Source organism: Bifidobacterium tibiigranuli (assembly GCF_022655035.1).
GTDB lineage: Bacteria > Actinomycetota > Actinomycetes > Actinomycetales > Bifidobacteriaceae > Bifidobacterium > Bifidobacterium tibiigranuli_A.
Genome location: NZ_JALCUA010000001.1, coordinates 517,001 through 574,671 on the forward strand (window position 1 = coordinate 517,001; position 57,671 = coordinate 574,671).

General features: G+C 58.6%; 49 protein-coding genes, 4 tRNA genes and 1 riboswitch (2 of these 54 running past the window's edge). Of the genes, 13 read left to right on the plus strand and 40 right to left on the minus strand.

The window, feature by feature from the left end:
- From LKK40_RS02105 to trmB, 9 genes are all read right to left on the minus strand, one after another.
- Positions 1-2,372, minus strand: the 5' portion of a protein-coding gene (locus tag LKK40_RS02105; protein WP_304308772.1) for a DUF1156 domain-containing protein. The gene continues 421 nt to the left of window position 1, outside the view; 2,372 of the gene's 2,793 nt are visible here — the first part of the coding sequence; the start codon lies at positions 2,370-2,372; its stop codon lies off the left edge, out of view.
- 94 nt (positions 2,373-2,466) lie between these two features.
- Entirely contained in the window at positions 2,467-6,057 is a 3,591-nt protein-coding gene (locus tag LKK40_RS02110) for a helicase-related protein (protein WP_304308774.1), read from the minus strand.
- A gap of 281 nt (positions 6,058-6,338) precedes the next feature.
- Positions 6,339-6,932: a hypothetical protein gene (locus LKK40_RS02115; RefSeq protein WP_304308776.1), complete on the minus strand. Its 594-nt coding sequence runs from the start codon at positions 6,930-6,932 to the stop codon at positions 6,339-6,341.
- A 98-nt stretch (positions 6,933-7,030) separates the two neighbouring features.
- Entirely contained in the window at positions 7,031-8,218 is a 1,188-nt protein-coding gene (locus LKK40_RS02120) for an XRE family transcriptional regulator (RefSeq protein WP_304308778.1), read from the minus strand.
- Positions 8,190-8,867, minus strand: coding sequence for a hypothetical protein (locus LKK40_RS02125; protein WP_304308780.1), 678 nt, complete (start codon positions 8,865-8,867; stop codon positions 8,190-8,192). Before LKK40_RS02125 ends, LKK40_RS02120 begins: the two co-directional genes overlap by 29 nt.
- 232 nt (positions 8,868-9,099) lie before the next feature.
- Positions 9,100-10,473 (minus strand): FAD-dependent oxidoreductase, encoded by a 1,374-nt coding sequence (locus LKK40_RS02130; RefSeq protein WP_304308782.1) that lies wholly within the window; start codon positions 10,471-10,473, stop codon positions 9,100-9,102.
- Between the two features lie 348 nt (positions 10,474-10,821).
- Positions 10,822-10,950 carry a hypothetical protein gene (locus LKK40_RS02135; protein WP_304308784.1) on the minus strand — a complete coding sequence of 43 codons (129 nt, stop codon included), beginning with the start codon at positions 10,948-10,950 and terminating at the stop codon, positions 10,822-10,824.
- A 222-nt stretch (positions 10,951-11,172) separates the two neighbouring features.
- Positions 11,173-11,244, minus strand: a tRNA-Glu gene (locus LKK40_RS02140).
- 211 nt (positions 11,245-11,455) lie between these two features.
- Positions 11,456-12,376 carry a tRNA (guanosine(46)-N7)-methyltransferase TrmB gene (trmB, locus tag LKK40_RS02145; RefSeq protein ID WP_434735107.1) on the minus strand — a complete coding sequence of 307 codons (921 nt, stop codon included), beginning with the start codon at positions 12,374-12,376 and terminating at the stop codon, positions 11,456-11,458.
- 580 nt (positions 12,377-12,956) lie between these two features.
- Between trmB and galE the strand changes: the two genes are divergently transcribed.
- From galE to LKK40_RS02170, 5 genes are all read left to right on the plus strand, one after another.
- Positions 12,957-13,967 (plus strand): UDP-glucose 4-epimerase GalE, encoded by a 1,011-nt coding sequence (gene galE, locus LKK40_RS02150; RefSeq protein WP_304308788.1) that lies wholly within the window; start codon positions 12,957-12,959, stop codon positions 13,965-13,967.
- A 634-nt stretch (positions 13,968-14,601) separates the two neighbouring features.
- A complete protein-coding gene (locus tag LKK40_RS02155; RefSeq protein WP_304308790.1) occupies positions 14,602-15,360 on the plus strand; it encodes a DUF4190 domain-containing protein in 759 nt (252 codons plus the stop codon).
- Between the two features lie 175 nt (positions 15,361-15,535).
- Positions 15,536-15,609: transfer RNA gene (locus LKK40_RS02160), tRNA-Asp, on the plus strand.
- A gap of 46 nt (positions 15,610-15,655) precedes the next feature.
- Positions 15,656-15,731, plus strand: a tRNA-Phe gene (locus tag LKK40_RS02165).
- Between the two features lie 174 nt (positions 15,732-15,905).
- The gene (locus tag LKK40_RS02170; protein ID WP_304308792.1) at positions 15,906-16,799 is read left to right on the plus strand and encodes a hypothetical protein; all 894 of its coding nucleotides are present in this window, start codon (positions 15,906-15,908) and stop codon (positions 16,797-16,799) included.
- A gap of 290 nt (positions 16,800-17,089) precedes the next feature.
- On the opposite strand, the gene LKK40_RS02175 is transcribed toward LKK40_RS02170, so the two are convergent.
- A complete protein-coding gene (locus tag LKK40_RS02175) occupies positions 17,090-18,541 on the minus strand; it encodes an MFS transporter (RefSeq protein WP_304308794.1) in 1,452 nt (483 codons plus the stop codon).
- A gap of 412 nt (positions 18,542-18,953) precedes the next feature.
- Between LKK40_RS02175 and LKK40_RS02180 the strand changes: the two genes are divergently transcribed.
- Together LKK40_RS02180 and LKK40_RS02185 are read left to right on the plus strand one after the other, a co-directional pair.
- Positions 18,954-19,130, plus strand: coding sequence for a YHS domain-containing protein (locus tag LKK40_RS02180; protein ID WP_152581031.1), 177 nt, complete (start codon positions 18,954-18,956; stop codon positions 19,128-19,130).
- A gap of 157 nt (positions 19,131-19,287) precedes the next feature.
- Positions 19,288-19,650 carry a YccF domain-containing protein gene (locus LKK40_RS02185; RefSeq protein ID WP_304308797.1) on the plus strand — a complete coding sequence of 121 codons (363 nt, stop codon included), beginning with the start codon at positions 19,288-19,290 and terminating at the stop codon, positions 19,648-19,650.
- 18 nt (positions 19,651-19,668) lie between these two features.
- On the opposite strand, the gene LKK40_RS02190 is transcribed toward LKK40_RS02185, so the two are convergent.
- From LKK40_RS02190 to LKK40_RS02200, 3 genes are all read right to left on the minus strand, one after another.
- Positions 19,669-20,190 carry a low molecular weight protein-tyrosine-phosphatase gene (locus LKK40_RS02190; RefSeq protein WP_304308799.1) on the minus strand — a complete coding sequence of 174 codons (522 nt, stop codon included), beginning with the start codon at positions 20,188-20,190 and terminating at the stop codon, positions 19,669-19,671.
- The gene (locus LKK40_RS02195) at positions 20,187-20,855 is read right to left on the minus strand and encodes a dihydrofolate reductase (protein ID WP_304308955.1); all 669 of its coding nucleotides are present in this window, start codon (positions 20,853-20,855) and stop codon (positions 20,187-20,189) included. The genes LKK40_RS02190 and LKK40_RS02195 overlap by 4 nt, the downstream gene beginning before the upstream one ends.
- 194 nt (positions 20,856-21,049) lie before the next feature.
- The gene (locus tag LKK40_RS02200) at positions 21,050-21,850 is read right to left on the minus strand and encodes a thymidylate synthase (RefSeq protein ID WP_304308957.1); all 801 of its coding nucleotides are present in this window, start codon (positions 21,848-21,850) and stop codon (positions 21,050-21,052) included.
- Between the two features lie 266 nt (positions 21,851-22,116).
- On the opposite strand from LKK40_RS02200, the gene LKK40_RS02205 reads away from it, so the two are divergent.
- Positions 22,117-22,530 carry an OsmC family protein gene (locus LKK40_RS02205; protein ID WP_152581027.1) on the plus strand — a complete coding sequence of 138 codons (414 nt, stop codon included), beginning with the start codon at positions 22,117-22,119 and terminating at the stop codon, positions 22,528-22,530.
- Positions 22,531-22,597: 67 nt separating this feature from the next.
- Here the strand turns inward: LKK40_RS02205 and LKK40_RS02210 are convergent, their stop codons facing one another.
- The 17 genes from LKK40_RS02210 to LKK40_RS02290 all read right to left on the minus strand — a co-directional run bounded on the left by LKK40_RS02210 (position 22,598) and on the right by LKK40_RS02290 (position 39,044).
- Complete coding sequence (locus LKK40_RS02210) at positions 22,598-23,050, minus strand: permease (protein WP_304308802.1); 453 nt, start codon at positions 23,048-23,050, stop codon at positions 22,598-22,600.
- A 219-nt stretch (positions 23,051-23,269) separates the two neighbouring features.
- A complete protein-coding gene (locus tag LKK40_RS02215; protein WP_304308804.1) occupies positions 23,270-23,899 on the minus strand; it encodes a DUF5067 domain-containing protein in 630 nt (209 codons plus the stop codon).
- 495 nt (positions 23,900-24,394) lie between these two features.
- Positions 24,395-25,807, minus strand: coding sequence for a PIF1 family DEAD/DEAH box helicase (locus LKK40_RS02220; protein WP_304308805.1), 1,413 nt, complete (start codon positions 25,805-25,807; stop codon positions 24,395-24,397).
- A gap of 43 nt (positions 25,808-25,850) precedes the next feature.
- Positions 25,851-26,759: a Cof-type HAD-IIB family hydrolase gene (locus LKK40_RS02225; protein ID WP_304308807.1), complete on the minus strand. Its 909-nt coding sequence runs from the start codon at positions 26,757-26,759 to the stop codon at positions 25,851-25,853.
- A gap of 139 nt (positions 26,760-26,898) precedes the next feature.
- Entirely contained in the window at positions 26,899-27,606 is a 708-nt protein-coding gene (gene orn, locus LKK40_RS02230; RefSeq protein ID WP_304308809.1) for an oligoribonuclease, read from the minus strand.
- A gap of 240 nt (positions 27,607-27,846) precedes the next feature.
- Positions 27,847-29,394, minus strand: coding sequence for an IMP dehydrogenase (gene guaB / locus LKK40_RS02235; protein ID WP_304308810.1), 1,548 nt, complete (start codon positions 29,392-29,394; stop codon positions 27,847-27,849).
- A 55-nt stretch (positions 29,395-29,449) separates the two neighbouring features.
- Complete coding sequence (locus LKK40_RS02240) at positions 29,450-30,835, minus strand: MraY family glycosyltransferase (protein WP_304308812.1); 1,386 nt, start codon at positions 30,833-30,835, stop codon at positions 29,450-29,452.
- Positions 30,832-31,491, minus strand: a complete 660-nt coding sequence (locus LKK40_RS02245; protein WP_304308813.1) for an L-threonylcarbamoyladenylate synthase — start codon at positions 31,489-31,491, stop codon at positions 30,832-30,834. The genes LKK40_RS02240 and LKK40_RS02245 overlap by 4 nt, the downstream gene beginning before the upstream one ends.
- Positions 31,492-31,712: 221 nt before the next feature.
- Entirely contained in the window at positions 31,713-32,654 is a 942-nt protein-coding gene (gene prmC, locus LKK40_RS02250; RefSeq protein ID WP_304308958.1) for a peptide chain release factor N(5)-glutamine methyltransferase, read from the minus strand.
- Between the two features lie 115 nt (positions 32,655-32,769).
- Positions 32,770-33,852, minus strand: a complete 1,083-nt coding sequence (gene prfA / locus LKK40_RS02255; RefSeq protein WP_304308815.1) for a peptide chain release factor 1 — start codon at positions 33,850-33,852, stop codon at positions 32,770-32,772.
- A 163-nt stretch (positions 33,853-34,015) separates the two neighbouring features.
- The gene (gene rpmE, locus LKK40_RS02260; RefSeq protein WP_152581018.1) at positions 34,016-34,228 is read right to left on the minus strand and encodes a 50S ribosomal protein L31; all 213 of its coding nucleotides are present in this window, start codon (positions 34,226-34,228) and stop codon (positions 34,016-34,018) included.
- A 685-nt stretch (positions 34,229-34,913) separates the two neighbouring features.
- Positions 34,914-35,468 carry a hypothetical protein gene (locus tag LKK40_RS02265; protein ID WP_304308817.1) on the minus strand — a complete coding sequence of 185 codons (555 nt, stop codon included), beginning with the start codon at positions 35,466-35,468 and terminating at the stop codon, positions 34,914-34,916.
- On the minus strand, positions 35,461-35,847 hold the full coding sequence (locus LKK40_RS02270) for a hypothetical protein (protein ID WP_304308818.1): 387 nt from the start codon (positions 35,845-35,847) through the stop codon (positions 35,461-35,463). The genes LKK40_RS02265 and LKK40_RS02270 overlap by 8 nt, the downstream gene beginning before the upstream one ends.
- Before the next feature lie 237 nt (positions 35,848-36,084).
- Positions 36,085-36,804, minus strand: a complete 720-nt coding sequence (locus tag LKK40_RS02275; protein ID WP_304308820.1) for a hypothetical protein — start codon at positions 36,802-36,804, stop codon at positions 36,085-36,087.
- A complete protein-coding gene (locus LKK40_RS02280) occupies positions 36,767-37,897 on the minus strand; it encodes a tyrosine-type recombinase/integrase (RefSeq protein ID WP_304308821.1) in 1,131 nt (376 codons plus the stop codon). Before LKK40_RS02280 ends, LKK40_RS02275 begins: the two co-directional genes overlap by 38 nt.
- 173 nt (positions 37,898-38,070) lie before the next feature.
- A tRNA-Ile gene (locus LKK40_RS02285) sits at positions 38,071-38,144 on the minus strand.
- A 219-nt stretch (positions 38,145-38,363) separates the two neighbouring features.
- Positions 38,364-39,044 (minus strand): ECF transporter S component, encoded by a 681-nt coding sequence (locus LKK40_RS02290; protein WP_304308823.1) that lies wholly within the window; start codon positions 39,042-39,044, stop codon positions 38,364-38,366.
- Positions 39,045-39,426: 382 nt separating this feature from the next.
- Here LKK40_RS02290 and LKK40_RS02295 point away from each other — a divergent pair, with 382 nt between their 5' ends.
- The gene (locus tag LKK40_RS02295) at positions 39,427-40,275 is read left to right on the plus strand and encodes an aldo/keto reductase (protein WP_368491380.1); all 849 of its coding nucleotides are present in this window, start codon (positions 39,427-39,429) and stop codon (positions 40,273-40,275) included.
- Between the two features lie 220 nt (positions 40,276-40,495).
- On the opposite strand, the gene LKK40_RS02300 is transcribed toward LKK40_RS02295, so the two are convergent.
- From LKK40_RS02300 to LKK40_RS02320, 5 genes are all read right to left on the minus strand, one after another.
- Complete coding sequence (locus LKK40_RS02300; protein ID WP_304308827.1) at positions 40,496-41,908, minus strand: NAD-dependent succinate-semialdehyde dehydrogenase; 1,413 nt, start codon at positions 41,906-41,908, stop codon at positions 40,496-40,498.
- A gap of 167 nt (positions 41,909-42,075) precedes the next feature.
- Positions 42,076-42,534, minus strand: coding sequence for a hypothetical protein (locus LKK40_RS02305; RefSeq protein WP_304308829.1), 459 nt, complete (start codon positions 42,532-42,534; stop codon positions 42,076-42,078).
- Positions 42,535-42,635: 101 nt separating this feature from the next.
- A complete protein-coding gene (locus LKK40_RS02310; protein WP_304308831.1) occupies positions 42,636-43,397 on the minus strand; it encodes a CE1759 family FMN reductase in 762 nt (253 codons plus the stop codon).
- A gap of 420 nt (positions 43,398-43,817) precedes the next feature.
- Complete coding sequence (locus LKK40_RS02315) at positions 43,818-45,251, minus strand: MFS transporter (protein WP_304308832.1); 1,434 nt, start codon at positions 45,249-45,251, stop codon at positions 43,818-43,820.
- 304 nt (positions 45,252-45,555) lie between these two features.
- The gene (locus LKK40_RS02320) at positions 45,556-45,840 is read right to left on the minus strand and encodes an ArsR/SmtB family transcription factor (protein ID WP_162000702.1); all 285 of its coding nucleotides are present in this window, start codon (positions 45,838-45,840) and stop codon (positions 45,556-45,558) included.
- Between the two features lie 186 nt (positions 45,841-46,026).
- On the opposite strand from LKK40_RS02320, the gene LKK40_RS02325 reads away from it, so the two are divergent.
- Positions 46,027-47,271 (plus strand): MFS transporter, encoded by a 1,245-nt coding sequence (locus LKK40_RS02325; protein WP_304308834.1) that lies wholly within the window; start codon positions 46,027-46,029, stop codon positions 47,269-47,271.
- A gap of 222 nt (positions 47,272-47,493) precedes the next feature.
- Here LKK40_RS02325 and LKK40_RS02330 read toward each other — a convergent pair whose 3' ends face one another.
- Complete coding sequence (locus LKK40_RS02330) at positions 47,494-48,039, minus strand: NADPH-dependent FMN reductase (protein WP_304308835.1); 546 nt, start codon at positions 48,037-48,039, stop codon at positions 47,494-47,496.
- A 226-nt stretch (positions 48,040-48,265) separates the two neighbouring features.
- On the opposite strand from LKK40_RS02330, the gene LKK40_RS02335 reads away from it, so the two are divergent.
- Complete coding sequence (locus tag LKK40_RS02335; RefSeq protein WP_304308836.1) at positions 48,266-49,453, plus strand: hypothetical protein; 1,188 nt, start codon at positions 48,266-48,268, stop codon at positions 49,451-49,453.
- Positions 49,454-49,613: 160 nt separating this feature from the next.
- Here LKK40_RS02335 and LKK40_RS02340 read toward each other — a convergent pair whose 3' ends face one another.
- The 4 genes from LKK40_RS02340 to rplS form a co-directional block, all read right to left on the minus strand.
- Positions 49,614-50,729: a LacI family DNA-binding transcriptional regulator gene (locus LKK40_RS02340; protein ID WP_434735096.1), complete on the minus strand. Its 1,116-nt coding sequence runs from the start codon at positions 50,727-50,729 to the stop codon at positions 49,614-49,616.
- A gap of 132 nt (positions 50,730-50,861) precedes the next feature.
- On the minus strand, positions 50,862-51,677 hold the full coding sequence (locus tag LKK40_RS02345) for a ribonuclease HII (protein ID WP_304308962.1): 816 nt from the start codon (positions 51,675-51,677) through the stop codon (positions 50,862-50,864).
- 55 nt (positions 51,678-51,732) lie between these two features.
- Entirely contained in the window at positions 51,733-52,491 is a 759-nt protein-coding gene (gene lepB / locus LKK40_RS02350) for a signal peptidase I (protein WP_304308964.1), read from the minus strand.
- Between the two features lie 392 nt (positions 52,492-52,883).
- Entirely contained in the window at positions 52,884-53,249 is a 366-nt protein-coding gene (gene rplS / locus LKK40_RS02355; RefSeq protein WP_304308838.1) for a 50S ribosomal protein L19, read from the minus strand.
- A 405-nt stretch (positions 53,250-53,654) separates the two neighbouring features.
- Positions 53,655-53,812, plus strand: a riboswitch (M-box (ykoK) riboswitch).
- Positions 53,813-54,419: 607 nt separating this feature from the next.
- Here rplS and LKK40_RS02360 point away from each other — a divergent pair.
- The gene (locus tag LKK40_RS02360) at positions 54,420-56,177 is read left to right on the plus strand and encodes an ABC transporter permease (protein ID WP_304308840.1); all 1,758 of its coding nucleotides are present in this window, start codon (positions 54,420-54,422) and stop codon (positions 56,175-56,177) included.
- A gap of 100 nt (positions 56,178-56,277) precedes the next feature.
- Positions 56,278-57,671, plus strand: the 5' portion of a protein-coding gene (locus tag LKK40_RS02365) for an ABC transporter ATP-binding protein (RefSeq protein ID WP_304308842.1). Its footprint extends 298 nt past the window's final position; the window shows 1,394 of its 1,692 coding nt (coding positions 1-1,394); it begins with the start codon at positions 56,278-56,280; its stop codon lies off the right edge, out of view.

Below are 57,671 nucleotides of genomic sequence, written 5' to 3' on the forward strand. Positions count from 1 at the left end.
TCGGTGGAACGTGCCAGCTGATCCGCTAAGCCGGAACTTTGCGGGCTCCAACCATAGGATTGGTACCACTTGACCGCGAAGCGCGTATCAGGATCATAATCAGTGTCGGATTCGCCAAGCACCTCGTCGAGCGTTCGATTGATGATTTCCAGCGCATTCTGTATCGGCATGTCGGAGCCATTCGCCTCGCGAATATGCGAGTAGCGCGAGTAAACGCTGATGCCTGGGCCAATGGCGGCCTGCGCCAGGTCCACCGGGTCAATGCCGCTGGACATCATCGTTTTCAACGACGAAGTCAGTTCAGCGCGAAGCAATCGGGTGAATTCACGCAGCGTGGTGACCGGAGCATCCTCTGGGCGAGGTCTGCAAGCCAACACGATGGAAGATGCGAGAGCGTTGGTGCCGCTAGCAAGCATTCTATTGGATAATTCGCTGCGTACAGGCCAAGTAGCCGTGATCTCCCAACCGGAACGAATCAGTCCGTCGAGCAGCGCATACCATCCAGTGGAAGTCCCATTCGACGCATCTTGCTGCTTGTAGGCGTAATACACCGTCATTGGAACGTCCGGGTTAGCGTCATTCCTGATGTGCTTGAACACATGGTTGAATCCATCAACAAAAAACTCCGCAGCGCCAGCCTTGCCATCATGCCGATATGGATTGGCGACAAGTTCCTCGGCCTTGGGCGTCAGTATGGTTGACGTCACGGAAGGAAGCACATCATCCAGCATCCGTCGTAGCCAAACATAGAAATAATCGGACAGATCAGAGTAACCAATGTTGTCGTAATATGGCGGATCGGTAGAAACCACCGCGCCCTCGTAACTTCTGGTTGCAGCATCAGTCTGCTGTGCCTCGCTAATCGGGTACGCGGGTACGCTTTCAACCGCCTCTGCGACCCATTCCACCTGCCCTAGGAGATTCCCGGATTTTGTTGAAAATGGGTTGACTTCGGCATAGTCCCATGTCATGGGGATGGCCTGTCGAGCAAAAACGTTCCGCATTTTTTCACAAGTATTATCCCAGCCACAAATCGATGAACACCGATCAGTCAACCGGCTAACCGCGAGCGCGAGATACACGGAGATGGCATCGGCATACGCCTGAGCCCCGTTGCCTCCGGCATCAAGGCGATCGCCATCCGGCATACCGGCGCCCTTTGCATCGGCAAGCACCTGATCGCGAACTTCCCCCACCAAATCCGCAAGCGTCGTCAGCGCCACTAGCTGTCGATTAGTGAACAGGTCGGCCCAGTGTGTCATTCCATAGCGATAGACATTGATTCGTCCAGGCCAATCAAATACATTGCCAGTTGGAGGGTTGCCCGGCTTCTCGCATTCAGCAACGTCTCTTTGAGAATCGGAGGGATTTAAATATATCCTTCCATGCTCGCCTTCTGCAATTACCGCAATCAACTGCGAACTAAGACGACCGGCACAGCTTTCACTCCTAATATATTTAAAATCGATTGGAGTACCGTCTATTATCGAAACTGCTCCCCGCCGTGTAACAGTTCCCTCAGTATCACCTTTTGGCCCGTCAGCATTGTGCTGAACCTCGTAACGGATACTGTTGCCCTCAATAATCGGCTTCACCCATGCCTCGTGGCCCTTTTTCTTGGAAAGCCACCATGAGCGAACCAACGGCACCTGAACTGGATTCGCTGGATTTGGATTGGTTACTGTTCTCGCCCATATCCAAGCGATGACCGTATGCTCATTCCCATCGTCACCTTTGACTTTGGGATACAAGCCGCCGATTTTTTCAAAAGCCTTATCTCGCAACAATGTTCCGTAATATCTGATATCTTCTGCCAAACCATCGGAGCGATTGTGCGACGCACTGAGGGTTCCCGTATGAGGGTGGATTGCGGCCTTCCCGCAGAACCTTGAAGGGAATTCGATCAAGGCCTTGTTGATAATCACAGCCAAGGGATTCAAATCGGAAGCATGCGATTCAAGCCCGAGCCGTTGCGCTTCCAAGGGAATCGACCCTCCGCCAGCGAAAGGATCCAACACTCGAGGAGCTTTGCCGTCGTTGGAGTCAAGTATCGCCTGATGCGCCTGACGGTACAATTCGCCATCGTTCCTGTTCTCCCATACAGCAAGACGCTTCATAAGCCCAAAAAGTCGAGACCTCTCCTGGGTCTGAGCTTCTTCGGTTGGAAATCGGTCAGGGTGCGCAGCGGGATCATCAACAAGTTGGGCAAAAAGAATGCTCCTCGTCGTAGCCAATGGTCGCCTAGCCCAATAGAGGTGAATCGTGGAAGGCAATCCATGACGGAGCGATTTCTCGCGGGTCGACTGCTCATTGATTACGCTCAATGGAATGCCGTTCTCAATGAGCTTCTTTTTCCGTGGGCTCGCAGCCATAGTCTTGTGTTTCCTTTTTACCCAGTAGTCCTTGGCGCGTCTGCGCAACTAGTTAATGATATCCGCATGCGCTGGCAATTCCTGATGCGTCGTGTCAGTGTGGCCCAGTGCCGCGATCCCAGTAGTCCTTGAATCGCTCATTGTATGAGGTGGTCGTATCCGAGCGAACGATGCCATTGAATGCATTGTCGATATACCGAAGCCGGTCATGTTCCGCACCTTCAGTGCTGACGATCACCAAGGACAGGCGATGCCGTTCCTTCTGCGTTTGCGCCAGCACCACTTCATTGCTGGTGACAGTGAAAGTCTGCTCCGCCCCCGCAATACGCCCTTTGACCTCGATGAAATACGTATTGCCCAACGCATCCACGGATCTGATGTCATAGCCCTTGTTGTTGTGCGGCATCTCATGGGGATATCGGCCGACGCTTCGCTCGGCTGCCAGGGTAGCGTCCACTGCCCGGCGGTCCACTTCTTCGGTGTTCTTAGCAAACAGTCGTACCGGTTTGTGATTGAGCTCTTCACTGCCGTCCAGCTCATGCAATATGTGTTCCGGGATCACCAAGGCTATTGCCCTGACAAGAGCCGGTTTCGCATGAAGCCGGACATCGGCCGTAAGCTCCGCCTCGCGAATCTCCAAACGATGATCGTATGCCAGTGCCCGTCGTTGAGCAACTGAGGCGGTCAACCGTTTGCTGCCTTTGCCATTTCGCTCATTCTCAACGAGCATTAGGTATTGCTGATACCAGTATTCGCTTTCGGCATGCAGACGATCCTGCACCTGCTGAAGCACTCGTGCATTATCTGTCTTGCTGCGAGCTGTCAGCTCATCAAGTCGGGGCTTGGTTCCCTGTGCATATACCCAGTCCCGAACCAGTTCCGTTTGATCACTGCGCACCCATACCGAGCTCAGCAGCTGCCCTACCGCATGCTGCTCCTCATCGCGTGGCGGCTCGTAATCAAGATATGGCGGCGCAATGGAGAAACTGGGCTTCCCAAGCTGCGGTATCTGCAGATAATCAAAATGCTGCGAGACAGGCCGATCATGGATATCGGTAATGGTCTGCTCAGCGGCTGCCATAAGCACTGGCTCATCAGGTTGCGTGTCCGTACGGTCGATGAATACGGTTCCTCGATCCAGCGCAGGTCCGAACCTCTCGATAATAAGCTCAGTGACTGCAGTCAACAGCGGTTCACCTGGCGCAATGAGCACTGCATCGGGCGCGTCCCCGTCAATACTGATGGTATCGGTATCGAATGTCACCCGCTCATATGCCTCAGCGAGCGTCTCGTGCCTGTTCAGACTCGCTGCCTTGCTGCGAACTGCCGCCGGCACATGGGTGAGCTGCCAGCGTTGCGGTTCGCGTAGCCGCGCAGTGCCATTGAGTCGTTTGAACGCAGCGAGGAAGAATGCAGCGATATACCCAGGCTGAAGCTTGCGCTCGCGCGTCCGCTCCATCATTTCCCGGACTCTCTTTACATTCAGGCTGGGATACATGGCTGAATTGGCAGACTTGTCTCTGACGAGCTCTTCCAGCCCTTTGGAGACACTGGTGTCAATAGTTCGGTTGAGCTGCGCCTTTACATCATCCCTGTCGCCGTAGCGAATGGCTTGGATCATGAGCTCTTTCAACGGCTTGCCATCAAAAGCATCGCTATCGCCAAGAACATTGAACAGGTTACCGTTGTATGCATGCCTCATCTGTGCGATCTTGGTGAGCAGCTTGAGATACACATCGCCCTCACGAGTATTCTTCGCCACGAGATTCCACAGCCAGCACACCTGCCTCTGCCCGATGCGATGGATGCGTCCGAATCGTTGTTCAATCCTGTTGGGATTCCATGGAAGATCGTAATTCACCATGAGATTCGCACGCTGCAGGTTCAACCCCTCCCCTGCCGCATCCGTTGCAACGAGGATACGGGCAGCCGGATTATTCACAAAGTCACGCTGCCGCTGTTTGCGCTCATCCCTATTCAGCCCACCGTGAATAGTGACCACGGCCTCTGGGCGGCCGATCAGAGTGACAATACGCTGCTGCAAGTAGTTGAGCGTGTCCCGGTGTTCGGTGAATACGATGAGCTTGTGCGGTGCCGGTGCAGAACCTGATTCCAGAATATTGTCGCTAAGGATGGTGGATAGTTCACGCCATTTGGTATCCAACCCAGAGCTTCTCAGTACTTTTGCCTCATCGACCAAGGATTGCAGCGTCTGAATCTCTATTGCAAGTTCCTCTCTGGTCTGCGCTGCCGTCGCCGAATCGACCACCTCATCCATACGGAATTCGAGGTCATGCTGCTGGTTTTCAGAAGTCTCCTCCCACATATCCTCGTAGCTGTCCTCATCGAAGTCAGTATAGGTATCGGTATCGGCACTATCGAATACAGTATTTTGGCTTTGATTCTGATCGCCGCTAGTCGTCTGCTCGGAAGAATCGAGATCATCCAAGTGCTTCGACAATTTGTCTCGGCGGCGTTCCAGTGAGCGCAGAATCGCCTCGGGACTTGACGCCAATCTGCGCTGCAATATCGTTAATGCGAAACCGACGCTGTTGCCGCGCCTAGCGAATCCGGACTTTTTGAGCTGTTCAGCCCTTCCCATGCCCGTACGCACGTACTCAGTCACATGTTCGTATAGCTCATGCTCTTCCTGAGAAAGCCGATAATCCACAGTTTCTGCCCTGCGTTCTGGGAACAATGGTTTGCCTTCAAAAGTGAGCAAATCCTCTTTGACCATACGACGCATAAGGCCTTTGGTATCGGTATGGTGAATCTTCGAACGGAATTTCCCAGCGAAGCGATCCGGATCCAAAAGCGCCATGAACAGCTGGAAATCCTCTTCCTCGCCGGAGTGCGGAGTAGCCGTCATCAACAGGTAGTTTTCCGATGTCTTGGAGAGTGTCTCGCCGAGCCGATAGCGGCTCGTCTTGTTGATGTCGCCTTGAGCAGACTTGAAATGCGCGCTCATGCGGTGCGCCTCATCCACAATGGCGATATCCCACCGAACATCCCCAAGCATGCGCAGCCTGTCGTCATTGCGCGCAACCTGATCCATTCTGCAAATAAGCAGCGGATGGTCGCGGAAGGGATTGCCCGTAGGCGATAGCTCTTGCATGTAGGGATCGAACACTTCGAAATCCAACCCGAATTTCAAACTGAGCTCGTCATGCCACTGCTCTGCCAAACCTCCCGGACAGGCAATGATGATGCGATCTGCAGCTGAACGCAGCAGCATCTCCTTGATATACAACCCAGCCATGATGGTCTTGCCCGCACCAGGGTCATCGGCCAACAGGAAACGAAGAGGCACCTTGGGAAGCATATCCTCGTAGACGGCGCGAATCTGGTGCGGAAGCGGATCGATATTGGAAGAGTATACGGCTGACATCGGGTCATATTGCGATGCATACTTAATCCGGAGCGCCTCGGCGGCAAGGCGGAAATCCTCAGGATCCGCATCAAACGGCAGTGGATGTTCAGATTGTTGCGCTAATCTCAGATGCCTGACGGACTCCTCATCGATGATTTCCTGGCCCAGCGTCGATCCATCGCCTGCGTCGTAATAGACGATAACGGCACCATTCATCGGTCTGGCTGCAACAATCGTGACCGGCTGGCTGGGAATGATCCCGGATACGACTGCACCATCCTTGAGATCCGAAAGACTCAATTCCGAATCTGACATGCTACGCCCCCTGTCCTAATTCTTTGGTCTTCCCGACTCGTCCTTGGATCCATACCAATATCTTTGAGATTATGCTGATTCCATGACAATCGCCGATGAAAACCGCTAAGTAGCTCTCGCATGTCTAAAACGATGAGCGCTGGCGAATGCGTCGACGAATGGGTGACGTGGAATTTGCCTGTTAACGATGTCGTGACCAAAAATATCGAACTATTTGGCGGGTTATAGGCTTTTGTACTTATAACCGTATTGGGCTGAGATACCCACCCTGTTAAATGACCCTATTTCAGCTTTCTAAGAATTTCAGCAGCTTTGCTCCGAGATTCATTCTCTGCGGATTCGTGTTTATTTTTAATCGATGGAACTACCTCAATAATTTCGTTTCCTGATATGAACATTTTTGTAAGTTCATTGATAAAAACGGATTCATCAAGCGGATTCTGCTTCGGCTCTGGGTTAGCTGACGAGACAAGATTTTTAGCATATAACTCAAGTTCAGGAAATTGCACAGAAATCCTAAACATGACACGCTCAGCCTCTTTGACACATCCGCTATGTTCCTTCTCGGCAAAAGCAATATCTTGGTCGTAATTATCCAGTGCCATTTGGTTCCCATAATCTTGGGTGCCAGAAGTTGTTTTCTTATATTCCAGCTTCTCCAAATAACTTTGGTATAAGTTAATTGAGTCTTCCCATAAAGTGGAGCACGTGTCATTTAACTTCTCGATAAGAATCTTTATTTCTTTTCTAGAGGTCTCTCTTGTTGAGTTTTTTATTTCAACCCACTTTGGAATGACAGAACACAAAATAGCTATTGCACCAGTAATGATTGCCGAAATTGCAGATGCCAAAAGCGTTATAACACTTTGATCCATATTGATCAGACTTCCTGTCTCTCTTCATAACTTTTTTTGAGTTCGTAACAATCAAAAACTGAAAGGTGCCCATGAAGTACGCCGTAAATTTCTTGTCCTCATTGCTTTTTATTAATCCTAAGTCCCAACTCAGGCCGCTTCGTAAAACTATCAGCGTCATCTTGGACAGATAACAAGTCTGTATTCTTCTTAGTCACGCCCATCAGATTGCCGAACGACAGATCATGAAGTTCATCAGTCCAAAGACCGGTCTCCTCACTGATTGTCGTAGTTGAGATACCGTTGCTCTGATTAGTTTTCGCAATGAAGCGGAATATTTTGGACTGCTCCAATTTAATACCGTCTGGCTCGCCTGAACGGAACCCTTTGGCTGTCAAATTTGAGCACATTGCCCGATAGTCCCAATCGCTGAGTCTGCCCAATTCATGAGCGCGCCGTGCCATCGCCATCGCCGAGACTTTAAAGTACCGCTTTGCCTCAAGAATCTGATTGAGCGACGCATGAGAAGAAATCATGGATTTGACCCTGCGCTCAGGCATCAGCAGATTGGCCGCGAAGGAATGAGCCTCAGACTCTATATCGCGCCTCGCGCCGGAAACTGCCAATTCGTCCAATGCAGGTTCGTGCATCATCAAGTGCCCAATCTCATGCGCTATATCAAAACGAACTCGCTCAGCGGTTTTCTGCAAGTCAACCGCCACATATGGATTACCTTCGAACACAAAGCTAAATGCGTCAACTTCCTTGCCCACCGATGGCAAACTGAACAAGCGAATGCCATGAGCTTCGGCAAGAGCAGTCATATCAGGCAAAGCATTCTCACCATATCCCCAGTCGCCGCGCAAAGCATACGCAGCCTCCTGAGGAGACATATGAGCCCCATCTTCCACTGGAAGATCAGACTCGGGAAGACGAAAGTGATCAGTTACCCAACGAAACAGCAACAATGCATTCCGGCCATGCCCGACAGCGGATTTACGCTGCCTAACCGTGGATTTACGTACCGAACGGAACCAGACCTGTGTATCGGAAAGCTCTTCTATTTCCGGATCATGCGGATGAACGATGAAATACGAAGGGCGAACATCCAAAGCCAGTGACAACTCTCGTGCCTGAGATTCTGGCGCGCCATCGTTTTCATAATTGGCAATGGTCCGCGGTGTCACACCGAGCAATCCCGCAAGCTGAGACTTGCTCAGACAAGCCGTTTCACGCGCACAACGAACACGCTCAGGGTTTAAAAGAACACGTTGCTGCTCATCGTACGGAAATGGGGACGTTGACATCTCCATCCTCGTCTTGTTCTCCACTATCGTCACCCTTTATAATCTGGTCGTTCATATCGACATCTTCCAACACAAGCCGTTTGCGCCATCCAGTGATTTTCCCGTCTTCCGTAACGCCCTCCGGATTTGACACTTCGAGGCGTACCACGTTTCCCTCCCTGCGATACACAATCAACCATAATGTGGGGTCCATCGACCTGTCAGTAAAATCCGTATAGCTCAGTTCAAGCCGCTCAGGAAAGCTTCCCTGTTGAATCTCAAGCATCGTGACAACACCCAAAGGCTTTTTCAGATACAGGGAAGATTTGATATCCGCTGTCCCAGCACCACCTTGAACGAATGCAAGACCAAGTCCATCGCTCCGGTACATGCGCGGAGCGGTGTGGTTGTCGCCTTTCTGATTCGCCGTCCACTCATCCATCACATCCACCGCAGTGCGAATCTCAGCAATGAATGTGTGGTAAAAGATAGAACCCTGACCGCTCTTCTGAGAATGCCAATCATCGGCTTCATTCGCCACTCTCAGTGCAGTTAGCGCAGCACCTCGAATAATCTCATCGGAAAATCCGAAAATGCGCTCAAACTCATTCTTGGACGGTTGCCCAGCAATATTCCTCGCATTTCCGTAATAATCCTGCATCAGCGACATGAAGAAACCTCTCAATAATGTTTGAAACCAGAAATTCTTTTACATAACTGTATCACGGTTTGGAATACTGGCAACTACAAACGTCGAGAGGTTTTCAAGAGCGATTGATCCCAACGGCAACCGTAAGCAACACGTAACATCCGGACTCGTGCATTTAACCTACCACAGGCCGAATGCACGAGTTCCGTCAGCAAACGACAAGCGCCATGCCGTGCCTATTCTGCAATCAAACTCAAGCGCAAACTAAGGCTCTGTCAGCCTGCTGTGCGGCGACGTTGATGATGTTCCAGGGGCGGTCGAAGCCGGGCTGGAAGAAGAAGTCGGCGTAGGCCAGGTCTTGCACGGTGGCGTGCAGCTGGATGGCGAGCGCGATCGTGTTGATGTTGGCGGTGGTGTTCTGAGTGCTCATAATCTGGGCGCCGAGCACGCGGCCATCTTCGGGCGCGTAGGTCAGCTTGAAGTAGACGGGGGCGTTGCCTGCGCTATCAGGAACGAATGGCGGGCGGTAGAGGTCTCCGACGAAGACGGATTTCGCGGTGACGCCGTAATCCGAGGCCGTGTCCTCCTTGATGCCGGTGGAAGCGAACTTGTACTCGAACACGGACAGCGCCGACGAGCCGGATACCGGGGTGAACGATACGTCTTCGCCGAGCGCGTTCCGCGCGGCGATTCTGCCTTGCCTGCGGGCGTTGGTGGCCAGCGCGATATGCGCCTTGCCGCCGGTCGGGGCGAAACGGACTTCGGTGGCGTCGCCGACCGCATATATATCGGCTGCGCTTGTCGCCTGATGATCGTCCACGACGATCAAACCGTGCTCGTCGCGCTCCACCACGCCGTCGAGCCAATCGGTGTTGGCGCGCACGCCGGCCGACTCGATGACCAGATCCGCCGGATACGTTGCCTTATCGGTGACGACTCGCGCAATCTTGCCGTCAACACCTTCGAAACGCTGCACGCGCTGACCGGTGGCTGGCGTGATGCCGTGCTCGCTGAGCGTGTCGGCGAGGATATCGGTGAACTCGGAATCCAGATATGCGGCCAGCACTCTAGGCTGCATCTCGATAACGGTGACGCGCTTGCCCGCCTTGGCGAACACTTCGGCGGCCTCGATGCCGATGTAGCCCGCGCCGATAATCACCACGTCGTTGATGTCCGGATTGACCGTGGCCGCCTTGAGCTTGATGGCCCAATCCCGGCCGCGCATCGCATAGATATTCGCCAGATCATTGCCCTCGACAGGGATGCTGGCCGGCACCGCACCCGGGCTGAGGATGAGCCTGTCATAGGACTCGTCGCGCTCGTCGCCTGTGGCGTGGTCGACGACATGCACGCTATGCCGCGTCGCAGCCACCGAAACGACCTCCTGCTGTGTGAACACATGCACGCCTTTGGCGCTCTCGCCCTCCTCGGTGGCGTACCTGACCGAATTGACGTCCTTGACGACGCCCTCAAGATACAGTTGCATGCCGCACGAGAGGAAGGACAGGAACGACCCCTTCTCATACCATTGAATCTCGGCGTCCGGGGCATCCTGCAGCACCTGCTGCACAGCCTCGTACCCGCCATGCGATGACCCGACAACGATGATCTTCTTCGGTTCGCTCATATAAGAACCTCTCCTACTATATTTATTGTTGTATTCTGTATTTTCTCTGTTTGATTTGTCTGATTTGTCTGTCATGCGTCTGCTATTTCTGCTATTCGCCTGCCATGACTCTGCCATGACTCTCGCAGTTCCAGCCGTCGCAGGCACCGCAGGCAGGGACCGCTTTTGCGCACAGACTGCTGCAACCGGCAAGCGCCGTCGCCCGCAGCCATATCTGTTCATGCAGCCGGAAACATACTGTCATCGGCTGCGCACTATGTTGTATTATCCTGCGGCAAATCACCGAATCAATGCGATGATCCCAGAGCAATTGCCACACCTTTCACGGTAGCCAAAGTTTCGCATTAGTCAATGCGAGAATGGCTTGACGATGTCCCTCGGGCTCGTCGGATGCCGGTCTGCAGCCTTGCGCTGATTCATGAAAGCCTGCACGCGACTTCCACGCCACGCCAGCCGACGCAATTTCGTTTCTTCCATGAGCGAAAGCCCTTGACTGCATTCCGTGCAGGTATACGATTCCTTGATATCTTTCACTTCTTGAGAAATGTCATTAAGGCATTCGCCGACGCTAAAGAACCGAGGCGACTGCTGCGTGGAGCGCACTAATCAAATACGCAGTCCAAGAACTCGAAAACAATCCACAGACATTGCCGCAGAAAGCCATGGATTGTTTTTATGATGCCCGATAAAGGACTTAAGTACCCCCTGAGAGAGTCGAACTCTCGTTGTCAGATTGAAAGTCTGGTGTCCTAACCGTTAGACGAAGGGGGCTAACAAACTCGCCTATCTTACATAATTGCACAGTCAGGCGCAAGACGGCGTGTTGCCATTACATATGCGTCAACAAGCGCCCCTATCATCCCCGCATTCAACAAAGCCGTCAAGCACACCGTCGCTCCGGAGTTCGCAGCTACAGTGCCAATGTTGTCGCCCGCTCGCCTTATCTCATTACGCAATGGGTATCACTCATATCCGCATCCCGTCACACCGCCCGATACGCGAAATCATGGATTACGCGGCCTGCTGTGACGCCTTTCTTCTCGAAGTTGGTCAGCACACGGCCCTCGAATCTCAGTGACTCGGCGAATTCGGCATGCGGCAGACTCATGGCTTCGCCAGCGTTTCCCTTGCCGACATGTTCGAGCGGCAGACTGACCGTAGCGCCGCCCAGGTTTTCGAAATCGACACGATTATCCATGACCTCGTGCACGTGCAGCGCGTAGTCCTCGATGTCGGTGGCGATGCGCCACACGCCCCCGGCCACCAGCGTGCGATGAATCTGCGCAGCCAGCTCATCCTGCACGATGCGACGCTTGTGGTGGCGCATCTTGGGCCAAGGGTCAGGGAAGAAAGTCCAGACCTCGCCAATCAAGCCATCGTCCGCCGCCGCAAAGAACTCCGGGGCATTGACTTGGGCGATACGCAGATTGGCTAGATCGCGCTTGCCCGCGAGCAGCATCGTATGCGCCACGCCGGGATCGTAGACCTCAAGCGCGAGGAAATTGGTCTCCGGATTCCCCTGCGCCGCAGCGACGACGTTCTCGCCTTGTCCGGTGCCGATTTCAACAATCAGCGGATGCGCATTGCCCCAATTGTCGCGCACGAAATCCTCATCGATGCGCAGCCCTTCGCGCACCGACAGCGAGCCGGGAGCTTGGTTGACATCAAGCAGGTAGCGGTCATGATAATGATTCCACGCCCGCTGCAGGCGGTCGTCAAGTCGCCCCGAACGACGCACGAAGGACAGTACCGGACGGGCCGGGAAGCGCTGTGCCGTTCCGTCTGCGGTCGTTGACCCAATGCGCTCCAACGCGATGGCTGAGCCGCCAAGCCCGGTTTCCGCACCGTCGGCAGCGTCATTCGCACCGCTTGCAGCCGGCACGCCATTCGATGCGTTCGCCATGCTGGATTCGCTGCCCATTCCCGATTCACTCATACCGTCCATTTATAGAGGAAGCGCTGGAACGAGCTTCTCGGCAATGTGGTTTAAGCGACCGTCTGCGCGCCACGAAAAGGTACTGCGTAGATAGGCCATATAAATGTGCCACGTAGACGGTCATGCCCCTTTTGTGACGCTAGTCCACACTTCACCGTCACGAAAGGAGTATTGCCTTCCCGATGATGCCCCTTTTGTGACGCTAACCTGCCAGTTAGCGTCACAAAAGGGGCAAACCCTGGCAACCCTGTCTTGAATATGACACTTGCTCCCGCTAATTGTCATGTTCAAGACATGGTTCTACGCACTCTGTCTTGAACATGACACCAGACCCCGGCTAACGTCACATTCAAGACAGAGTCCCAAAAATGGCAATGGCCGCTCAATCCAAGAGCGGGGCTACGGTTGGATTGGCTTTTGCACATTCGTGCGTTCGTGCTATAGTCAAAGTGTACATAAAGTAACAAAATAGTTCATAAGCGAACAATCTCGATAATATTCGATAGTATCGGGCATTGTCATTACTTATCATCAAGGAAGGTCAGACATGACAGTTCTCGTTACCGGCGGGTGCGGCTACATCGGCGCGCACGTCGTCCACGCGCTCCATGAGGCGGGGCAGAAAGTCGTCGTAGTTGACGATTTGAGCTACGGCAAGCCGACGCGCATCGAAGGCGCGCGCCTGTACGGCATGGATATCGCAGCTCCTGAGGCCGGCGAGCGCCTCGCACAGATCCTGCGCGATGAAGAGGTCGACGCGGTCATTCATTTCGCCGCGCGCAAGCAGGTGGGCGAGTCCGTGGAGAAGCCGCTGTGGTACTACCAGCAGAATCTGAACGGCATGCTCAACGTGCTCACCGGCATGGTCGGCGCGGACGTGAAGAAGCTCGTGTTCTCCTCCTCGGCTGCGACCTACGGCGTTCCGCCGGTCGACGTGGTGCCCGAGGACGTGGTGCCAATGCTGCCGATCAACCCGTACGGCCAGACCAAGCTCTTCGGCGAGTGGATGGCCCGCGCCTGCGAGGAGCGCTACGGCATCCGCTTCTGCGCGCTGCGCTACTTCAATGTGGCCGGCTGCGGCCCGGTCGAGCTTGAGGATCCCGCGATCCTGAACCTCATCCCGATGCTGCTTGACAAGCTCAGCCAAGGCAAGGCGCCGGCCATCTTCGGCGACGACTACCCCACCGAGGACGGCACCTGCGTGCGCGACTACATTCACGTCGCCGATCTGGCCGACGCGCACATCGCCGCGCTGCACTATCTTGAGCGCGACGAACGCAAGTACGACGCCTTCAACGTCGGCACGGGCGAAGGCACTTCGGTACGTCAAATCGTCGACGAACTGCGCAATGTCACCGGCCTGCCGTTCAAGGAAGCTATCAAGCCACGCCGCGCCGGCGACCCGCCGCACCTGATCGGTTCGCCTAAGCGCATCAACGAGGAGATGGGCTGGCACGCGCAGTACGGCGTGCACGACATCGTGCAGTCCGCATGGGACGCATGGCAGGCCAATCCGGAGCATCACATCGACGTGGAGCGCTGGTCGCAGGAGGGCTGAGATTCCTGCAAGCGCTTTGACTGCCTTCGCGGCTAGAAACTAGGATGGTGGCCCCACGCAGGCGAACTGCGTGGGGCCACCATCATTCATTAGGTGGATTACTAGGCAACGGTGCCTACACGGAGCTGCGCAGCGCATTCCCATCTAGGCAGAACTGGCGAAATTCCAGCGATTTCACAGAAGGCACAGTAGCCGCATACTTTCGCAAAGGCCTAATGAACGAAAAAAGAATCTAACGAGTGCTTTTGGCGGCATCGCATGCGACAGTCTGTTATCTCCGGCCGTTAGATGTCGTTCATTAGGTTCTTTTTTCGCTCATTAGGCCCTTCGTAAAGTAGACGACACTTTCAGCATTCGGCACTTTGGCGTAATACCGCGGATTCTGAGCATCAGTGCACAGTTGCCAAAGGCCGTGCGGATGCACGATTTCTTGAAATCCGCCTAATGAAAATCCGCAAAGAAGATCGAAGCCAGGCACACAGGCAAATAACGCAATATGTAAGCGCTAAACAGGCCCCGCAAGCCATCCGCAACCACATGGCAGACACTCGCTCAGACAAGCCCAGACAAGAAGAACCCGCAATCAGAACTCAGACGCTCGGCGCGTTTCATGCGTGGCGCGTAGACTCGAAGCATGACCGGTTACAACCCAACTCCAACGCCTCAGCAGCCTGCTGGCCCCGATTCCGGCCAGCAGAATCCCAACATGCTCAATCCCAACATGCCGACTCCCAACACCACACCACAGCCAGGGCAGCAGCAGTCGAGACCTCAGCAGAACGGTTACGCGCAGGCCCCGTCTCCGCAAACCCCGTATCCACAGACCCCATACCCGAATCAGACTCCTTATCCGCCGCAAAACCCCTACGCCCAGCAGGGCCAAGGCGGCAATCAGCAAAGCGGTTATGCGCCATACACGCAAACACCCCCGCAGCGCAATGGCTATGCGCCCGGGCAGCCTTACCCGCCGCAGGGCGTGTACTACCCACCAATCGAACAGCCCTGGAACGCCTTGTGCATCGCCGGGTTCGTCATGTCCTTCGTTTTCGCGCCAGTAGGGCTAGTGCTCTCCATCATCGCTCTCGTGCAAATCAACAGAAGCGGGGAGAAAAGCAAGGGCATGTCGATTGCCGGCATCATCGTAGGCGCAATCAGCACAGTGATGGCGATTGGCGTGCTGATTGCCATCGTCATGGTTGCCAATAACATCGACAACTATTACGTACCCGATGGCGGCAGTTCGTGCATTCCCGGTGACGACACCTGCGACAACGCCGATCAGGAAAATCAGAACACCGGCGGCTCCTACGGCAACGCAACCGAAACTGCATGGAGCGGTACTGTTTCGCAGGACGTCGAGTGGAGCATCGTCGATTTGCAAAACCTGCGATAGGGCGCGGCAGACCGGACCTTAGGTCGTCGCAGCACCTCTGAACGTTGCAAAATCAAGCGTTACGATATGTTGTCGCAACGCTTGCGGCAACGTGACACGCGAAGACACACCGGTACTTGCGCCGGATTGATATCTGAGTAATATAGCTACTCGGCTGCTTGAAAGGGCAAGCCACGGCCCCGTAGCTCAGTTGGTTAGAGCGCCGCCCTGTCACGGCGGAGGTCACCGGTTCAAGTCCGGCCGGGGTCGCTGGGATGATTGAAGACCCGGTACAGCCGGGTTTTTGATTATTCATGGCTCTGTAGCTCAGTTGGTAGAGCGAGCGACTGAAAATCGCTAGGTCAGCGGATCGATGCCGCTCGGAGCCACCACATAGAACCCCTCACCTATTGGAAACATTGAGCTGAGGGGTTTTATAGTTTTTGCTGACCCTGAGTTCTCGCAGCGCGCATCTTCAGGTCCCTTGATCCGTCATAAAATAAAAACACTAAATTTACAGATATTTTCTGAAATGGCGTGTATCCAATACAGACTATTCTGGAATCATGGTGAAAACATGGTGGGTCTGTCAAAATACGACAATTAATGGTCACATTCCAACAGAGGTAGTGTGGTCTCCTCATTCCAAGCCGAATGAAGCTGACGATCAATGGCATTGGAAGACTATGTGGGAGGTGAAGCCAGGCGATATCATATTGCACTATAGCAATCAGTACATAACAGCCATAAGCACAGCACTGACAACCGCGAGGCCTGCATCAAACCCATACGAGGATGGTTCCAATTCCTGGGACATCAGCGGAAAACGAATAGAGGTAGATATCCATCGTTTGGATGCGCCCATACCGAAGTCAGAAATCCCGCTCATTGCTCGGCAGCACGCCTTTGAGAACCACGGCCCGTTCCAACAAACCGGGAAAAGAGTCAAACAAGGTTATTTTTTCCCGGTTCCTAACGAACTCTGGGAAGCTATCCAAAATCTGTGCTTCAACGACATCAAAGAAAGTGTGGAAAACCAAGACCAGATAAGCTTCAACGGGTCATCCGACATTGAGGCGGTCGTGAAGGGACGCAGGGAACAGACTCAACTACGCGCCCGTCTGCTTCATGGGGAGCAGACGGGGATCTGTGGAATTTGCGGTCGTCGTCTACCAAGCAGATACCTTCATGCTGCACACATCAAGCCACGTGCAGCTGCCACCGAATTAGAAAGACATGATCCGAATATTGCCATGCTTGACTGTGTATTGGGATGCGACGAAGCTTTTGAATGTGGTGACATTCAAGTGGATTTACAAGGCCATATCATGCTCTCTGAGCCCGATAACTCGTTCCTACAAGAAACTTTTGGGACGCTGGTAGGCAAAAAAGCTCCGGCCTTCAACAAGAATACTGCGCAATATTTTGCTGCGAAACATGACATGCACAGCAAACGATGAAAATCAGAAACAAGAAATGGCAAATCCGACCCCAATCAGGAGAAGCTTGTGGCAATTCATTGCATACTTCAGTAGCATATGGAAATTCTAAAAAATAAACTCTCGTTCAGCGGATCGATGCCGCTCGGAGCCACCACATAAAACCTCTTCAACCCTTAGAAATATCGGGCTGAGGAGGTTTCGCGTTTCTCTGCTCGGCGTGTGATACCATGCCGGAATCATGGAAAAGGGCCGTAAAGGGGCCACATTCACTAATAGAGGGTGGGCACAGTCATTCAAACCACATCCCATCACACCTCATGCAGGGTTACGAATCGCTCGCGTATCTTACGCAGTGCGGCTGGCAATGTAATGCTGAACCCGATCAGGCCGATGGCCCAGACCGGATACTGTATGAGCGTGGCGACGCGCATGGCGTGGCTCGTGTAGGCGCTCGGGTCGGAGGCGCCTTGCATGTCGAGCAGCGCGCCGACGCCGAGCAGCACGATGGCTGAGGAGATGAAACCGCCGGTGTTGGCGAATCCGGTGGCCGAGCCGATGCTATTGATGGCATTGCCGTCGCGGGCGAAATCCAGAGCGATATTCGCGCATGGCCCGCCGCTCGCCAACGCGACAATCAGCAATCCCAGCAGAATGGCGTGATGCGGCCCGGGAATCAGCAGAATCAGCGTCCACAGCAAGATCTGCGAACCAACGGAAATGTATACCATAACCGCCCTGCCATAGAGCGGATGGATGCCTGCCAAGCGACCGAGCACGATGGCCCAGACCACATTGAGCACCATGCCGACGGCCAGGTACGAGCTGGCCTGTCCGGGCGAGAAATGCTCGACCGCGATGAGGAAGGGCACGCCCCACAGCTGATTGAGCATGTTGCTGGGGAACCAGGTTGCGGAATGTATCCAGAATCCGCACCAAGTCGCCGGCGACTTGAGCGCGCCGAGCAGGTTCCGCCACCCTGCCGCGAAACTCCCGCGCTTCCGGGCGCGAGAACCGCTGCGCCATTGCGGAGTGTCGTGCGCGCCCATGATCACGCCGATGGCTATCACCACCCCGATCGCGGCCACGAGCAGAAAGGCGCGCTCCCAGCCGGCAAGATGCAGCAGCCACGCAAAAGGATAGAGGGATATGAGCTGGCCCACGCCGCCTACCTGCCCAGTGAGCTGGTTCATCAGCGGCAACTGGCGCAGCGGAAACCATGCGGCGACCAGCCGGATGACCGAGATGAACACCAGCGCATCCCCGCCGCCGACGAAGGCTCGGCCCAGCACTGCGAACGGGATGCTCGGGCTCAGCGCGACCAGGCACTGTCCCACCGACATGAGCAGACAGCCCGCGCCAATCAGCCGTTTCGCGCCGTATGAGTCCAGCAGGATGCCGGCGGGAATCTGCATGGCGGCGTACACCAGCAGCTGCAAGTACACGAAGGACGACAGCGCCGCGCTGCTGACGCCGAAATGCTGCGCCGCGACGATGCCCGACGCCGCGAACGAGGATCGGCATGTGATCGCGAACACATACCCAGCCATGCCCAGGCCCCACATCGTGTAGGCCTGACGCCGGGAAATGCCCTTGCCTCGGCTGGGACCGCTGCCGTTGCCCTTGCTGACGATGGTGCCGTTGCCGACGTTGACTGTGCTGATGGTGTCAGTGTTACTGGTGCTGACATTGACGTCGCTATCGTCCGTCGTCGCATTCGATGGCAGTTCCGAAATCTCGTGGTTCGTTTTGGCAATACGCATACTTCAGATACCTGTTCGTTTCCCCTGTTTCACAGGCCGTGCCTCCGTTCGCACGCGAGGGCGCACTGCCCGCATTGCTGACTCGCCATCATCGCGCCACAATCAATCGCCGCAGCGACTCAGTCCTTGATCTCAGTCCACGATCGGAGCGCGATTGACGCAACACAATGATTCGCTACATAGCATAGCCCACGTCGATTACGCCTGACTCCCCAGCTTTTGCGAAAGCCGTATGGATAACTCATCTTTCTATAATCGGTCATGCGGATTAATCTCGGCAATGTTCCGATTGCGCTTTTCGCATCGGCAAAATACGCGCCGACGTTTAGAGTGGAGCGCACGGGCATACCGTCCGTCCGGCGGCACGCATAACAGTGCCGCGCGGTATGGCAAATGTGGAAGGAAGAGTCATATGGCTGAGACAACGAAAACCGTGTATTGCGCGGTGATGACGTCGGAGGAAGTCGATCCTCAGGAGGCGGAAGCCAAGGGTCTGTTCCGCGATTACGAAGGAAAGCGCTACTATTTCTGCTGCCCCGGCTGCCTGCCTAAGTTCGACGCCGATCCGGCCAAGTACGCCATCGCCTGATTCGGGTGAATGCTTGAATGACCTGCGTGGTCTGCGGCACCCGTAGCGGCGCTGCAGGCTGCGCAGCCGGTTTCGGCTGCTTCGTCCCTTTCATCCGGTACGGTCGAATCAGAAGAAACGGCAAGACGGCCACCATATACCAGATAGGCGAAATATCATGCGACTACTCGGCAACATCCTGTGGATCATCCTGGGCGGGTTGGTGCTCGCGGCGTCGTGGGCGATCGTCGGGCTGATTCTGTGCGTCACCATCATCGGCATCCCGCTGGGGATTCAGGCCTTCAAGATGGCAGGGCTGACGCTCACGCCCTTCGGCAAGCATGTGGAATACAACGGCGGCGCGGGGTCGCTGCTGCTGAACATCATCTGGATCATTCTCGTCGGATGGTGGCTTGCCATTGGCTATGTGGCGGCCGGCGTAGCGAACATGATCACGATTATCGGCATACCTTTCGGCATCCAGTCCTTCAAAATGGCCAAACTTGCGCTCATGCCCTTCGGCGCGACGGTCATTGGATAGCCCCACGCCTGCGCTGCGCTAGAGCTGCAGCTTGACCCAATCGACGATGTACGGCGCGACTTCCTCAATCTGGTCGATGGCGATTTCGAAATCCTTGGGACCGCCGTACCACGGGTCGACCAAGTCGATCTTGTCCTCGCGGCCCGCCGGCGGCGTGGGCAGATTCGGGTCGAAGCTGCGGTACAGATGCACCTGCGAGCGCTTGCCGCTGGGAATCTGGCGCATCAGCGAACGCATATGCGCGGCTGTCATGGGCAGGAAAAGGTCGGTTCGCTCAATCTCATCGCGGGTAATGCGGTGCGCATAGTGATGCGCGGGAATCGCATAGCCGCGCTGGCGCAGCACACGCACAGCCCTGGGGTCGATGGGATGGCTTTCCTCTTCATCGCTCACGCCGGTGGATTCGACCTCCACCTGATCACCGAGACCGGCGCTTTCGAACTGCTCACGCAGGATGATTTCGGCCATCGGCGAACGGCAGATGTTCCCCGTGCACACGGTCGTTACGGTGTAACGCTGCTGCTTGCTGTCGTCGCTCACTCGCCCTGTTCTCCCTTTTCCAAGGTCAGGAAGCGGTAACGCCGCACTGAACCTTCGACCTTTTTCGGCGTGCGCCATTCGCTCTTTTCGGAGACATGCCACTGGCCTGTCTGCACTAAGGCGTCCATGTCCGGCGCGTAGGCGTCGGCGTCGACTTGCGCATCGATCTGCGTGATGTAGGCCTTGTTGGCGAAGGGCAGCATCGCCTGGTATATCTGCGCACCGCCGATAACCCAGATCTCGCTGCGGTCCAGACCATCATCGGGGATGGCCTCCTGCCGCGCGAGGTCGAGCGCGGTCTCAAGATCGCTGACGACGGTCGCGCCCGGCGCACGGTACGAATGGTCGCCCGACACGACGAAATTGTCGCGGTTGGGCAGCGGGCGGAAACGCGCATCGAGCGATTCCCACGTTTTGCGGCCCATGATGACCGGATGGGAGACAGTAAGCTCCTTGAACCGACGCATGTCTTCGGCCAAATGCCAGGGCATCGCCCCCTTGAATCCGATAGCGCCCGGGCGGCCGTCGTTGCCGCTCGCCTGCGCCCAGATGAGATTCACCGAGAAGGTCTTGACGATATCGTCACCCCACTCCTCCGGCTCATGCAGCCCGGCAATACCGGGCTCGGGTTCGTGATAGCCACTGCGGCTACTGTCATGCTCCATTTCATCCACTCCTTGGAAGGAAATTGACTGGGTCATAGCTTAGTGATTGCCTCAGACCATAGCGACCATCATATTGCCAGCTCGCGCCATTTCGCACGGTCTTACATGGTCTCGCGCCATTTCATATGCTCTCACACTGTTTTATATCGCCCTGCACCACTGCCTTACGTTGCTTTACGCTGCCTTACACCGTCTCACACCGCAATCGGCGCCTTGATAGTCGGATGATGCTGGTAGCCCACGATTTCGAAGTCCTCGTAATCATAGTCGAACAGCGAGTCGGCCTTGCGAATTTTCATCTGCGGGTAGGGATATGGCTCACGGCCCAGCTGCTCAAGCACCTGGTCGATATGGTTGTCGTAGATATGGCAGTCGCCGCCGGTCCACACGAATTCGCCGGGTTCCAGGCCCGTCTGCTGCGCCATCATCATGGTGAGCAGCGAGTACGAGGCGATGTTGAACGGCACGCCGAGGAACATATCACACGAGCGCTGGTAGAGCTGGCACGAGAGCCTGCCGTCGGCCACGTAGAACTGGAACAGCGCGTGGCACGGCGGCAGCGCCATCTTCTCGACTTCGGCCGGGTTCCAGGCGCTCACGACCATGCGCCGCGAATCGGGCTGGGTCTTGATGAGGTTCAGCACATTCGCAATCTGGTCGATCGTACGGTTGGGGTCGTCCGGCGTCGGAGCTGGCCAACTGCGCCACTGCACGCCGTAGACCGGCCCCAGGTCGCCGTTCTCGTCGGCCCATTCGTCCCAGATATGCACATTGTGATTGCGCAGGTACGTGATATTGTGCGAGCCTTTGAGGAACCACAGCAGCTCGTAGGCGATGCCTTTGAAGAACACGGTTTTCGTCGTGAGCAGCGGGAATCCTTCGCTCAGATCGAAACGCATCTGCTGGCCGAAGAGCGAAACCGTGCCCGTGCCCGTGCGATCCGACTTGAGCGTGCCTTCGGCGAGAATCTTGCGCACCAGGTCCTCGTAGGGCATGGGGATATCAGTGCTTGGGCGCTGCGGGATGCGGGTGCGGATGTCTGCGAGTTCTTCGGGTGTCAAAGCCATGCGCACCAGTCTAATCGAAACCTTTCTTGGCACGCCATCGCCTCGCGGCTGGCATATTCTTCCGGCGCGCCGTTCAGTGCCGCCCTGCGTTCGGTTTCGCTGAGAAGCGACTCGGCCCGGATGACGCGATGCCGCGCTAGATTGGGCTGTGCAGACGCGATACCGCGTCGAAATAACGACCTCAGGAGGACGATATGGGCAAAAGGCTATGGGTGGAGCGCAACAAGGACGGCTCGTGGGACGCATTCAGCGATGAGGGCGCACACATCAAGTTCGGCAAAGGCAAGGGCCAGTTCTCCCCCGGCGACCTTATGAAGGTGGCGCTGGCCGCGTGCGGCGCACTGTCCAGCCAGTTCGCAATCGAGCATGCGCTCGGCGAAGGCAAGGGCGCGAAGATCGTTGCAGACGGCACCTATGACGACGCCAGCGATTCCTATCTCAACTTCAGCGAGCAGGTCGTCGTCGATGCCACGGACGCCGATTTGAGCGAGGAGGACGCGGCCAAGCTCAAGGAGCGCGTCACTCGCCACATCGAAAAGAGCTGCACCGTGATGCATACCTATGAGCAGGAGACGCCGGTGCGCATGAGCGTCACCGTGCGCAAGTAGCGCCTTTTTGGCTCGCACTTTTCGCTTGAATATTAAAAAGTGCGAGCCAAACTGCGGCGGCTTTTAGCTAGTGTGACGGCTTCGACTTTGCTGATTCGGCATGCTCTTCGGCGATTTCCTCGTCGATCTGCTCCTCGACCTCGATGGCGCGCGGGTCGAGAATCGGGTAGAGGAAAATCGGCAGCATCATGATCGTGCCGAGCAGATACAGCACATCCGCCCACTCGACCACGCCGAATACCGTCAGGCTGTTCGGCAGGAGGATGCCGAAGCATACGACAATCATGCCAATCGGCGGTATGACGCCCCACACTACGCGGCGCGCCGCGCCCGCGTCATCCTTGCGCCGCACCGAATCCATGTAGATCGGGATGATGAACAGCAGCCCGCCCACGATGGTGAGCATGTCGGTGAGCTTGATGGTGCCAATGAGAAAAACCGGTGCCGATTGCAGGAGCAGGAACGCCGCGAACAACACCGCCACGCCGCATGCCGAGCAGATAACCATCCAACGCTTCATGACAACCTCCTTGTCCCGCACGGTCTGCCATCCACGCATCGTCGTTGATGCAGGGCGCAAATCGTTCGAATCGTTAGCTTCCATCCTACTCGGCCTCGCCGCGCCCGTCATATCCAACCCACCAGTGTTTGGATCCTATCGAAACCCAAAGGTTTCTGAGACGAGCAAAGTTCGTGGAGCCCTTATCTCTATACGAACTATTCCACTTACAAAACGAAATTATTTAATCGCGGCCAGATCAACCGAGCCAACCTTATCAGTCAGATAGGTAATATCCACATGAACGGATGCTTTGTCATCGGTCAGTTTATATACTTTATGCAAAGTAATCGTAGTTCTTGGCTGAATCTTATTGGAAGGGTCAATAGGTGCGGTGGGATCTACTTCGAGTTGCACACCATTCTGATAGGCATCGCCCTCGAGGCTGATGTAGTGCGATGAGGATTCCGCTGTGTTGTTTGTTACCTCAAAGGCAATGTCCAAGGACGAGCCTGTTCGAGACACCTTAGCAATCTTGATATGCCAGTTACCATTATCGATGTCAGATGTCGCGTCAGCTTCAAAAGAGGACTGCTGTGGAATTTCCTCGGTCACAGTCTTCTGGCCCTCGTTGGTCTTGGATTGCACCGAAGAACTGGATCGCGAGCCCGAAACACTCTTAGCGCTATCAGTCTTTGCATTTAGACTCAGCACCAAAGAGAAAACAGAAATCACCAAAGCGACCACCGAAACGACAACAGCAATAGCTGTCAGAACGACGGCAAGACCACTGTTATTCTCTCGAGCTCCTGCACTAGCGTGACTTCCAGCTCGATGTTCGCGGCCAACATTCTGGTTTGTCTCGGGCATTTCTCAATCTCTCTCTCGCTAAAAGTAAATCCTATTGCATAGTGTAATCCTCGAAGGTCAACTTTTTTTCTTTGACGGGTAATGTTTGATGGGTGACGTCTGATAGGTAAATCTGGCGGGTAAAGACCAAAAGACCATGTGATTCCCTGACTTGCGACAACACAATGGCGCTACCGCTGCGCATCTTCGCGTGTCGAGCCAGCGCACCCTCGTCGTGCATACCCCGTTATGCAGCACCCGTAAGAATCTATTAGGCAGATTCGGAAGAATCTGGTCGTTGCATGCGGCTCAGAGCCTATGCTGTACAACCCAGAAACGGCAGAATTCCGCCATAATGGCCCGCGCTGAAATCGACGTCGACTTTGCGAAGTGCTTAATTAACGAAAAAGTGCTTAATAGATGAAAATCGTGGGTAAAAATTGTAGCGGCAATGACAAAAACATGATGAAAACACGGCATCGCCGCCAACCCGCCCAGCCGGTTACCGGCTCGCGGCTAGAACAGCTCGTCCTGCATGAATTCGTCGTCGCCCGCGCTCTGCCCGGCCGCACGCCTGGTGAAGGCCCCGGTGCCTTCGTCGCGCAGCATGGCGCTGGCCGCCTTGGAGTTGTCGCGCAGCTGGCCGTCGAGGAACACCGCATCCGGAGAGACGAGGAACGCCCGCTCGTTGATGCCGCCGAGATACAGCCCGTCGAGGTTTTCGACACGGGACAGCGCCACGTAGCCCATGCCGGGGGCGAAGGTGCGGCGCAGATCCATAACGGCCCGGTCGAGCGTCATACCTTGGGATTTGTGGATGGTGATGGCCCAGGCGCAGCGCAGCGGCACCTGCTTGACCGAGGCCAGAACCGTCTCGCCGTCCATCATCTCCCACGAGGCCTGCTTCATGGTGACGGTGTTGCCGTTCTCGAATTCGACGATGGGCCAGCCGCCCTTGGCTTCGCTCACGAAGCCGCGCACGGTGCCGATCGAACCGTTCACATACTGGTGGTCCGTGTCGTTGCGCAGCGCCATGACTGCCGCACCGGTTTTGAGCTCCAAATGCTCCGGGGCCAGCATGTTCTTTTTGAGCCGGCTGACCAGCCGCGCTTCGCCTGCGGATTCAGCGAAATACTCATGCGCCGGCTCGGCGATGCGGGATAGTTGCAAGTCGTTGAGGCTGTCGGCCTGCTTGTTGACCGGGAACAGGTGAACCGCCACTTCGCCGGGCTGGGGCTGGGTTCCCAGCCGCCCCGCCAGCACGTCATGGTCCTCCTGCGATACCCCGCCCTCGCGGATGTCGGTGAGCACGGTGAGCAGCTGGCCGTCGTCCTGGCGGTGCTGCTCGGTGAGGTAGGCGGTGACGGGGTTGAGTTCATCCCAGACCAGCGATTCGGTGATGAAGCCTTCGGGGTTTCGTCCGGCTCGCGTGTAGCGCTCCCGAGCTTCGAGGAATTCCGGGCTGGGCGTAATCAGGTCGTTGTTCCTGCCCGATCGGCTCACTGGCGGCAGCTGGAAGAAATCGCCGGAGAGCACGATCTGCAAGCCGCCGAAGGGTTCTGGGCTGTGGCGCAGCGCCCGGCAGACCTGATCGACCATGTCGAAAAGCCAGGCGTGCAGCATCGAGACCTCATCAATGATGAGGATGTCGGTGGCTTCGATCTTGCGCTTGCGACGCGAACGAATCTGCTTGAGGAGGTTCTGCGTGAGCGCAGTCGAAACCCCCACACCGCTCCAGGAGTGGATAGTCTGGCCGTTGATATGCGTGGAGGCGATGCCGGTGGAGGCGGTCACCGCCACGTTCGCACCCTCGGCGCGGGCATGGGCGATGAACTGGTTGAGCACATAGGTCTTGCCGGCGCCCGGCGCACCGGTGATGAACACATTCGCACCGGCGTTCAGAATCGCCAGCGCATCAGCCTGCTTCATATCTCCCCTACCTATCCGTGCCTTGCCACGCGATCCGCGCGAATCAGCCGAGCAGCCGATCGAGCACCTGTAGTACGCCGTATTCGGTGTTCGCGGGCGCGATATAGTGCGCAGCCTCCTTGAGATCGGGGTGCGCGTTGCTCATGGCGAAGGACCACTCCCCCGCGTCAAGCATTTCCAGATCGTTGAGATAATCGCCGAACACGGCCGTCTGCGCTGGCGTGATGCCGAAATGCTCTTGCAGTGCCACCACGCCGCGGCGCTTATCGGTGCCGAGATTCATGATATCGACCCAGTGCGCGCCGGAGACAACCACTTGCAGCTCCTTGGTGAAGTCGGAAAGCAGCGCATCTGCCATCGGCTGCGAGGGGCCGAAATCGAAGATTGCAGCCTTAAGGATGTCCTCGGTGATGCTGTGCAGGTCGTCCACGACGGTGAGCTTGGCATAGTATTTACGGCATTCGGCGAGGAAATCGGGGTCATGGCGCGTGACGTAGGCGCCTTCGGCGGCGCAGAGCACGAGGCCGATGTCAAAAGCGGGAGCAGAATCGGAATCGGAAGCAGCATCCGCAGAATCGGAGGCGTCAGCGGCGTCGGAAGCAGCATGGCTCGTCTGACCGTTTGCCATCACCGCGTCGATGATGCGGCTGACGGCCCCGTGCTCAATCCCGGAAACCGACGCGATCTCGCCATCTGCGACGACCAGATTGCCGTTCTCCGCGATGTACGAGGCATCGGGCATCGCCGCGCCGAACATGCTTGTCAGCGTGGCATACTGGCGACCGGAAGCGGGCACGAAGCGGACGCCAAGCTGCTCCATCCGGTCCAAACGCTCCCAGAAGCCTTCTGGAATCCGGCTTTCGCCATCAAGCAGCGTGCCATCCATATCGGCGACGACGAGTCGGATATCGTGGGGACCCGGGGCGATCGTGGTCCAGTCAGCAGCGTTCATGCGTTCCTCTCAGCTCTTATCAGGGTTCAATTATCAAAGTTCAGCTGCGTTATTCAGCAGCGTTCGTTCGGATTCGTGTATTCGACAGTGTGTATGCAGCGCTGATTCACAGCGCCGCCGGCATGTGCAAACTTGCAGATCAGTAATCGGGCTTCTGCGCGTGATTCGGATCCTCGACCGGCTGGCCCTGCGCCTCGTAGTCGCGCAGCAGGCTGGTGGCCTCAATGCGTGCGGCACCGGCAGCAGCCTGCGCATCATCAGGCCCGGGCGACGGCACGAAGAACATCTCGCGGTAGTAGCGCAGCTCGTCAATCGATTCGATGATGTCGGCCAACGCGCGATGCCCGCCATGCTTGGCCGGCTTGTTGTTGTATGAGCTCGGGTACCAGCGGCGAGACAACTCTTTGAGCGTGCTCACGTCAATCACCCGGTAGTGCAGCTGCGCCATGAGATCGGGCATGAAACGGTCGAGGAACTTCTTGTCGGAGCCGACTGAATTGCCGGCCAGATGCGCCTTGCCGTGCTCGGGCAGGAAGCGCTTGACGTAGTCGATGACCTGCCGCTGCGCCTCGTCCAGACTCAGACCGGAGGCATTCCACTCGTCCACCAGACCGGACGAGGTATGCATATGCCGCACGAAGTCGTTCATTTGGGCGACTGCCGCGTCGGAGGGCTTGATCACGAGGTCAATACCCTGATCGAGGACTTTGAGATTGAAATCGGTAGGTACGACCGAGACCTCGCACAGCTCGTCATGGAAGATGTCGAGCCCCGTCATCTCGCAGTCAATCCATATCATCCGCGATTCCTCGGGTGTGAATGTCAGATCATCGTTGCCTTGAGCCATGCCGGCCGCCTTTCCTCGAACTACCGAATCCATAACGCTACCGCATCAGCGCGACCATGCGCCCCGCACGCACACACGAATATTGAGCGCTACTGGGTGTATTGCTGCGTTTCAGCGCGTGAAACGCAGCAATACACCCAGTAGCGCCGTCTGCATACTCGATAGTGAACGGATTCGTGCGTTTCATACTGTTACCACTACCGTTACCACACACGAATCAGTCCAGTATCAGCCTCGGTCTCAGTTGTGGAAGCCGTTGTAGTTCGGGGCTTCGGCGGTCATCACGATGTCATGCGGATGCGATTCGCGCAGGCCAGCATCGGTGATCCTGATGAAGCGGCCCTTGTCCTGCAGCTCGGGAATCGTGCGCGCGCCGGTGTAGAACATCGACTGGTGCAATCCGCCGACCATCTGGTAGAGCACCGCGTTGAGCGGCCCGCGATACGGCACTTCGCCTTCGACGCCTTCGGGCACGACCTTGTCGTTGCTCGTGACATCGGCCTGGAAGTAGCGGTCCTTCGAATACGACTTCTTGCCGCGCGGGGCCATCGCGCCCAGCGACCCCATGCCGCGGTAGAGCTTGTACTGCTTGCCATGCAGAAGCACCTTCTCGCCTGGAGCTTCTTCGCAGCCGGCCAGCGCGCCGCCAAGCATGACACAGCTGGCACCGGCCACCAGCGCCTTGGCGATGTCGCCGGAATAGTGGATGCCGCCGTCGGCGATGCAGGGAATCCCCGCCGCCTTGCAGGCCTGAGCCGCGTCATAGACGGCCGTCAGCTGCGGCACGCCCACGCCGGCCACCACACGCGTGGTGCAGATGGAGCCCGGGCCCACGCCGATCTTGACCGCATCGACGCCGGCATCGATCATCGCCTGTGCACCCTGGCGGGTGGCGATGTTGCCGCCGACGATCTGCACGCCGTTGAAGGCAGGATCGGCCTTGATGCGCCGAATCATATCGAGCGCCAGTCGCGCCTCGCCGTTTGCCGTGTCGACGATCAGCGCGTCGACGCCGGCCTCCATCAGCGCGGAAGCACGCTGCCAGGCGTCGCCGAGGAAGCCCACGCCCGCAGCCACGCGCAGACGGCCTTGCTCGTCCTTGGTCGCGTCGGGGTACTGCTCGGTTTTGACGAAGTCCTTGACGGTGATCAGGCCGGCGAGCTTGCCGTTCTTGTCAATCAGCGGAAGCTTCTCGACCTTGTGCTTCGCAAGGAGCTGGTGAGCGTCCTCCTTGGTGATGTCGGCTGGGCCGGTGATGAGATTCTCCTTGGTCATCACGTCACTGACCTTGAGCCGGTCGTAGTCCTCGGAGGCGATGAAACGCATATCGCGGTTGGTGATGATGCCCACGAGTCGGTCTTCGCGATCGACTACCGGCAGGCCGGAGATGTGGAAGCGCGCGCACAGCTTGTCGAGATCGGCCAGCGTCACGTCAGGATTGACGGTGAGCGGATCGGTTATCATGCCCGATTCGCTGCGCTTGACGACATCGACCTGCGCGGCCTGGTCGTCGATGGAGAGATTGCGATGCAGCACGCCGATGCCGCCGTTGCGGGCCATGGCAATCGCCATATCCGATTCGGTGACTGTGTCCATCGCAGCGGAGAGCACCGGGACTTTCATGGTGATCTCGCGGGTGAAATGGGTTGTGGTGTCCACTTCCGAGGGGATGACATCCGTCTCGTTGGGAAGCAGCAGCACATCGTCGTAAGCCAAGCCGAGCTTGGCGAAAACGGCGGGGACGGGAGCGTATGGGAATTCCGTGTTCATATCAGGATTTGAGGCCATATCGTCACTATATGGGGCCGGGGTGACGAAATCGGCAAGCGTGAATTCGTCTGAGCTATGCGCGTACGGAAGGGTCGTGTTGCGAGGGGTTATGCGGCGTGGGAACATACTTCGCATCCGCATCGCTGGGTTCGTGGGTCTCAGCCCGAATACCGGGCTCAGACTCAGTCAATCGCGCAGCATCGGAACCGGCTTTGGCGGCGGTATTCATCGCAGCGGCATTGCTGGTGCTGGCGCTGTCGGCGGCAGCATTCACTGCAACGTCACTGTCACCCGCATCCCTTGCAACTCTGCCCGAGCCGCTGGATCTCGCATGTTCAGGCGCGCGTCCTGCGGCGTGGGAAGCCTCGAATTCCGGCAGCCGGCGCAGTACGTAGGGCAGCATCGTGAACACCGCCAGAATGACGCTCGCCACAATCATGCCGATGACGACGTAGAGCACCCGGAAGAAGAGAATCATGATCGAGCCAAAGGAGATCATCGCGGCCCAGCCCCACAGAATCAACACGGCACCCTGCACCGAATGGCCGATGCGCAGCATGCGATGATGCAGGTGCATGCGGTCGGGGTGCATCGGCGACTGGCCTTTGCTCAGCCGTCGCACGATGGCCAGGATCATGTCGAGCACCGGCAGGAAGAGCACCAGAACCGGCAGCAGAATTGGCATGAACGCCGGCAGATATACGCTCGTGTTCACCGAGGCCGGGTCGAGATGGCCGGTCATGACGATGGAGGCGCAAGTGATGAGGTAGCCAAGCAGCATCGAGCCGGAGTCGCCCATGAACAGCTTTGCCGGATGCCAGTTGTGCAGGATGAAGCCGACGCAGATGCCGACCAGCGCCACGTCGAGCAGCGTGGCCATCGAGGCGTAGTTGGGCGAGGAGCGGGCGAGAATATACGAGTACATGGCGAAGGCGATGCCGCCGAGCGCCACGATGCCCGAGGCTAGTCCGTCCAGGCCATCGACGAAGTTCACGGCGTTAATCGAGGCGACAATCAGAAACGCGGTGATAGCCATCGAAATCATTGGAGATGCGGTGACCAGCGAGCCCAGCGGCAGCGAGATGATCTGCAGGCCGCCCCAAGCCACGAACACCGAGATGAGCAGCTGCCCGGCGAGTTTGAGCATCCAATCGAGATCCCACAGGTCGTCGGCGACGCCGAGCAGGCAGATCATCACGGCTCCGGCGAGAATGACCCACGGCTGATGCGAGTTGACGAACAGGCCGCTGATGAAGGGAATACGGCTGGCGAACATCAGCGCCACAGCGAAGCCGATCAGCATGCCGACGCCGCCCATGCGCGGGGTTGGAATCGTGTGCACATCGCGGGCGCGTACCTCGCCCACCGCGCCAGCGCGGATGGACATGTGCCGCACCAAAGGCGTGACTAGCCAGGTCACGCCGCCGGCGACCGCCGCGATGAACAGGTAGACTCTCACGCGCCCAGACCCCCGCCGTTGATGGTCAGCGCTGCGCGAATCGCGGCTGCTGGGATCATGCCTTCGCGGATGATGGCGATGCCGTCGCGCTCCTGCGGATCAGCGGCGACGACAGTGCTGGCGATATGGCCTTGCGTCGCGCCGCCGTCCAGGTACAGCTCGACGTCGCTTCCCAAGGCCTCGTAGGCTTCCTGCGCCGTCTGCGGGCTTTCGCCGCCCGAACGGTTCGCGCTTGAGGCGGCCACCGGGCCGATAGCCTTGAGAATGCGCAGCGAGACCGCCGAGTTGGGGATGCGGATGGCCTGGGTGCGCTTGCCGTTCGATTCGGTGCGCAGCGTGCCCAAAGTGCTCTCGTCATCGGCCTGCGCGATCGGCGAGAACGCGCCGGGCAGGAAGGCGGCAGCCAGGCGGTTGAGCGGCGCAGGCAGGTACAGCCCAAGCCCCTCCAGCTCATCAACCGAGGAGAGAATAATCTGCAGCGCCTTGTATCGCGGGCGTTGCTTGGCTTCGTATATCCTACCGATGGCCTCGGCGTTGAAGGGGTCGCACGCCACACCGTACACCGTGTCGGTGGGTATGACGACAAGCCCGCCTCGGCGCACGATATCGGACGCCAGCGCCAGTGACTCGTCGGTGATGGCACGAATCTCGCTCATAGAACCTCCCTGAACTCGTATCAACCACCCATTGCACCATTGCGCCGAGACGTGTCCAAGTGACTCCGGCGCGAAGGCTGGCTGCTTCTAGTACTTTCGTCACGCAAACGGGCATATTTGCGTGACGAAAGTACTAGGACTGTCAGCTACTCGTACATTTGTCACGCAAAACCCTTATTTTGCGTGACATTTGTACTAGAAGCGCCACAGTCATCAAACACTCAGCCGCGTATCGCGAAGAGGTATCTTGGGCGTCCGGTCAGATCGTTGCCGGTGCGGGCCGTCTCGAAGCCGTTGCGCAGAGCGCATTCGACCAGCGGCTGGCCTTGGGAGATGTCGTGCTCCATCACCAGCAGGCCGCCGTGTCGCAATAACGCAGCCGAACGAATGAGTATCGCAATCGGGATTGTCAAGCCATCGTCGGAACCACCGTATAGCGCCATATCCGGGTCATGCTCGCGCACTTCGGGCTGCTCGGGAATCTGCGAAAGCGGCACGTACGGTGGGTTTGTGACTACAGTGTCGATGGTTCCGTCGAGTTCGGCCAGCGTTTCAGCGTCCGTCGCGTCGCCCTGGATGAGGTGGTACCGCGCAGATTCGTTAGCAGCACCCAATACAGCATCACTCAGAACAGTATCGCGGTTGCGTCGAGTCCAAGCGAGCGCCTGCGGCGACCGCTCGACCGCCCAGACCTGGGATTTAGGCAGCTCGGTTGCGACAGACAACCCGATGGCCCCACTGCCCGCGCACAGATCGACCACACGCGGCTGCGCAATCCTCTGCCCGCCCAGCCAATCAAGCGCGGCCTGCACCACGCTTTCGGTTTCCGGTCTGGGGATGAACACGCCAGGACCGACGGCAAGATCGAGAAAGCGGAAGGGCGCATGCCCGGTGATGTATTGCAGCGGCTCGCGAGCAAGCCGGCGAGCGAGCATGGTCTTGAAACGGCCTGCAGCCTGTGCATCTTCGGACAGCTCACGACCAAGCAACATCGCCTTGTCGATATCGTGGAGCTCCACGCCGTACGTGCATGCCATCAGCAGCTTGGCGTCAACCTGGGGCGTATCTACCCCAGCTGCGCGCAGCGTTTCGGCAGCGGCGCGCAACTGTGAGGATAACGCTTGAGAATCGTGAGAGGCGTCGCCGGATTGACCAGCAGGCATGCGTTTCGGCACCAAACCAGCCGCCATATCCGACGCAGCACAGGACGCGGCAAAGGGCTCGTCACAGCGGCTCATAGCAACTCCTTTGCGGCATGTTCGCAAGCCAGCAACCGGCTCAGCTCGCCAGCCGCGTAGCCTCGTCGGCTTGGATATCGCTGTCGATCACGGCTTGGATATCACCGTCGAGCACCTGATCGAGGTTGTAGGCCTTGTAGTTCGTGCGATGGTCGACGATGCGGTTCTCGGGGAAGTTGTAGGTGCGGATGCGCTCCGAACGGTCCAGCGAGCGCACCTGCGAGTGACGCATATCGGCGGCCTCGGCGGCCTCCTGCTCGTGCTTCATGGCGAGCAGCCGCGATTTGAGCACGCGCAACGCCGCCGCACGGTTCTGAATCTGCGATTTCTCGTCCTGCATGCTCACCACGATGCCGGTGGGAACATGGGTCATGCGCACGGCGGAATACGTGGTGTTGACCGACTGGCCGCCCGGACCGGAACTCATGAAAATGTCGATTTTGAGATCCTTCGGGTCGATTTCGATCTCGTCATCGTCATCGTCGGCCTCGGGGAACACAATCACGCCGGCCGCCGAGGTCTGGATGCGCCCTTGCGATTCGGTGACGGGGATGCGCTGCACGCGATGCACGCCGCCTTCATACTTGAGGCTCGCCCACACACCGTCCGCGGGCGCGGGATTGCCTCTGGCACGTATCGCCATCTGGACGTCCTTGACGCCGCCAAGCTCGGTCGAGTTCTCGCTCTGGATGGTCGTAGACCAGCCGCGCTTCTCCGCGTAGCGGGTGTACATGCGCAGCAAATCACCGGCGAACAGGGCTGCTTCGTCGCCGCCGGTGCCAGCCTTGATCTGCATGATCGTATCGCGGGCGTCGTCGGGGTCGCGCGGAATGAGCGCCGAACGCAGCTTCTCCTGCGCCTCGGGCAGCTCAGCCTCCAAACGCTGGGCTTCGTCGGCAAACTCCGCGTCTTCGCCAGCCATCTCCTTGGCTGCTTCCAGATCGTCGTGAATCTGCTGGTAGCGCTCATAGGCGGATACGATGATGCCGAGTTCGGCATGGCGGCGGCCAAGCTTGCGCATCGCATCGGGGTTCACCGCCACCTCGGCCGTGCCCATCTGCTGTTCGATGTCGCGGTATTCCTTCAGCGCGGTCTGCGCCGCGGCGAACTGTTCGTCTGCCATGCCTGTCCTTTATATATGTTCGAAATCGCCTGTATGCATTCTCGCCGCTGCCTGCCGCATATGCCGCGTACGCCGCCAGTCTGCACCCCACCAGATACAAAAACGCCAGTCCTCGGGCGAACCGCCGAAACGATTCAAACCCGCAAGGACTGGCGCAATAACGCTACTTGGCTTTCTTGCCGTAGCGACGCTCGAAGCGAGCGACGCGGCCGCCGGTATCGAGGATCTTCTGCTTGCCGGTGTAGAACGGGTGGCAGCTCGAGCACACGTCAACGGTCATATGATCGCCGTTGGCGGTGGAGCGGGTGACGAAGGTGTTGCCGCACGAGCAGGTGACCTGCACTGCGTGGTAGTCGGGGTGAATACCCTGCTGCATAATATCTCCTATGGATGAAACGGGGACCCGGGTCGCCGCGCCCCAATGGCGGGCGTGAACCGGAACCTTACAGATTATAGACACCCGTGCGGACGCTTGCATAGCCCCGGCCCGAAGCCCTTAGCGTAGTTTCCGCATCGTATCGCCGAGCACCTTAGCTTCGCCCCCTCCGCGACTGTCAGTCCTCGACCCTGACGTTTGGCAGTGCCCCTTTTGTGACGCCAACTCCCGGTCTAGCGTCACGAAAAGGGCATTGTCGAAGGAACACCGCCCCTTTCATGACTCTCATGACATATCAGCGTCACGAAAGGGGCATAACGAGGAGTAAAGGCATCGGAACCCAACGATTCCAGTGCCTTGCGAGTGGGGCCCCAGGGGCTCTAACTGATATATTCACAAACACTTAGAGCCGCAAGGCATTAACACCAACACCATAAACACGTAAAGTACCTATTTCGGTACCTTGGAAAATTTAAACACTTATGTGAACCTCGTACCCACGCCAAAACACGAAGGCGAACACCAACCCACGTTCAGACACCAACCATACTCGGGCGCTCGCCTACTATCCTGCTTCGCAGATAGCGTGTGGGCGTCGATACCGGGCTTCTGCGGGCATGGCGAAGGCCCCGCGACCAATCGACCGGGATTGATGCACGGGGCCGTTACAGCCGCGCGTCGGCTATCATCCGTCGTGTTCGGGGCGTCCCCCGACATGCACGGTGACGAACCTTCCGCGCTCGCGGTTGTCCGGGTCCTCCAGCACCATGAGCGTGTTACCGGTTCGGGGGTCGATCACCCACCCCGGCAGCGCATCGCCATTAGGCGGGTACTTCACGGAGGCGATGTACGTGATTTCATCCGGGCTGAACGCCTGCACCATGTCCGGGTTGAGAACGTTCAACGTGGTTTCATTCTTCACGGTCTGGGTGGGAGAGCCGAACACCTGTTGCCAGATGGCCAGCAGCGTCTTCACGCCCATGGCGCTGAGCTGTCCGTCGCCCCTGAACGCGTTGAGTAATTGCCTCACGACGAACGGGGTCTTGGGGTCATCGACGATGGCGTTGAAACCGTCCTCGTCCGCGTCCAATGCCTCGGCCAGTATCTCGGTGGCGTGCCGTTTGGTGGCGCGGGCGAGCGCCGCCGTCCGCTGGTCGCCGCTGGGGTTGGCGTCGGGCTGGCCGAAACGATGCGACCTCGGCGGTTCCGTCCCGCTTCTGGGGCTTCTTCCATTAGTCATCGGTTCCCTTTCTCCGAATCTCGCCGGCCTGCGCCGTGTTCAACACCTTGGCTTTCGCCTTGATGGCGTCGAGGTCGAGTATCGGTATGGGTGCGGGCACGTCGCGTTGCTCGATGCGCTGCACGGGCGGGCCATAGACTTGGTTGATTGTGCGCTCCAGCATGTTCCAGTCCGCATGCATGAGCGCGTTGCCGATCTGCCGGTCGAATAGTGGGGCCGTCGTATCGTCTATGATGGCCTGCACCTCCGCCTTGGTCAGGGTGATGAGCCGTTCGAGCTTGTAGCGTGGCGTGTCCTCCTTGCGCCACCTGTTCCCGCCTGCCGGTTTGTTGCCGCGTGGGCCGCCGAAGCGGGTCGCGGGACTTGGATTGTGATTCATGGTGATTACCTCCTCAGGTATCCATGTTCAGTGGATAGGTTCATGTGTGTCTCTCTTGCGAACGTATGTACATGTCATACATGTCATACCGTCATACCCGTTGCAATCATTAGGGTTTCGTGTCATACACGCCTGTCATACGCTGTCATACGGCAATCGGGTTGTATGACGTGTATAACAACCGGTATGACAGTCGGAACCCTTACGGCGGTAGGTGTATGACAGTATGACGATATGTCATGCGTTCACCGGGGCGCTACGCTGCTGCACCTCCCTCCTGCGCCTTTGCTCCATCCATGCCTTGCTTGCATACAGGCCTTGAGTGTCGGCGAGCGCATCCACTTGTTCATCGCTCATGTGCCGGTATCCCTCATCGCTTGGAGCCGGGTTGCCGATGATCCCCCTTGCCCACTCGGTGATGCTGGGTAAACTGGGTAAACCGTCATCGGATAGGCTGGGATCGTTGGTATTCCGGGGGTCTAAGGGTTTACCCACGTGCGGGTAATCCGCTTCAGTTTCCCCAAAAATTGGGGGCTGTGAACCGTTGGAAACAGAGGGATTACCCGGACTACCCGGATTACCCGCGTATGACCACATGGCTGTCGCCGGGTAGCCTGAACGACTGGAGACTATGAGCTTGTTGCGTTCACGGGCATGTTCGATCTGCTTGCGGGTGTAATCGGGGGTGAGAGCCTTGACTACATCGGCCTTCGGTGCACTGCCGCCCCGCTCAATCAGGTAGTCGATCACGTCGCGCTCGCAGTCGTTCGACTCGGGTTCCGAGACGGCGTGGTTGCGGTTAATCACTTCGCCAACAGTCGTGTCCGATGTCTCCCAACCGGTCACGATGCCGATATGGTTCATTTCACCGTTATCGTCGGGCATGTCCCGGTTGGATAGGGTGAACTCGTACGAGGTGTCAGCCGCCTGCGAATAATTCGACTTGTCTATGGTCACATGCCGTTGCCCGCAGCGTATGCGTGTGCAGATCGGGACGTCCAGCCTCCACACGCGCCCTGTCAAACTGGTTGCGCAGCGAATTAGGGTTCATGATTTTCGAATGTTTCGCCCTGAGGAACATGGCGGGGTTGTTGCGCACGTTCGCCTTCGGGTTGCCTTCACCGTCAGTCGGCCAATCCGTATAAACGGCGATATGGTGTTTCAACTCGGGTATGAATTCAACTGGTATAGGCAGATCGGCCGCGCTGTCCTCCGTCTTCGTGTCTGCTAATATCAGTTCTCCCGTATCATCGTCGTTACTTCTCGCCAACGCGTGACGTATATGCAGCGTGCGGCGTTTGAAGTCGAAGTCTCTGACCTGCAAAGCGCACAGCTCCGAGATACGCAATGCAAAAACCGCTTGCACATATACGCCGATACGCATGTAGTCGGGCATGTTATCCGCTATGACCTTCAATTCGTTGGGCGTGACCTCCGGTATCCTCGCCTGCTGGCTCGCACGAGTGCGCGGCACGGGCTGCGTGCATGGGTTCGAGGCTATGAGCGGCGGAATGTCACCATCCGGTGTGCTGGCCTTGCGCGTGATGGCTTTCAACGCCTGGAATGCGCGACGCATCGAGTAGCGGCCCTCACCGTAGCGTTCCTTGTCATCAAGGAAGCCGTTTACCGCATCGGGTGTGATGTCTGCAAGATTCACGTCACCGAAGTAGTCGATCAGATGGCCGACCGCCGTGCGTTTCGTCCTCATGGCCGCACCCGTGATACGGGATCCGTCCGCGGCACGGTAATTCTCGAGGAAGGCTTCGGCGTATTCACGGAACGTGACGCTATGCGCCTCCCGTTCATGCCTGTGTTCAAGCTCACGCTCCCGTGGAGTCATATACCGCACCCCATCGGTCTCGCACGCGTCCACATACTTGAGTTCATTGCGAAGCCAGTTCTCCGCCATGAGCCGCTGGCCCTTCTTGAATGCCTTCGTCACGTATTTGCCGGGACGTTCCGGGTTCAGGTATTTCGCACGGTATCCGCCCGTCGAAGCGAGCGCGAAGACACTGCCGCGTGAATTGCGCTGCGCTTTCTTGCGACTCATCAACACCCCTTATAGAGAACACCTAAAAAAGTACCTACCTAGGTACTAAGTATACTCCAACGTGCGTAAACGTGCATAATATGAGTGTAGGGCGAGACAGTCAGTAAACCCCGGATTGAAGCCAAAATAGCATAAGAAAAGGGCTCCCGGGCCATCACCGAAAACCCCATAAGTGGGGCCCCAGGGGCTTGAACCCTGGACCGAACGATTATGAGTCGTTTGCTCTAACCGACTGAGCTAGGGCCCCACGTTGGCGAAGGCCAACTCGCATAGTGTAGCATCCGGCTCACATTTTTTGACACCGCTGCAGAAAGTGTGAGCCAAACGGACATAGCACGTTCGGTTTTTCTAGGCGGGAAACGTTGCGATTCCGCCATTTTTGCTGCGAAAATCTACTATCGGCACTGTTCGTTTGGCTCACACTTTTCCCTGCGTGCCGAAAAAGTGTGAGCCGCAACGAGTCGAATCACGCCTCTTCGGCGTTTTCCATGCCCCGACGCACGTCATGTCCGGAGGCGAAACGCTCAAGCGCGCCGGTTCGGGCGATGGCCCGATACAGCGCCCAGCTCATGAGCCCGGCGATCAGCACGCCGCCCAGAACCTCGCAGATCATATGCGTGATGCCGCGCGGACTAATCAGCGCGACACCCTGATACTGGAAGAACAGCAGATACAGGCCGTACTCGAGCGCGGTCAGCGCGCCCGAGATGACGGCGATCGCCGGATTGAACACGCGGTACCGCGTCACGGCGAAGGGCAGCTCGGAGAAGATGCCCTGCAGCGCCGCCGAGATGAAGACGAAGCTGAAGGAGAAGCTGTTGCCGAACAGCATCTCGGCCAGCGAGCCGACGAGGTTCACGTAGATCGCGGCCCCCGGCTTGCGGATGATCAGCAGGGCCAGCGGGCCGGAGAAATACCAGAAGGCATGCAGGATGCTGGCGAAGCCCGGCAGGATGCCGCCCAGAATCGGCGAAAGAGCCGAATACGCGAAGTTGAAGCCCCAGAATATGACCCCGCAGGCCACGCCGAGCGCGGAGCCGACGGCGATATCGACCGGACGCCAACGCAGCGAGGCCGCAACGCCTGGCGAAGATAGCGCTGAAGAAGATGAAGAAGATGGACGTTTGGATTTGGTGGATATGCTCATGGGACTCCGATCCCTCGTGCTGCGCACAGTAATGCCACGTCACCCTTGCGTATTCGACTTGAGGGGACTTGAGGCGCCCCTTGACCTGCGCAGTTCGGGCGGGAGCGCCAGTCGCCACTGTAGCAGCCCGATGTCACCGCTGGCAATGCTTCCGGCTTGGGCGTATCCGTCCGCCACCCAGCTGCCGATGCACCCGCCACCTGTCATCCATCACCCGCCTCATCCATCTCATAGCGATAAGCGAACATCGGACGCTGGCAACCTTTGCTCAGTACAGTGGAAGCTGGCCGCTGTTGCATTGGCACAACCACGCAGCACGTACCCACACGGCGCAGTCAATCAGCGCCAAACGCCAGCTCTCACACAAGGAGACACTATGACATTGCTCAACCCACCCGAGATTCCCACACGCACCGCCCATGACGGCCTGGAATTGCCGGCCATCGGTTTCGGCACCTATAAGGTCGAAGGACGAGAGGGCGTCAAGGCCATCGAATCGGCACTCGAAGTCGGTTACCGGCTCATCGACAGCGCGTTCAACTATGAGAATGAGGGCACCGTCGGCCGCGCGATCCGCGAATCCGAGGTGCCGCGCGAGCAGATCATCGTCACCTCGAAACTGCCCGGCCGCCACCACCATTACGACGAGGCCCGCGTCACCATCGAGGAGAGCGTGGAGCGCATGGGGCTGGACTACATCGACCTGTATCTGATCCACTGGCCGAACCCGTCGAAAGGCTTATATCTCGAGGCTTGGAAGGCGCTCATCGACGCGCAGCAGCAGGGCATCGTCAAGCATATCGGCGTAAGCAACTTCCTGCCCGGCCACATCGACCAGCTCACGCGCCTGACCGGCGTGACGCCATCGGTCAATCAGGTCGAGACGCATCCGTACTTCCAGCAGCGCGAGCAGCGCGCCTACGACGATGCGCACGGCATTATTACCGAGGCGTGGAGTCCGCTCGGCCGGGCTTCGCAGATGCTCAAGGACCCGGCCATCCGCGCCATCGCAGAGAAGCACAGCGTCTCGCCCGTGCAGGCCGTGCTGCGCTGGCATGTGCAGCTGGGCGATGTGGCCATCCCGAAGTCCATGAACCGCGAACGCCAGCGGGCCAACATCGACTTGACCGGCTTCGAGCTTGACAAGCAGGATATGGCCGATTTCGCGTCTTTGGACAATCCCGAAGGCCGCTCCGCCGCGCAGAACCCCCGGTGGTACGAGGAGTTCTAAGGACTCCTGCAGTCTGAGACCGCACGTTATCGTTATCGTACTTTCGTCACGCAAACAGCCCTATATGCGTGACGTTACTACTAGAACCGCCTGCTGCTCGTACTGTTGTCACGCAAACAGCTGAGTTTGCGTGACAACAGTACGAGCAAGTACATAGTCAGGCGCAGGCGTAGGCGGATGATGCCCGCGTCAGCAACCGTCAGCAACTGTCAGCAGCGACTCACGCCACGACCAGCCCACCGGCCGGGTTCGACAGATCGGGGTGAGCGGCCTTGACGATGAGCTGCTCGTTGACGAAGGCCAGCTGGCCGATGCGGCTCATCTCGCGCCCGTAGCCCGAGAGCTTGACACCGCCGAAGGGCAGCTCAGGCAGCGAGGCCATGAAGTTGTTGACGTAGACCATGCCGGTCTCGATGCGCGAAGCGACTTCCGCGCCGTGATCCGGGTCGCCGGCGAAGAGGATGCCGCCCAGCCCGTAGGGGTTGTCGTTGGCGAGCGCCACCGCCTCCTCCTCGGAATGCACGCGGTACACGGCTGCGACCGGCCCGAACATCTCGCTCTTGTACGCCGGGTTGCTCGTGTCGATGTCGGTGAGGATGGCCGGGCGGAAGAACTGGCCGTCGGAGTCGATCTCGGGATACTGGTAGGCGAGTTTCGCGCCTGCGGCAATCGCATCGTCAAGTTGGCCCTGCAGCTTCTCCTTGGCACGCTTGGTGTTCATCGGCGCGAGCGTGGTGGCCGAGTCGAGCGGATCGCCGGGCTTGACAGCGGCGAAGTTCTTCTTGAGCGCGTCGAGGAATTCGTCGTAGACGTTGTCCATCACGATGAAGCGCTTCGACGAGGTGCACACCTGCCCGCAGTTGTAGAGCCGCACGCGCCAGGCGAGGTTGGTGACATCCTCCATATTCGCATCGCCGAGCACGACGAAGGGATCCATGCCGCCAAGCTCCATCGTGTTCTTCTTGAGGTACTTGCCTGCGGCCTCGGCGACCGACTTGCCGCCGCGTTCGGAGCCGGTCAGCGCGACGCCCTGCACGCGCGGGTCGGCTATGGCGTCCGTGACCTGATCGTAGGTTAGGAACAGGTTCGTCAGCGTCCCCTTCGGCACGCCGGCCTCCTCCACGATTTCGCAGAAGCGCTTGGCTGCGGTCGGCGTGTTCGCCGCATGCTTGAGAATCATCGCGTTGCCGACCATGTAATTCGGCGCGAAGACGCGCATGATCTGGTAGTACGGGAAGTTCCACGGCTCGACCATCATGACGACGCCCACCGCATGATGCCGCACTTCGGCCTCGCCAGTCGCAATCGTCTCGATCGAATCTGGCCTCAGCAATTCCTCGCTGTGATCGGCAAACCAGTCCGCGATGATCGCGCACAGCTCCACTTCGCCGGCCGATTCGCCGACCAGCTTGCCCATGTCGACTGTGCAGATCTCGGCAAGCTCGTCGGCATGCTCGCGCAACGCTGCGGCGACCTTGTGCAGCAGCGCGCCACGCTCGGCGATCGGCTGCGTCTTGAACTCCTCGTAGCGCTGAGCACCGAGCGCAAGAGCGTCCTGCAGCTCGCTGTCAGCAGCGAAAGGATATTCCGTGACGACTTCGTTGGTATAGGGATTGACTGTTTGATACGTCATGACTACCTCCTTGTAGACGCCTCTAGTCTATTCCTGTGCCGCCACCATGATTGCCGTAAATATGGTGATTTCGCTCACAGACGGCATCCGCGCGAGTCTCGTCACATGGCTGGCCTAACGCACGGTAGGTCTGCTACTGCACGGTAGCGTTTACTGAACGGTAGCGTTTACTGAACAACGGTCCAGTCGTTGATGCTCTTGCCGTCCTTATCGAAGAACTGCAGCCAGCCGTTGGCGCGGCCGAAGTAGAGGAACAGGCCGGTCTCGTTCACGCTTTTGAGCACGATATCGTCAATGGTCTCGAAATCCTTGATTGCATCGGCGTGCTCCTGGCGGAGCATGTTGCCCCAGCGATCATCGAGGCCGACCGAGCCATCCTTGTTGAGCGGGGCTTCGCGGCGCAGCTTCGCGCCCTTCTTGATGATCATCTCGTTGCGCTTGCGCCACAGCACCGTGGCTGTGCTTTCGAAATTATCGAGATGGAATTCGACTGTGGACACTTCTTTGCTCCACCGGTGCCGGGCTTTGGCGTGCGGTTTCTTTGCCGCCGCCGAAACCGTCGCAGTCGCCGCAGTCGCAGTTGCCGTAGTTACCCCTGTTGCGTTTGCCGCGTTCTGTTCGCTCATTGTGCCCCTCCGTGCCGGATGCCTGCTGTTACGTTTTGTTACGTTGCCTGACTCATCACTGCCGTATCACAGCACAGTGCAGCATCGTTCGCCGTATCAATTCATCGTACAGGAATGCGCGCGTGCGCGTCGTGCGAAGCAACCGCATCCGCATCCGCATCGGCCATCACGCGGCGCAGCCCGGCCAGAATCATGGCCGCAAGCTCCTCGCCCGCCCGGCGCTGGCGCGATTCGAGCTCGTCGGAGCCCCAGTCCTCCCCCGCAGCCAGCAGGCTGGTCGGCGTTGGAATGGCCCGCAGAAAAGCGAACAGTGAGCGCATCGCCGTATCGGGGACCAGCGCATGTCTGCGCGTGCCGCCCGTGGCGACCAGCGTCACCGGCATATTCACGATCGCGTCCACGTCCACGATGTCCCAGAAGGACTTGAACAGCCCCGAATATGAGGCTTTGAACACTGGCGTCGCCGCAATCAGCGCGTCGCTGGACGTGACCTGATCGAGCACATCGCGCAGCGCGTCGGTCAGCTGATAATTGACTGCGGCCACAGCGATATCCGCCGCGAAATCCTTCAAATCGACATGCCGCAGCTCGCACTCACGGCCGTGGCGCTGCAGCGTCTCCTGCGCCCGCGCCGCTACGGCGTCACCCAGCCGCCCGGTGGCGGAATGCTCGGATACGCCGGCGCTTACGACGGTGATGCGGTAGCTGCCACTGCGCTTCGCAGCGACATCGGTAACGTCGGCAGCATCGGCAACGTCCACGATATCTGCGATGCCCGCCTCGATACGCTGCCCGTCGAAACCGCCCGCCATGCCGCGCTCGGCATACGCACCCGCTATGACAGCGCCCTGCCCCATGCTCATATTCTGGCCTTCCCCATATGCGGCCGATGTCGGCTGCGTTCCTTCACATCGACGTTCATGCCGAATGCCGTGCATGCCCGTTGCCATACCTTCGTATGCCTGTCAATCAACAGGTACACCCGCCGCGCGCACGGCGTCAAGACCCAAGCTCGCGCATTCGCCTGCACCAGCATTATGACAAGGACTCTCGCAATGACTGCACGCACTGCGCACAAGCCCTAAAAGGCCCAAAAAGGCCTAGGCGCAGAGCACAGAGCGGCGTCTGCATCGGCAAATCCGATCGCAATGATCGTATCCGATGCAGACGCCGCTCTGTGATAAAGCCGACATTCTAGTATGTCCGCTGTAGGCCGAAAGCCTAGGCACCTATGAGTCCGTCAGCGATGCCGCCGCTGGACTACGCGGGCACTGAACCGCAGGCTACTTAGCATTTTTCGCGCCGATATCGCCGGTGAAGTCGATGTCCTTGGTCTCCTTCGTCATAATCAGAGAAATAAAGGTCAGTGCAGAGGCGACGGCGAGGTAGACGCCCACCATCCAGGTGCTGCCGCCAGCAGCGGCCCACAGCGCGGTCGCGATGATCGGGGCGAGCGCGGCGCCGAGAATCGAGCTGACATTGTAGGCGATGGCCGAACCGGTGTAGCGCACGTTGGTCGGGAACATCTCAGGCAGCAGCGCGCCCATCGGGCCAAAGGTGAAGCCCATGAGCGTGAAGCCGATGATCAGGAAGGCCTCGATCATCGCGCCGTTGAATGAGTTGTTCGCCTTGTTGTCAAGGAAGATCGGGAACATCAGTCCGAAGACGATGATGATGGCAGTGACCCACAGCAGCAGCTTGCGGCGCCCCATCGAATCGGCAAGCGGACCGGAAAGGATCGTGAACAGGCCGAAGAACACCACGCCGATGATCTGCATCAGCACGAAGTCGGTATAGGAGATGCCCAAGCCCGATGGGGTCACATCGGACGGATGGGTGCCATAGGAGAGGGTGAAGGTTGTCGTGAGGTAGAAGAGCACGTAGGTGGCGAGCATGGCGAAGGTGCCCAGCACCACAGCCTTCAAGTGATGGCGCAGCGTGTCGAACAGCGGTATCTTGACGATGGTGCCCTTGGCTTCCGCCTGCTTGAAGGTCTCCGATTCCGCAAGCTTCGAACGCACATACAGGCCGATGATCACCATCACCGAGCTGAAGAGGAATGGAATGCGCCATCCCCAGCTCAGGAACGCCTCGGACTGCATGGTCGAGCTGGTGGGATGCGGCAGCGCGAAGTTGATGATAAGGAACAGCCCGTTGGCGATGATGAAGCCAAGCGGAGCGCCAAGCTGCGGGAAGGTGCCGTACAACGCTCGTTTGTTCGCAGGGGCGTTTTCGGTGGCGACCAGAGCCGCTCCCGACCACTCGCCGCCCAGCGCGAAGCCCTGCGTGAGGCGAAGGATGAGCAGCAGCAGCGCGGCCCACAGACCGATCTGCTTGAATGTGGGGAGCAGCCCCACCAGGAAGGTGGCGATGCCCATAGTCATCAGGCAGGCGACGAGGGTCGCCTTGCGGCCGCGCTTATCGCCCATATGCCCGTAAAATATGGCGCCGACCGGGCGCGCGATCATTGCGGCGCCGAACACGCCGAATGAAGCCAGCTGGCTTGCGACCGGATTGCCGACCGGGAAGAACAGCTTGGGGAAGACCAGCACGGCCGCGGTTGCATAGACGTAGAAATCGTAGAATTCGACCGTCGTGCCTACCAGGCTCGCGCCGATCACCTCCGCTGGGGAGTTTAATGGTTTGCTTTGGGCTTTCTCAGTGGCTGCGGCGGAATGCACCGTCGTCACTGTCGCCTCTTCGGCTATTGAGGACACTGTCCTTTTTCCTTCTCTTAATCTTTCTCTGCTGCGCAATATGCATGGCGCAGCCTCAACTCGGTCATGCCTTTATATGGGTTCATGAGGTACGGATGACCGGGCGATAATAGCCGTCCTTGTGGGACTTGCCTTGACAAGCGATAGTAAAGGCTGACCTGTATTTCAGGAAGGGCTTGACCATCATGCGGACACAATGGGCACAGTCAGGCGCGCTCAATTGCATGAATCAGGCGCATGTCATTGCGAAACGCGCACGCGGCTACGACTATGCCTATGGCTATGGCTATGGCTATATCTATGCCTACAACGCCGAAAGCAGCCCCGGCAAATAGCGGTCGACCACGTCCTTGCGGATGGCGACCGTTTTCGCCTGCCCGACCTTGCGCGTCGTGACCAGCCCCGCCTGCTTGAGAATCTTGATGTGGTACGAGATGTTCTGCTTCGTCGTATCCTCGGCGATCATCTCGCCAAGATCGGCGCAACTGCATACTTCGCCCTTGCTGTAGAGATCCCTGACGATCTTGAGCCGCCCTTCGTCGGACAGCGCCTTGAAAATGCTCACCTTGGCCGCGTCATTAGTCTCCATGCCCCAAGGGTATCGCACTGTGTCGCCGCTGCGGATGGCGTCCTTCTCCAAGCGCAGCGTTCGGCTGACAGCACAGCATACAGACTGTCGTCTGGACGAGGTATCTTGTCTCAAGAGTCAAATATATTTTTGACTCTTTTACCAAAGATATGACACAAACCCAATGATTAGAGAAGAAAGCTCATTGTGAAGAAATACATTCCGCTGTTTTTCGTGCTGATGTTCATCGTGGGGACGGACACCTTCCTCGTCTCGCCGCTGCTGCCGACGCTCTCGGCGCTGTACCATATCCCTACCGCGCAATCGGGGTGGATCACGAGCGCGTACGCCATCGGCTACGTCATAGCCGCTCTGCTGGCCGGACCGATCTCCGACAATCGCGACAAGAAGAAGGTGCTGGTCGGCGGCTTCCTCGGGTTCGCACTTGCCACGTTCCTATGCGGCTTCGCATTCACTTTTCCGCTGATGCTGCTGTTTCGCTTTCTGGCTGGCGTGTCCACCGCCATTGCCAGCCCGCAGATCTGGGCGTCCATCCCCGTGGTCATCGAGCGCAGATACGTGATTCGCGCCATGGGCTACGTGGGCGCGGCGCTGTCCGTCTCCCAGCTGGCCGGCGTGCCGATTAGCAGCTTCCTCGCATCCGTCACATGGCGGCTGCCGTTCCTCGTCATCGGCGGCGTATCGCTGATCCTGTGCTTGGTCACGCAACTTATGCTGCCGACGCTCAACCCAAACCCAGCACCGCAAGCATCTGCGGCGGGTGATTCTGCGCAGCAGGCACGGGCGACGCGAGAGTCGCACGTGTCGCAGCCGTCACTGTCGCAGCCGCAACAACGCAGCAGCTTCCTGCAAACCTATGCATCCGTCCTGTCGAACCGGATGTCTCTCGCCGTGCTGCTTGGCTACTTCCTGTTCCAGCTGGGCAACTTCAGCGTGCTCAACTTCATCGGCACCTGGTTCAACAAGGACTTCCAGCTCTCGCTGACCAGCATCGGCACGGCGATGATCTTCATCGGCATCGGCAATCTGATCGGCACCGTCTTCGGCAGCCGGCTCTCCGAACGGCTCGGCATCCGCACGTCACTGCTGCTCGGCTTCGGCGTGCTGTTCGCGCTGTATCTAGCTTTGCCCTTCGCGCCCAGCCCAGTGTTCGCGACCATCGGCCTGACGCTCGTGATGCTGGTCAACGGCTTCATCTTCCCGCTGTTCATGACGCTGCTGCAGAGCACGTCGACCAACGCGCGCAGCACCATGTCCTCGCTCGGCAACGCGGCCATGTACGCCGGTTCCAGCGTCGCCGGCATCATCGGCGGCAGCCTCATCACCGCATTCCCCAGCTTCTTCGGCATCGCCTATTTCACCATCATCGCCTATGTGCTCTCCCTAGCCGTCTACACCGCCAGCGGCAGCCTCAACAGCGCTGGCAAATAGCATCCGGAACATTCGGCATTCCCTGCAATCAATTGGCTCAATTGGCCGAGAAGAAGCGGTTCTGCCTTGCCCCAGCACGGCTGCGCCCCAAAGCGCCCCGCTATGATGATGCCGCAGTCGCGCGGCGTATGCGGAGCGACTGCGGCATCATCAGAGGGTGAGCGGTTCACGACCATCTCGGGCATTACCAGAGCATGCCGCGGACTATCACAACATGACGCGTTACTTGGCCGCGCTTGAGCTCTCGACGTGCTTGACGAAGGCCTCGGCGAAGGACTTGATGAAGCCTTCGGCAGACGACGCGAGCTCGCCGTTCTCATCGAAGCCGGTGAGCGCGTTGAAATAGACCTCGGGCTGGCCCATGAGCTTCGTGTCGAGGAACACCAGCACGTTGCGCAAGGCGGCCTGCGCCTGCGTGGCACCCAGCGCACCGCCCGACGCACCGATAAGCGCAGCCGGCTTGCCGGCGAAGGAGCTTTGGCCCCACGGGCGCGAACCCCAGTCGATGGCGTTCTTCAGCACGCCGGAGAAGCTGCGGTTGTATTCGGGCGTGACGAACAGCACGCCGTCAGCGCCTTCGACGAGCTGCTTGAGCGCGGTGGCTTCGGGCGGGAAGTCAGCTTCGAGATCCTGATTAAACAGCGGCAGGTTCAGATTCGCGTAGACGAATTCGGTGCCCTCCGGTGCCAGCCGCTCGACGCTTTTAGCGAGTCGCAGATTGTAGGAGTCTTTGCGCAGCGAACCGACAAGGACGGCGATGGTGGTCATGGTTATTCTCTTTTCATTCGAGGGTGTCATAAGTTTCAAACTGATAGAAGCTTGAGTGAGCACTATCGTATGGGATAACGCGCACCTTCTGTCGCGATTGCCCTAATAGAAAAGCGGGAATAATTTACCCATCTCGTAAACTGGGGAGCATTATGTGCAGTTTGAGGCGCGGCAGTCGTGGCATATGCTCGGCACAGCGCTTGGCGAAGATGGAAAGGCGGCACGGTTGAACGCAGTTCGCAAGGCCACGGTTCGCGATATCACAGCCCACGATGCCACGGTTCGTAACGATGCAATTCGTACGGCCGTAGATTCCATTCCCAAGACGCTGCATGTCATCAGCCCGCTCGGCTGGATCGCCGAGGCCTTCGCTATACCGCAAGACAGTGCTGCCGCGGATTGCGCGGCAGGACACATCCTCGGCTGGCGCATCGTGCAGCATTCCGCATTGGAACCGGCGCGAGACCTCGCCGATGACGCCATATGGATAGCCCCAGAAGCCTTGGTATCGCTCAATGCGTGGCGCGAACGACAGGATTTGGAACCGCTGATGTTTCGCGCCCCGCGACCGGACTGGCCCGATCTGCTGCCCAGCGACTTGTCGGGTAGAAGCATGCTGATTGGTACCGTTGCCGAGATTGCAGCCTGGCATGAATTTCCGGCAGGCCTCGGCCCTCAGCCGTGGTCGCAGCTGTGCAACGGCCGGGTTGCCGGGTTCAATGCGGCGCGACGCGATCTGGACGCCGTGCAATCAGTCGTCAGCGATGCGCCCGCCGAGTCGAATATCATGCTGAGCGAGCATATGCCCGGCATCAGCGAGGAATGGAATGTGCTCGTGCGCCACGGCGTCGCTGCGGCCGCGAGCCCGTATTGTCTCCACACTCCCCCGGACAGCCATGCCATCGTCACGGTGTTCGACCTGCCCGCAGACGGCCTTTATGGAACTTCCGAATCTGCATACTCACAGCCCGACCATCCACAACTCGCGTATCCGCAATCCACGCATCCACAGCCCGAGTCTCTACAATCCGCGCACCCGCAGTTTGCATATACACAGTGGCATTTTCACCAACGCTATCGTGCAATCGCCGCACAGGCGGCTGAACGCGCTGCAGCGGCGACCGGAACGAGCGACGCCAGCATGCTCATCGCCTTCCGAGCCGAAGGCGATGCCCCGATCATTCTTGAAATCGATCCCGTCTGGTGCTCGACCCCGTATCCATACGACACGCAGGGCATGCACGCCTTCATAGAATCCATCACCGAAGCCCGGATGTTTCCCTCCGCCCGCCTTGTATCGCATCCGCACGCGCTCGACGCCCCTGCAACCAGACAGCAGCAGGACAGTGATTCCCCGTTCATCCCCGACCCGTGGATGGTCGCGCGATATGCCAACCGCTACCGCAGCTACTGACGCCGCTTCCACTTGAACTTCAGCACCGCAGCATATGCCAACGCAGGCAGCGTAAACAGTCACCCTTTATCCGGACCGGGCACATGGCAAGCGCAGATTCATAAGTCGTTCAAGTTCGGCGCCTCACACCCAATCAATCGGCAGCTCGATATCCGGTCGCTCACGTGCGCGGGATTGGTCCTAGCGAGGCACGCTTGATTACTTTCGCGGGAATAAGTCCCACTCCATGCGCCGCCGCAGCGAACGCGGTCTCCTCGCCCTCGCCGAGCAGACGCAAGGCCTCGCGCATTGCAGCGACGCCCATCTGGTCGAAATCGGGGCGAACCGTGGTCAGCGGCGGGTAAAGATCGCCCATCCCCGGCATATCGTCGAAGCCGACCACGCTGATATCGCGCGGGACGCGAAGCCGGTGCTCATGCAAGGCGCGGATGACGCCGACGGCCTGCGCATCGTTGGCCGTGACGACGACGGTCGGGCGGATTGAACCGCTCGAACCGAAATGGTCGAGTACGTGGTTCATACGGCCGTAGGCCTCCGAGGACTCCCACGATTCGCACTGCTCGACATGCGACGATATGGACAACGCCTGCGATGACTTGCTCCAAGACAGTCTACGCGTCGTCGCATCGCGCCACTGCGGCGGGCCGGCGAAATACAGCGCCGAACGGTGGCCATAGCCGGCGACCAGCTGTGCCACCTCCGCCATCGCGCCCCACTGGTCAATGCCGACAAGTGCAGTATGACGCCGATCATCGGGATGCTCCAACCGGCCGGCCTCGCGCATGCCCAGCGCCCCGTGCGTGGAGGTGAGCAGCACGCGCGGCTGATCGAGCCGCACCCGGCATGCCGCGCGGAACATCATGTCAGTAGGGGTCAGAAACAGGAAGGCATCGACATTTTGCTCGTCAAAGGTCTCACACAGCCCGTTGAACTCCTCCTGCGTACACTGCGCCTCCTGCACCAGCGAAACCGACATGAACAGCCCACGCGCATGCGCCAAGGCCTCAATGGCGGCAATGGCTGAAATTGCGCTGTAGAATCGCAGCCCTCCGGCGATCAGCCCTATCGTGCGCGAACGCTTCGAGGCGAGCGCTCTCGCCGAGTTGCTGGGGTGATAGTCGAGCGCGGCGATGGCCTCCTGCACCTTGGCGCGCGTGGCGGAGGAGACGTCGGGTGAGTTGTTGATGACCCTCGACACGGTCTGATGGCTGACTCCCGCCAGCTTCGCCACTTCGAACATCGACGGGCGCTTGCCGCTGCCATGACTCGTCCTCATCCTGCCTCCCTGCGCATGCTGCCATTCTTGTAGGCCCATCTTGTGGCTGATCCTTTGGTCGCCGTCATTGGGACCGCAAACATGCATGTATGCAATCGAGCATACCGCGTGTTTTGTAACGGCGAACTTAGCTCACACCAAATGCCAGGAGCGGCGGTGGAGATCGGTTGCGCCGTAGCGCGCGATGGCCTCGCGATGGGCTGCGGAGCCGTAGCCCTTGTTATGGTCCCATTGGTAGGGCCGATATAGGTCGTTGCCGCGCGCGATGCTGACCATGAGCCGGTCTCGGGTCACCTTGGCGATGACGGAGGCGGCAGCCACGCTGGCGCATCGCTGGTCGGCCTTGACCAAGGTGACCACATGAGCCGCAATGGGCACATCCGGGGCGTCGAAGGTATTCAGCGCTTTGGTGATGTAGTCGTTCGGGCCATCGAGTATGGCACCGACGCGCAGTGCCGAAGGCGCAGCAATCGAAGCCGGTGCTGTAATGGGAGACGACGCAGCGTTAGAAGACGCAGTGCTGGAAGACACAGCGGCATCGACAGTATTCCCCGCATGAGTCTCAGCATCGAGACCAAGCGTGCGTTCGACGCCGTTGAGCGCGCGCAATGCCGCCACTCCCAAGGCATGCGAGATGCCCCACTCGTCGATTTCCGCGTTGCTCGCCTGCCCGACCGCATGAGCAGCGCACCACGTCTGCAATGGCTCGAACAGCGCCTCACGTCGATGCTCGGTCAGCAGCTTGGAATCAGCCAGCCTCTCCGGCACCCCATAGTCAGGCAGCCTGCGGGCCCAAATCGCCGCAGCGCCGACCATAACCGGCCCTGCCAGCGCGCCACGGCCCACCTCGTCGAAGCCGACGATCAGATCGAAGCCCTGGCCTGCCAGCTCGTTCTCAAGATCCAGCGTCGGTTTACGATGCACGCGAGGCTCGCTTTGCCCCGCCATCTCACTGAGCTGTACTGCCTCACTGAATTGCGCCGTTTCACCGAACTGCGTTGCCTCACTGAATCGTGCCATCAGGCACCTTGTCGAAGACCTCGTGATGCCCGCTCAGCGAGCCGATGCGCCCGAACGGCCAATATGTCGTCAGCGCCACGCCGGCGATATCGTTGACGGGCACCAAACCATTGGCTCCATCATCCTGATGGTAGCGCGAATCGGCGGAATTCGAACGGTTGTCGCCCATAACGAAGACATGGCCGGGCGTCACATGCACACGGAAGGGAAAGTCGCTCGGCTCGACGCCAGGGCGGGTGTACGAAGTCTCGTTGATGGCCACGCCGTTGATCGTCACCGGCTTGCCCGCGCCCGCGCATTCCACGACATCGCCCGGCAGCCCGATAAGCCGCTTGATGAGGTCGTCGCTCGCGAAACGGTTGCCCTCATCGTTCAGCCAATTCGCCGGATCCTTGAAGACGACGACATCGCCGCGATGCAGATGGAAGTATTTCGGCGTGAGCTTGGTGGTGATGACCCGGTCGCCTATCTGAATGGTGTCCATCATCGACCCCGAGGGAATCGTATAGAAACCCAGCAGGAAAATCCGCACCAGCAGCACAATCAGAATCGGGATGCCGCACCAGATCAGCGTGTCGCGCCACCCCATACGCCCGTCATCGGCAGCGGCGGGAGCGGAATTCGCATGCTCAGGCCCATGCCGGCGGGCAGCCGGAACGGGGTCAACGCCGTGGTCGGCGACTTCGAGGATATGGGAGTCTTGGGAATCGCTCTCATCGCTCGCCGCATCGGCCTGCTGCATATGCTCCTCCGAATCGTAGCGGGAGCCTGAGGTCCCAGTCTGCATGGGCAATCCCCCGGTCTGCGCCGTTATTAGTTGCGCCGTCACTTGTGTCTGTGCGCCATTGTGCGCCATCATACCGACCGAAGCCTACAGCCGGGACGCCGCACGACGTCAAGATTGCGGACAATGAGTCGCTCGGACTTTCGTCACGCAATACCCCGATTTTGCGTGACGAAAATACTAGGACCGCCAACTTCTAGTAGCGTTGTCACGCAAAACGCCTTGTTTGCGTGACGTGAGTACTAGGAGCGCCAACTCGCCATCAACCCCGCAGAACGCCAGTGGCCCGGCCAATCACAAGGATTGCCGGGCCACCGCTGATGCGCATGCGCATCAGATGAGCAGCAAAATCACTTCGCGCTGTTGTCGCGACGCTCGACGATGCGAGCGGCCTTGCCGCGCAGCGAGCGCAGGTAGTACAGCTTCGCGCGACGCACGCGACCCTTGCGCACCAGCTTGATCGAATCGATCGCCGGGGAGTGCAGCGGGAAGCGGCGCTCGACGCCGGTGCCGAAGCTGACCTTGCGCACGATGAAGGTCTCGCGCACGCCAGTGCCCTGACGGGCGATCACCACGCCGGTGAACGTCTGGATACGGGAGTTGTTGCCTTCCTGAATCTTGACGTTGACGTCGACGGTGTCGCCGGGGCGGAACTCCGGAATGCTGTCGATGGACTTCATATGAGCGGCATCAAATGCCTCAATGGCGTTAACCATGATTATCTCCTGTCGCTGCCGCATACCAGCGCACATCCTTTGGACTCGCTGCCGACGTTGCTACCAACGTACTGACAGTGTGCCCAACAATCTGTATTTCCAGCGCGTTGCCCTGGAAAGCCAGCCGATTCGCCTCGCAGCCCTTGCGGGAGCGCGGCTGAACCCCGGTGAAGCGACGAACCTATGCGGCGGCTCGTCACTCGACACAGCAAAGCACTATCATAAGCGATTCGCCAGACAGCAGCGAAGCGGGCTTCGCCATCCGCGAGTCTTAGGAAACGCAGACGAAAACGCAGTCACACGGCAAGCCCTGTGGTCCATATGTTCTGCACAATCGCTGCACAGCGTCACGGCGACACTCCGGTTGCACCGCGATTGACAAATCCAGCCAGGGGCTTTAGCTTGAAGTCGAATCGGTAGGTAAGGCTACCGCAGGGATATGGATCGCTGCCGCAAACCAGTGGAGACACTGCGCGCAGGTCAGCAGTTCTTGTCGAGTCAAGGCATGAACTAATGCGATGCCACCGCCCTGCGAAGCTGAAGCTCAGACGATGACGAGTTGATGGACGGCTATCGTGCCGCGCCACCTCCCCGCAACTGTTTCGGGCGATCTGCCGAGCAGCGTATCCGACCGGATGCGCTGACGCTTAAGTTCAATGAGCACAGAGTTCAGCTGGCACAAAGCCCAGCTGGCGCAGGACGCAAGGAGGTGATGGATCATGAGCGACGAACTTCCCAGTAGTTGTCGTTACGCAACGCAATGCAGCGTGCTCATGCCAATCGCACGCCGCTTCCCTGTTTCATCCTTATGTGTTTTATCCCTATGACTTGGTCTCGGTCTCGTATAACCGACTTTGCCTGTCGCCGACGCTAATCGTCCCGTTTCCGCGTGACGCCGTATCACTGCGTTATGTCACGTACATGCGTTCACGTCTATCGCATGACGTGAGCATGGCATGAGCCTGACGTGAGAACGCCATGATGTGCGACATGCTGCACATGCCAAAACAGTGCGCAGCAGAGTGTACGCAACGGACGGCGTCACGGCGCATGACATTGGTAGACCGCGCAGCCAGCACATGGATGAATCAGGGCCCGACCCGAATCATTCATATCATGCCGTGATCGGCTTCCAGCAATGGACCACGGCCAAGGCACAAAGGACGCCTCATGACCATATTCACTACCGTCCGGACTCCGGCAACGCAGTCCAAGAGCCCAATCGCCACCCAACGGCGCATCATATCCGACTGCCTGGTGGTGGCCGGAATCCTCGCCGTGTTCGGCGCGCTGGCCTATCTGACTCCGGGCGTCGTCGCACCCGTCGGCCCGCAGGGAATTCCTTCGAGCGTGCCCACGAACCTAGGCGCCCTGCCCTATGACGTGATGCGCTCGGTGCTGCGCATGGCCATAGCGCTGGCGTTCTCCTTCGTTTTTTCGGTGCTGTACGGGCTGGCCGCTGCCCGCTCGCGCCGCGCCGGCAAGGTGCTTATCCCGCTGCTCGACGTGCTGCAGTCCGTGCCGATTCTCGGCTTCCTCTCGGCCACGGTGACCATATGGCTGGCGCTCTTCCCCGGTTCGATGCTGGGCGTGGAAGCCGCGTCTATCTTCGCGATCTTCACCAGCCAAGCCTGGAATATGACCTTCGCCTTCCACCGCTCGCTGCTGAGCGAGCCGGCGGAACTCGACGAGGCCGCGCGCATGTTCCGGCTTACGCGCTGGCAGCGGTTCTGGAAGCTCGACATGCCCAACGCCGCGATTCCCATGCTGTGGAACTGCATGATGAGTGTCGGCGGCGGCTGGTTCTTCCTGACCGCCTCGGAGATGATCTCCGTCAACAACCGCACCTACGCACTTCCCGGCATCGGCAGCTATGTCGCCGCAGCCAGCAGCCAAGGCGACTTCGGCAAGGTCGGCTGGGCCATCGTCGCGATGATCGTCGTCGTGCTGGCCATCGATGGCCTGGTATGGAAGCCGCTGACCGCATGGGCGGAGAAGTTCCGCATCACTCAGAGCGAATCCTCCATGCAGCGCACGAGCCTGGTGCTCACCATCATCCGCCAGTCCCACATCGATGACTGGCTGGGCATGCTGCTGCGCCCCGTCGGCGATCTGCTCGACCGCGTCATGCGCCCGCTGGGCCGCACCGGCTCGACCCGCGCTCCCAAGGCCAGCCGCCAGCGCGTCGGCGATATCGCATTCAATATCGTCATCGCCGTGGCGCTCATCACTGGAACCGCAGCATTGCTCGGCTCCATCAAGTCCACCATCGGATTCGGCGAGACATGGCACATCATCACTTTGGGAAGCCTGACCTTCCTGCGCGTGGTGCTGCTGACCATCGTATGCTCAGTCATCTGGGTGCCAATCGGCGCGATGATCGGCATGAACCCGCGACTGTCGCGCTTCATGCAGCCCATCGTGCAGGTTCTGGCGAGCTTCCCGGCCAATTTCCTCTTCCCCTTCGTCATCTTGTGGTTCCTCGCATGGCACATCGACCTCGGCTGGGGCTCCATCCTGCTCATGGCGCTGGGCACGCAATGGTACATCCTGTTCAACGTGATCGCCGGCGCCAGCCAGATTCCCGACGATTTGCGCGAGATGGCGGCGAATATGCGCCTGCCGCGCATCATGCGCTGGACCAAGCTGATTCTGCCCGCCGTCTTCGGCTCCTGGTGCACCGGCGGCATCACTGCGGCAGGCGGCGCGTGGAACGCCTCCATTATCGCGGAATACGTCGAATCAGGCAGGCACACGCTCACCACGCCTGGCCTGGGCTCGTACATCACCGAAGCGACGGCGGTCGGCGACACGATGAAGACGCTGGTCGGCGTCGTGGTGATGAGCCTGTTCGTCGTCGCAGTCAACCGGCTGTTCTGGAACCCGCTCGAACGGTACGCCGCCAAGCGATTCGCAATCACCGCCTGAACACGCGGCCCGCGCGGCAGGAACGGCTGACGCCGGCATATGCGAATGATTAGAAACAATGACAATGACAATGACAATGAACAATACTCAAGGACGCACTATGACGAACTTCACCTTCAAGAACGCAGCAGCCGCAGACACCACAATCAGGAATGCCGCGAGCAAGCGGGTGACCACGACCCGCGCCGAATTCGCGCATCTCGACGCCACCCACGGCAATATCATCAGCGCGCAGCACATCTCCCAGCGCTTCGCCACGGACAAGAAGACGGATCTCACCGTGCTCGACGACATCTCCTTCACGCTCTATGACAATGAGATCGTCGCCATTCTCGGCCGCTCCGGCGCCGGCAAATCGACATTCCTGCGCATTCTCGCCGGACTCGTCCAGCCCAGCGAGGGCAGCGTCGAATACCGCGGAGCACCGTTGAACGGGCCGAATCCCGGCGTTTCCCTCGTCTTCCAGACCTTCGCGCTCATGCCGTGGCTCACTGTCCAGGCCAACGTGGAGCTGGGGCTTGAAGCTCGGGGCATGCCCCGGAGCCAGCGGCGCGACGTGGCTCTCGCGGCCATCGATGCCATCGGTCTCGACGGCTTCGAATCGGCGTATCCCAAGGAATTGTCCGGCGGCATGCGCCAGCGCGTCGGCATCGCCCGCGCACTGGTGATGCGCCCGGATGCGCTGTTCATGGACGAGCCCTTCTCGGCGCTCGATGTGCTGACTGCGGAGAATCTGCGCCAGGAGGTTCTCAGCCTGTGGAACGGCAAGGACCAGGGCATCCGTTCGATTCTCATGGTCACGCACAATATCGAGGAGGCTGTGGAAATGGCCGACCGCGTCATCGTGTTCGGATCGCATCCGGGCCGGCTCATCGCTCAGACATCAATCGACCTGCCACGGCCGCGCAACCGCCACAGCGCCGAATTCGAAGCACGGGTCGACTACCTGTACTCGGTGCTGACCGGTACGCAGTCGCATCCCCAGACGCCGCGCTCCGCTGCGGGCAAGACTGAAGGCGATGCTGCGACTGCGGCTACGGCAGCGTCTCGACAGGGGCAGGCGACATCAAAGGCTGCTGCAGTGCCGTCGGCACTGTCACAGCCGCCAACATCGCCAACATCGCCAACATCATCAGCATCATCAGCCCCGTCAGACCAGCACAGCGACGCCGCCGAGCACACGCAAGGCATGCAAGCCACAGCCGACAAGGCCGCAGCTACTGCGCAACCAGCAGGCGTAACACCCGCTGGCGCAACGCCCACCGGTACAAACGAATCGCATGCGACGCCGAGGGCGACAGCAGCCGACCAACCGTTCCTGCCCAATGCCACGCCGGGCGGTCTGGCTGGCCTGCTTGATGTGATAGCGGAGAACCCCTCCGGCATAGATCTCGCCGATCTCGCCAGTCTGCTGTCCTTCGAGGTGGACGACCTCTTCCCCCTGATTGATGCGGGAGCGATGCTCCGCGTGCTGGCCGTCCGCGAAGGGCGCGT

What these genes read in the sequence shown, in the direction of transcription:
- LKK40_RS02110 (WP_304308774.1), bottom strand. Translation starts at nt 6,057, where the DNA reads ATGTCAGATTCGGAATTGAGTCTTTCGGATCTCAAGGATGGTGCAGTC.
- LKK40_RS02115 (WP_304308776.1), bottom strand. Translation starts at nt 6,932, where the DNA reads ATGGATCAAAGTGTTATAACGCTTTTGGCATCTGCAATTTCGGCAATC.
- LKK40_RS02120 (WP_304308778.1), bottom strand. Translation starts at nt 8,218, where the DNA reads ATGTCAACGTCCCCATTTCCGTACGATGAGCAGCAACGTGTTCTTTTA.
- LKK40_RS02125 (WP_304308780.1), bottom strand. Translation starts at nt 8,867, where the DNA reads ATGTCGCTGATGCAGGATTATTACGGAAATGCGAGGAATATTGCTGGG.
- LKK40_RS02130 (WP_304308782.1), bottom strand. Translation starts at nt 10,473, where the DNA reads ATGAGCGAACCGAAGAAGATCATCGTTGTCGGGTCATCGCATGGCGGG.
- LKK40_RS02135 (WP_304308784.1), bottom strand. Translation starts at nt 10,950, where the DNA reads ATGGAAGAAACGAAATTGCGTCGGCTGGCGTGGCGTGGAAGTCGCGTG.
- trmB (WP_434735107.1), bottom strand. Translation starts at nt 12,376, where the DNA reads ATGGCGAACGCATCGAATGGCGTGCCGGCTGCAAGCGGTGCGAATGAC.
- galE (WP_304308788.1), top strand. Translation starts at nt 12,957, where the DNA reads ATGACAGTTCTCGTTACCGGCGGGTGCGGCTACATCGGCGCGCACGTC.
- LKK40_RS02155 (WP_304308790.1), top strand. Translation starts at nt 14,602, where the DNA reads ATGACCGGTTACAACCCAACTCCAACGCCTCAGCAGCCTGCTGGCCCC.
- LKK40_RS02170 (WP_304308792.1), top strand. Translation starts at nt 15,906, where the DNA reads ATGGTGAAAACATGGTGGGTCTGTCAAAATACGACAATTAATGGTCAC.
- LKK40_RS02175 (WP_304308794.1), bottom strand. Translation starts at nt 18,541, where the DNA reads ATGCGTATTGCCAAAACGAACCACGAGATTTCGGAACTGCCATCGAAT.
- LKK40_RS02180 (WP_152581031.1), top strand. Translation starts at nt 18,954, where the DNA reads ATGGCTGAGACAACGAAAACCGTGTATTGCGCGGTGATGACGTCGGAG.
- LKK40_RS02185 (WP_304308797.1), top strand. Translation starts at nt 19,288, where the DNA reads ATGCGACTACTCGGCAACATCCTGTGGATCATCCTGGGCGGGTTGGTG.
- LKK40_RS02195 (WP_304308955.1), bottom strand. Translation starts at nt 20,855, where the DNA reads ATGGAGCATGACAGTAGCCGCAGTGGCTATCACGAACCCGAGCCCGGT.
- LKK40_RS02200 (WP_304308957.1), bottom strand. Translation starts at nt 21,850, where the DNA reads ATGCCCTACGAGGACCTGGTGCGCAAGATTCTCGCCGAAGGCACGCTC.
- LKK40_RS02205 (WP_152581027.1), top strand. Translation starts at nt 22,117, where the DNA reads ATGGGCAAAAGGCTATGGGTGGAGCGCAACAAGGACGGCTCGTGGGAC.
- LKK40_RS02210 (WP_304308802.1), bottom strand. Translation starts at nt 23,050, where the DNA reads ATGAAGCGTTGGATGGTTATCTGCTCGGCATGCGGCGTGGCGGTGTTG.
- LKK40_RS02215 (WP_304308804.1), bottom strand. Translation starts at nt 23,899, where the DNA reads ATGCCCGAGACAAACCAGAATGTTGGCCGCGAACATCGAGCTGGAAGT.
- LKK40_RS02220 (WP_304308805.1), bottom strand. Translation starts at nt 25,807, where the DNA reads ATGAAGCAGGCTGATGCGCTGGCGATTCTGAACGCCGGTGCGAATGTG.
- LKK40_RS02225 (WP_304308807.1), bottom strand. Translation starts at nt 26,759, where the DNA reads ATGAACGCTGCTGACTGGACCACGATCGCCCCGGGTCCCCACGATATC.
- orn (WP_304308809.1), bottom strand. Translation starts at nt 27,606, where the DNA reads ATGGCTCAAGGCAACGATGATCTGACATTCACACCCGAGGAATCGCGG.
- guaB (WP_304308810.1), bottom strand. Translation starts at nt 29,394, where the DNA reads ATGGCCTCAAATCCTGATATGAACACGGAATTCCCATACGCTCCCGTC.
- LKK40_RS02245 (WP_304308813.1), bottom strand. Translation starts at nt 31,491, where the DNA reads ATGAGCGAGATTCGTGCCATCACCGACGAGTCACTGGCGCTGGCGTCC.
- prmC (WP_304308958.1), bottom strand. Translation starts at nt 32,654, where the DNA reads ATGCCTGCTGGTCAATCCGGCGACGCCTCTCACGATTCTCAAGCGTTA.
- prfA (WP_304308815.1), bottom strand. Translation starts at nt 33,852, where the DNA reads ATGGCAGACGAACAGTTCGCCGCGGCGCAGACCGCGCTGAAGGAATAC.
- rpmE (WP_152581018.1), bottom strand. Translation starts at nt 34,228, where the DNA reads ATGCAGCAGGGTATTCACCCCGACTACCACGCAGTGCAGGTCACCTGC.
- LKK40_RS02265 (WP_304308817.1), bottom strand. Translation starts at nt 35,468, where the DNA reads ATGACTAATGGAAGAAGCCCCAGAAGCGGGACGGAACCGCCGAGGTCG.
- LKK40_RS02270 (WP_304308818.1), bottom strand. Translation starts at nt 35,847, where the DNA reads ATGAATCACAATCCAAGTCCCGCGACCCGCTTCGGCGGCCCACGCGGC.
- LKK40_RS02280 (WP_304308821.1), bottom strand. Translation starts at nt 37,897, where the DNA reads ATGAGTCGCAAGAAAGCGCAGCGCAATTCACGCGGCAGTGTCTTCGCG.
- LKK40_RS02290 (WP_304308823.1), bottom strand. Translation starts at nt 39,044, where the DNA reads ATGAGCATATCCACCAAATCCAAACGTCCATCTTCTTCATCTTCTTCA.
- LKK40_RS02300 (WP_304308827.1), bottom strand. Translation starts at nt 41,908, where the DNA reads ATGACGTATCAAACAGTCAATCCCTATACCAACGAAGTCGTCACGGAA.
- LKK40_RS02305 (WP_304308829.1), bottom strand. Translation starts at nt 42,534, where the DNA reads ATGAGCGAACAGAACGCGGCAAACGCAACAGGGGTAACTACGGCAACT.
- LKK40_RS02310 (WP_304308831.1), bottom strand. Translation starts at nt 43,397, where the DNA reads ATGAGCATGGGGCAGGGCGCTGTCATAGCGGGTGCGTATGCCGAGCGC.
- LKK40_RS02320 (WP_162000702.1), bottom strand. Translation starts at nt 45,840, where the DNA reads ATGGAGACTAATGACGCGGCCAAGGTGAGCATTTTCAAGGCGCTGTCC.
- LKK40_RS02330 (WP_304308835.1), bottom strand. Translation starts at nt 48,039, where the DNA reads ATGACCACCATCGCCGTCCTTGTCGGTTCGCTGCGCAAAGACTCCTAC.
- LKK40_RS02340 (WP_434735096.1), bottom strand. Translation starts at nt 50,729, where the DNA reads ATGAGGACGAGTCATGGCAGCGGCAAGCGCCCGTCGATGTTCGAAGTG.
- LKK40_RS02345 (WP_304308962.1), bottom strand. Translation starts at nt 51,677, where the DNA reads ATGGCGGGGCAAAGCGAGCCTCGCGTGCATCGTAAACCGACGCTGGAT.
- lepB (WP_304308964.1), bottom strand. Translation starts at nt 52,491, where the DNA reads ATGCAGCAGGCCGATGCGGCGAGCGATGAGAGCGATTCCCAAGACTCC.
- rplS (WP_304308838.1), bottom strand. Translation starts at nt 53,249, where the DNA reads ATGGTTAACGCCATTGAGGCATTTGATGCCGCTCATATGAAGTCCATC.
- LKK40_RS02360 (WP_304308840.1), top strand. Translation starts at nt 54,420, where the DNA reads ATGACCATATTCACTACCGTCCGGACTCCGGCAACGCAGTCCAAGAGC.